Source organism: Microbulbifer variabilis ATCC 700307 (assembly GCF_000380565.1).
Lineage (GTDB): Bacteria > Pseudomonadota > Gammaproteobacteria > Pseudomonadales > Cellvibrionaceae > Microbulbifer > Microbulbifer variabilis.
Genome location: NZ_AQYJ01000028.1, coordinates 114,751 through 172,421 on the forward strand (window position 1 = coordinate 114,751; position 57,671 = coordinate 172,421).

Sequence of the window (57,671 nt, forward strand, 5' to 3'; positions counted from 1 at the left end):
ACTTCTCATCGTGGGTATGCTCTACAAAAACCCGTGACTGCCAGTTGTTGTCGTTATAACCTCGCTTGCGCATAATCTTGTCCACAGCCTGTTGCAGAGGCGGATAAAAGCGGTCCAGTGTCTCGGTGCCATGATCAAAGTAAAAGCGATGTTTTCCCGGTTCAGGTAGATTTTCCCGGAGGTATTTGCGAATGGATTCTGCGACAGGGAGTGTCTCTTCGGGACCGATGCCTGGCCAGTGGGTGGAAATTGCTGCAGTAGCAGAGAATACTTGTGGATACTCCAACACCGCATAAAGGGAAATCAGTCCTCCCATACTGGAACCAGCGATAAAAGTGTTCTCTGGGTTACGACTGACTTTATAGTTTGTATCTATATAAGGCTTTACCCTTTTTACCAGAAACTCCAGGTACCGGTCAGCTCGCAGCTCAGCTCGATTAAAAGGGTGCTTCACCCTTCGTGAAGACTCAGACATTAGATCTCGCGCTTTTTGCGGGAAATAATCACCATGGCGGCCATCTCCGCTATTGTGCAGTGCAACCACGATAAAAGGTCGCGTACGGCCCTCTGCGATCAGGCGGGATGCCGTTTCGTCTACACCCCATTCCTGCCCATTCCATGTAGTGCGGCTATCAAAAAGCATCTGCCCATCATGCATATACAGAACAGCATAGGGAGCCTGGGCTGGGTATTCATCTGGCAGCCATACCTGTACTGGACGATCTGCAATGCCCTCGTAGGAAATGCTGGGCAATGTCTCCAGGGTGCCGGAAGCCAGCTGCGCCTCTGCGAAGGCCTTAGAGAAAAATGTAAAGGTTAGATAGCAAAGAAGAGCGAGTAAAATACGCAAGCTAGGAAGCATATTATCCACCTATTGTAATCCATTGATTTGAAAATCAACTCTATGGAAAACTAGGGAACCCTGGCTCACCCCCCTTGGGGGATGAGCCAAAGCTGGATAGCTTTACAGGTAATCGTTTATTTCCCAGGCTTCGCGCTGAAGATCAGTGGCCAGAAGTGTTTTCATAAGGGCGGTATGACCTGAGCCTGCAATGGCGATAACCTTGGTTCCTGGCTGAGCCTTAGTCTGGATATTGGCATACATTCGAAAGTTTCTGTGCCACCAACTGACTGATGCATCTGCCCCTGAAAAACCCTCACCAGAGTCAATATCATTTACCATAAGATATAGGTTCATATTTTTTCTGTCTCTCTCAACAGAGTTATCGATCTGGAGTAATTGTCTTAAGGTTAGCGTTTTGTGTTGCTTGCTGGACAAATTCCCGAACTCTTCTATCTCTGTATCGAATATTTTCTTTCTTTCTGGTGTATTGGTACTCATATAGTTCATGAGCTTGGACCCATCCCAGTGCACCTGATTTTCATCATAGCAGATAACGCCACTTAGCTTTGCTTTAGCTGCAATGCGAAAGCCCAACTGCTGACTTTCATTGACTTCAAGCCTATGTTGTCCATTCAGATAAGACTGAAATTTTTTATCAATCTTGTTTTGGATGCTCGGGTCACATTCAAGCATTACATGGGTGGGGGACTCGCTTGCGAGTTTTTCAGTTAATTGCTCCAGATAGGCTTGATTTTCAGGTGTTAGCACATCAATAACATTCAGCTTTACTGTATCTCGGCCAGGATTTGCGAAATGAAAGGTACCGAATAACATTACCTGAGCTGTCGGTGCTTCAGGGCTGGATAATACTTCTTTTTCCGCAGCCCAACTTGCAGAACAATATACTAAAATGATTGTACTGCTAAAGATTTTTATAAAATTTTTCATTGTTATCCTTATTTGCCAGCGGCTATTTTAAATAATTATTACAGGTATTCATTAACATCCCAAGGGTGGCGACTTTTGTCAACCTTCTGAAGGGACTTTAGAATAGCGGTATGGCCAGATCCACCGATAGCGATTACTTTAGTTCCCGGTTGGCTTGAACCTGTATATTGGCGTACATGCGAAAATTGTGATGCCACGAGCTGGTTGCTGCATCGGCATCGATAAATTCCTGCCCCACACCAATATCATTTCCCATGATATAGAGATTCATGTTATCTCTATCTTCTATGGGATTATTATGAAATTCGAGCAATTGGCCTAAAGATAAACTCTTATTTCTCTGGGAAGTTTCTTTGCTGAGCTTTTTTTTAGTTTTCATGAATTTTCTTTCTTCTGGAGTTTCTTTGGCCATATACTCTCTTAGTTCAGCACCTTTCCAGTGAACATTTCTTTCATCATAACATATGACACTTTTCAGTCCCGCCTTACGGTTATACGAAATCCCAGTTACTGATTTTCATTTACACTAAGTTCGTGACTGCCATTTTTATAAGAATTGAATTTCTGATCCATTTGTCTCTGGTGTGTTGATGGACATTCAATTAATACATGGGTAGGGGGTTCATCCGTAAGTTTGCTGGTGAGTTCTTCCAAATAGTCCTGGTTACTGGGTGTCAGTGCATTTGTCACCTCTGACTTTACTGTGTCCAATCCTGGGTTGTGAAAATGAAATACACCAAATAGCATTACCTGGACAGGTTGTATCTTCAGGTCGGCTGGTATTGATTTATGATTTGCATAGATTATAGAGCTAACACCAAAAGCAAATATGCCAGATATAATTGAGATGATTGCTCTCATTGTTTACTCCCTGTTTTCATATAATAGAAAGATGAGAATTGCTTATCATTAGACGCTACAGAATAACAAGGAGATGCAGCAAAAAGAATTTTTTGCTGCCTTTCAACATAAACTATTTGATACGTTTGTCTTAAGTAAATGTTTATAATGCCATTTGATTAGGCACCTAAGTTGGGAAATTTATATTTTAGAAAAAGCTAGGCGTTACCTCGAATTTGAGAAACAGTTGCGCTGGCATTTTTCATCCTTGCAGCCTGGGCAACTTCCTTAGTTACAATGGTTTTGCCAATTGGAGATAAGGAAATACCGGCAAGCTTAAGATGTTGGATTCCAAATGGAATGCCAATAATGGTTAAAAAGCAGGCAAGAGCATGAACCAAATGGCCAATAGCCAGCCAGATACCTGCGAATAGGAACCAGATAATATTGCCCACTAAGCCAAACCCGCTGGTACCTATGTCCTCATTTAAGGTTAGTTCTTTGCGTGATATTGCTTCACGACCAAAGGGAAAGAATGAAAACTTACCCATAACAAAGCAGGCTCTCCCCCAGGGAATACCGATAATACTGATAAATGCTACTAGAGCAAAAAACCACCAGCAGAGGCCCATAACAAAACCACCTAATATAAACCAAAGAAAATTTCCCAGAGTTCTCATACTTAGCTTTAGTATCCTATCTATACTCATTAAAAATTTATTGCATCTGGTTAGAAAATGCCAGATTTATAGCTCGTAATCAATCATCAATGTAATCTCTTATTTAGAATCAAGTGCTTTGTGGCTTAGACGCTTTATCCTGAGTGTTTGGATGCACCGTTTAAATTATTTTTGCTGGTGGTATTTTTGGTATTGTGCCAAATGGCTTCTCAATTTTTTATAAGGGTGTAATGCTATGAAAGCAGAGAGTTCTTGATATTTATATTTTTGCTATGAAGCTGCTTAATAATGGAGCAGGTCATCTATCATTTTATGATAGTTGGACCTTAAATAACATAAAGTTGATAAATGGTTGCCTGAATTCAACTGACAATGCTCCCTATATCCTGAAGTAGCAATGAAAAATAAGAGGTAGAAAGCTGGGAAAGATGATTTATCAGTAAATTGTTAGTGGCGGGTTCTATCTTCTGGAGATACTCCTTAATTAAACCACCAAATCGATTGTTAGAAGGATAGGATAATATACCTGCCATTTGATTATTATAAATATCGAAGCATACACTGACACTCTGGATATCTGGTACCTTCAATTGCGGCAAGTTACTATCTTACCGGTATTAATCCTGATTAACTTATCTATTCGATTAATATGTTGTATAACTATCAGCCCAGTTTGAATATTATTTGCAGACTTGATAGATAGTCCAGGAATAATAAGGTTTAGATAGATGAAATACGATTGATATAAAATTGATTGTGAATTTGAAGAAAATTTATTCTTGATATACCTGTGTGGGATAGAGGTTATAAATGCGCTCTGTGGACTTACTGGCGATAAACCTGGGTTATTTTATCACAAAGCGCACTGGAGTTTATTAACTACGCCAGTAGTTATTCGCCGCCGCCACAGTCTGGAAATTGATAGCAACAACTTGGGAGGATGCGATCAGGCTATCGGCATTTTCCTCATAGGAGGCCCTTAGTTTTCCTCTTACTTCGTCAGAAGGTTGAGTATATTTTACTCCCATTCTGGATAGTTTCATCGCCAGCTCAAAACCCTGCTGTGCATTTTCGGTAATCAGGCTTTCTAACCAAATTTGAGACATGAAATTCCCTCTCATTTGTTTAATCGATATAGTTTAAGAACTTATGCCCTGGTGATGGTTAAACCAAGCCAAAACATAGTGGGTTAATGTTCACTTAGTCAATCAGTCGAGAACATACTTGCTGATGTGTTGATTGAACTGGACAAGATCAAAGGAGCCTTTGATTTCAAATTCGACCTTACCAACTTCGCTGAGATAAACCACAATTTCACAGTCCATATCCAATGTGCCTGCAGTTTCAACTGAGAAAGCCTGAATTCTACTGTAGGGCAAGGATGTGTAATCTACTTTAGATCCGGTCAATCCCTGCACATTGGCTGCAATAATACGCTTGTTGGTGAATACTACCTGGTCTCTTATTGCCTTGAAGCCTGCGAAAATGGATTCACCATCTATCAGGAACTTATTAAATTCATCCCTGGCAGAGGAGATATCAATGGGCTTTAGTTTGAAGACAGAGGAGTTTTTGAAGTCGATCACAGCTCTTCCCTGGTGGATCTAAAAGCAATTATGCTTAGATTAACACTAAGGTGTAAGGAATAGTAGTATGTATTATTGGTAACTATTTGTTAAGTAGAACATAAATTACCTAGTGATTTGTCCTAAGGTGTTGAGCTTGATTATTGATCTTATCGACATAAGAATCTCACCAAGTAGGTTTTTCCCGGTCCAGTTATCTGGATTCAATATTCTGTTGTCATCCGAACTCATGCCTATACCCCAAATTAAGTCATGAGGAGAAGACTCAGCTAAGATTTTATTGTTCGTTTCAAGTAACCTCTCTTTTAAGTCTTCGTGTTGCGTAAACTTCAGATAGTTCGCTGTCCAAACTACCCCAAGTTTGTGTTGATCCCAGGTTTTTGATTCATAACCTAGAACGGCTCTACCTAGCCTTTGTTGCTCGGATGGATTTTCTTCTTTGAGGATGTTATCAGCGGTCTTAATATCGCCGAAAAGTATTGCCTTTTTGTACATCATATACTGTTCGCAGCAGTTGTAGGTTTGACCATCGATATCTGATATATCTCTCAGTGTCCACTGCCCAAATTGATGCTTCCAAAAAAAGTAAAACTTTTCTGTTTCCCTCATTGAATTTTCCTTACTTGGATGTCGTGAATTCTAGGAGAGTGATAATACAGATCAACTAAATGGATTATCAGATACTCTTGATTAATTATTCACGTATCACCAGTGCTCTCAGAAACAGCTTGATTGTGGGGTGCTCAGCTGCACTTTTTTTGAAAGTCGCTGCATTTTGAATACGGTAATGAAATTTCCCTGATAGCAGGGGCAGGAGCTGATGTGCTTGAACATATTTACGTGCAAGATACTCAGGCAGAAACCCGATAAAAGATCCAGAGAGAATCATGGCGAGTCTTGCTGCCATATGGTTGGCGGTGGAGCGTTTGGGAAAAAGGCGATAGAGATGAGCTGCACCAGATAAAACAGCATGGCTGGGAGCGGCCAGTTCCTGCTGAGTGAGTAACTCTTCACTAATTTTGTTGGCTTGGGCACACGGGTGATTGGCGCCACAGTAAAGGGTGGATTGATGTTGGAATAGAGGTTGGTAGTCTAAACCCGGCCTGTGTGAATGCAGCGGGTTGATGCCAACATCGGCGCGGCCGGCGAGGATTTCCAACTCCAGCTCCTGGGGTGCGGCCAGTTGGACCTCCAGGTGTAACTGGGGGGCCTGTTCTCTCAGGCGAGCAATGGTTGCGGGCAGGTCTAGCTGGGGGATTTCCAATACGTCATCCGGCATCACCAGGCGTAGAGTACCGGTAAGCTGGGACTGAATAGCGTTAACCTGGCTTCTAAAGGCATCCAGATGCCCATCCAGTTCCAAAATTGCCTGAAAGAGGGTTTCTCCCTCTGGTGTCAGTTTGAAATCGGCACGCCCGCGAGAGCGGAGGCATAGTTGCATACCCAGACGGGTCTCCAGGTCAGAGATATGAACACTGATGGTGGAGCGCCCGATGTTGAGCGCTACTTCTGCCGGTGCCAGACCGCCGGCGCGCACTACTTCTCGAAAGACTCTCAGCAGACGGAGATCCATATCGCTGAGGCGACCACCCAGAGCACTTTTTGCCTTGCTCATTTGCCGAATTCTCCCGTGTTTTCCACGAATTTTTGCCGTAACTTAGCATTGCTAGGCAGCTGTAAGGGGAAAGGCCTTAGCTGCTTTGAGATAAAGTTTGATAAATATAAATTTTAGTTGCAAAAATACTACTATTCTCCCCCCCTAGCTGCGGCCAAAATCGCCGCAATACTATTAATAACACGCAATTATCAGGAGTTTCCGGTGAAACTGGCGAATCCAGACCTGTTGAAGTTTCAGAACTATATCGATGGAGAGTGGCGGGATGCTGAGGGCACCGCAGAGGTGCGTGATCCGGCCAATGGCGAGTTGTTGGGCAAAGTAGCCGATGGTTCAGCGGCAGATGCAGAGGCAGCGGTAGCCGCAGCTAACGCGGCTTTCCCAGAGTGGAGCCGCCGCACCGCCGGCGAACGTGCCGCCATCCTCAAGCGCTGGTATCAGCTAATTATGGATAACAGCGATGATTTGGCGCGTATCCTCACTTTGGAGCAGGGCAAGCCCCTGGCGGAAGCCAAGGGTGAAATTCTCTACGGCGCTTCTTTTATCGAGTGGTTTGCGGAGGAGTGCCGCCGCGCTTACGGCCAGACGATTCCTACCCACAACCCGGCGATGCGTCTGAGCACCATCCGCCAGCCAGTGGGTGTTGTAACCTGCATTACACCGTGGAACTTCCCCAACGCGATGATTACCCGCAAAGCGGCGCCTGCGCTGGCAGCTGGCTGTACCGTGGTGATCAAACCCGCTCTCGAGACCCCGCTTTCCGCACTGGCTCTTTGTCGGCTGGCAGAAGAGGCTGGCCTGCCCAAGGGCACTATCAATGTTGTGACTGGCACTGATGCGCCGGGCATCGGCAGAGTACTGACCCAGGATCCCCGTGTGGCCAAATTCACTTTCACTGGTTCCACTGCTGTCGGCAAGCTGCTGATGGCCCAGTGCGCCAGCACGGTGAAGAAGATGTCCATGGAGCTGGGTGGAAATGCCCCCTTTATCGTTTTCGATGATGCAGATATCGATACCGCAGTGAAGGCCTGTGTAGCGACCAAGTTCCGCAATGCCGGCCAAGTGTGTGTAGCCACCAATCGTATCTATGTGCACGAATCTGTGCACGATGAGTTCGTAGAAAAACTGCGTGCTGAAGTGGCTGCAATGCAGATTGGCCACGGCACAGAAGAGGGGGTGAATATGGGCCCGATGATCTTCCGCCGTGCGGTAGATCGCGTTCAGGGCCTGGTGCAGGATGCGGTAGCGGCTGGCGCCAAGATCGAAATTGGCGGAGAGCAGCTGCCAAATGGTGAGAACTATTTTGCCCCGACCCTGATCACCAGTGTTACTGACGATATGCGTATTGCTCAGGAGGAAAATTTTGGACCGATTGCGGCAGTGCAGAAGTTTACCGAGGAAGATGATGTAGTTCGCCGTGCTAATGATACTCCCTATGGCCTGGCCGCTTATGTAATGAGTGAGAATATTCGTCGCGCTAACCGAGTGGTCGAGGCACTTGAATACGGCATGATTGCCTGCAACACCGGGGTTTTCTCCACTACGGTCGCACCTTTTGGCGGCACCAAGGAGTCCGGTATTGGTCGCGAGGGGGGAGTTGAGGGTATGGCCGAATTCTACGAGACCAAATACTGCTGCTTCGGTGCTTGACCCACAGGTCCGAACGGTTATGCCACGCGCTTGTCTGAAATTGCACAAGCGCCTTGAGAGATTAGCGGGAGCCAATGGCTCCCAAATCCGAATACATTGAAATTTCAGGGAACTTGCGGAGATACAGTTTATGTCTGAGATGCAAACCAACGCTTTCTGGATGCCTTTTACCCCCAATCGCACCTTTAAATCCGCACCGCGGATCGTGGAGCGCGCTGAGGGTATTTATCTCACCGAAAAGGGTGGACGCCAGATTATTGATGCAACCGCTGGCCTCTGGTGCAGCAATGCCGGTCACGGTCGTACTGAAATTGCTGAGGCAATATACCAGCAGGCAAAAACTCTGGATTACAGCTCTATTTTTAATTTCGGTCACGAGCTGGGCTTTGAGTACTCCGAGCGCTTGGTGAAGCATACTCCAGACGGCCTCAACCATGTATTTTTCGGCAATTCCGGTTCCGAAGCGGTAGAGACTGCATTGAAAATTGCCCTGCAATACCAGCGCGCACGAGGCAAAGGCACCCGCACCATGTTTATCGGCCGCGAAAAGGGTTACCACGGGGTGAACTTCGGTGGTATCTCTGTAGGTGGTATCGCTCCGAATTACCAGAGCTTTGGTCAGCCGGTTAAAGCCAATCATATGCGCCATACCCTGGACATTGAGCGCAATGCTTTCAGCCGTGGTCTTCCTGAGCATGGTGTGGAACTGGCGGAAGACCTGGAGCGCCTGGTGGCCTTCCACGGTGCAGATCAAATCGCTGCGGTAATCGTCGAGCCGTTTGCCGGTGCTGGCGGTGTGGTGCTACCTCCGAAAGGTTACCTGCAGCGTTTGCGTGAGATTTGTGATCAGCATGACCTGTTGCTGATTTTTGATGAGGTAATTTCCGGTTGGGGCCGTACCGGCTCCGCGTTTGGCTCCATCGAATTCGGCGTGACCCCGGATATGATCACCTCCGCCAAAGGTATTACCAATGCGGCAGTGCCTTTGAGTGCGGTCTTTGTGAAAGACGATATCCACAACACCATTATGGATGCGGCCGCTGAGGGTATGGTGGAATTCTTCCATGGCTACACCTACTCCGCGCATCCAGTAGCTTGTGCTGCAGGTATGGCAACCCTGGATATCTACGAGCGCGAAGGCCTGCTAACTCGTGCATCCGGTGAGATCGGCCAGCATTGGGAAAATGCCTTGCACAGCTTGGCGGATATGGACAATGTGATTGATGTGCGCAACTACGGCTTGGTTGGTGCGATTGAACTGCGTGCGCCGGAAAACCTGAAGGGTAAATTCGGGGCCAAAGCATCTGGCATGGCCTGGGAGGCAGGAGTGATGGCCCGAGGTATTGGTGATGCCCTGTGTATGTCCCCACCACTCATTATCGAAAAGCACGAGATTGATGCAATTGTCGATAAACTGCGTGGTGTGATTGGCGAGCTGTCCTGATCAACTCTTCCGGCAGCCTTCGGGCTGCCGGCTACTTTCACTGCATTTCCCAAAGCCTTTCCTCTGCTTAGCAGAAAAATAAACCCCGCAGTGAGAGAGTTTCCCTGTGCTATTTACACCTGACTTCTAATCCAGTTTGGTCAATAACCTGATTTGTCAGTTACGGCTACACTGGAAATAGCGGCCTGCGGCGCGATCTCAGTCTTTGCAGAGTCGACTGCATGGTCGCGCTCGTGGGCCGCCTCCCTCCTTACAGCCCTTATCCAATGGGTAGTTTCCCCAATGCTTTAAGTCTCCAGTTATGAGAAGGCAATTGGCTTTTTAGCATCTTTTTGCTGTTTTTCTGCGGAGATTTTCCCGAAAAACTGGTAGTCCATGGACTGTGGCGCTTAAATTAAAATAGATGTTCTACCCGGGGACTGCTCTATGTCCACTGATACTTCCTCTCTCCCCTCCGGGCCTATATTGCAGGTCCTCTCGGCCAATTGGTGGCTGCTGTTATTGCGCGGGTTAATTGCGGTAATTTTCGGGGTGCTAACTTTCATCTGGCCGGGATTATCCCTGCTGACCCTGGTTTTCCTATTTGGTATTTATGCTTTGTTGGATGGGATTTTCTCGCTGGTTGCGGCGGTGATGGGGAGACACAAGTCTACCCCCCTATGGTGGCTGATCGTCTCCGGTTTAATCAGCCTGGCAGCAGGGATAGTGACTTTTATGTATCCACAAATAACAGCGTTGGTACTGGTAATTTTTATTGGTGCCTGGGCCCTGGTTCGTGGAATTTTTGAGATTGTCGGTGCGATTCGCTTGCGCAAGGAAATTGACAATGAGTGGCTGCTGATTGCCATCGGTGTGCTTTCAGTAATCTTCGGTATTGCGATTCTGGTGAGTCCGGGGGCAGGCGCCTTGGCGCTGGTGTGGTTGATAGGAGCCTACGCAATTATTTTTGGTCTGCCGATGATTTGGCTGGCATTCCGACTGCGTAAGCACAATAAAGGTGAATCCTGAAATTTTGGGCAAGTTAGCCGGGAGAGTAATCCCCTCCCGGCACTGGCAGCAAAATTTCCCTGCTATGAGGATATTTAATACTGCAATAAAAAGCGCAATATAAATTAGCGCGGCTGTATCAGATATTTTGGGCGAGGCCCACTGACCTCGGCAAAGCTTCCATCAAGGACTGCCCTTTTTTCTCCAGTGCCATACACAGCTGTATACGCTCTTCTGTCTGTGCCAGGCTGCGTTGGTAACCGGGAGTGAGAGCGCCGTGTTGAGCAAACAACTGCTGTAATTCCTGCAAGCGTTTTGCATCACAGAAAACGCCAGCAAAAGCCGGGGTGCGGCGACGAATTTGGGCCGGAATTTTATCCACAACCTTGTCAAAGTTATCGCGCAGCCACTGCCAGTTTTGTTCTTGTACCTCAGGTTGGGCCAGGGAGTACTGAATCAATGTGAAGGTTTCACGGGGTCCCATTTCTTCGCTGAGGGCCAACTTTTGCACGACTTCTAATTGCGAGGGACTGTCACTACTGCCAATGGCACTGGCGCTGGCATTCTCGAAGCGCGGATCATCCAACACGCCGCGTACTTTGATCAAGTGCGACAAAAAGTCATCACCAGCATCCTGTACGGCTACGGTCAACGCAGGACCATAGAGGTCGGAGTCCAGCGCTTCAGGGTCGCGGGTTGTTTTGTAACCGGTGAATGCAGTGGCTTTATCCACTAACTGCTTGCGCGTATCTGGATCGCCAGCGACCAATGCCATAAAGCCGAGCAGTTCACTGTGCAGCATTTGCTGATCGGGTTCAGCGCTGTTGGCACTGTTGTTTAGTAGCGGTAAATACAGGTTTTGAGCAAAGTTTAGGAATGCAGAGTGCTGCACTTCACCCAAGTAGCTCTCCCGATACTTGCGCAGGTAGTTTAGTGGCAAGGTGATGACCTGCCGTTTTTCTACTCTTGCAGATTGGCGTACAACTTCAAGTAACTGAGCTGCTGGCAGTTTTCCGGCCTCGAAGGCAGCAAAGGCGCTGTCGATAATGGACAGCTGTTCGGTGGGGGCGAATTCTGCAAAATGTTCGAGCAGGGCCTGCCACTGGGCTTCAGGCAAGTTCCAGCGATAATACCCGCTGCCCTGGGCGTTCGGCATTACCCAGCTCGGGCAGGTATTGACGGCAATATCCAGGGTTTCTTCTTTGCGGGTCAGTATCTGGCATTGCTGTTCACTGCCGGCACTGCTGAAGCAGAATGGGATGTTCCACTTTTGCCCGGTCTCTTCAATGGGAGAGCCCAGGGCTTTGTAGCGGCTTTGGCTTACATGCAGTTTTGCCTGGGACGGAGTTGTGCAATCCAGCAACAGCTCCAGCTGAGGTACACCCTTTTGCTCAACGAAACTGCGGAAAGCCTCTGTCAGTTCTGGAGTATTGGTCTCTTCGCCAATAACTTTGTAGAAGGATGGCGAGTCCGCTTCCCCATCACTAAAGGTTTCCAGGTAGCGCCCCAGGGCTGGACGAAAACGCTCGGCTCCAAAATAGCTGTCCACCATATTGATCACACCGAGACTCTTTGAATAGGTGATGGAGTCATAGGCGTTACGGATATTGTTGTTGTCAGTCACCGGTTCGCGAATAGCGCGAGTACTAGCCAGGGAATCCAACTGCATAGCGCCAATGGCGTAAGTCGCGGCATTCAGGTCGTGGCCACCTTCCGGCTCCATAATACGCAGCACCAAAGGTTCTCCCCAGGTGGCAAACCCTTCTTTCAACCACAAGTCGTCCCACCAGGGCGGAGTTACCTGGTTGCCAAACCACATATGGGCGATTTCATGGGCATGTACCTCCACCAGGGCCAGGCGGGCACCGGGGGCGGGATTATCACCTACCAGAATGCGCTGTTCGCGATAGGTGATGGCGGCAGATAACTCGGTAGCACCACTGGGCCATTGGGGTGCTGCGATGATGTCGAGTTTCTTGAAGGGGTAAGGGCGTTGTAGTTGGTTCTCGAAGGTTTCCACCATTTCGGGGGTGATATCGAGGATATAATTCATATCGCCACCACGGCCCTGGCGGGCAAAACCACGTAGTGGAATAGGCTCTTTGCGATATTTACTCGGTGGTATGGCCGGGCGCTCGACGATATCGAAGGGCCCTACCGATAGAGACAGCAAGTAGGTGGACATGGGGGGCGTAGCAGCAAAAGTCACCTTCTCCATGCCTTCACCAGCGGCTTCACGTTTTAGCTCGGGCCCATTACTAATAGCGGCATAGCCTTCAGGTACAGTCAGGCTGACAGAGAAGGTCGCCTTGAGGCCTGGCTCGTCAAAGCCAGGCAGGTACTTGCGCGCCTGGATCGACTCGGACTTGGCCAGGACATAGGCGCCGCCCTGCTCCTCAACCTTAAACAAGCCCGCCAGGTTGCGATCAAAGTCGGCACTGTAGTCAATAAGCAGTGTGAACTCGCCGGCGGGTAACAGTTCGGCAAATTCGATAGCGGCCACACCGCTGTCTAGTACCTGGCGATATTGAGCTGCGACTTCGCGCCCATCAGTCAACTGTGCCTTAATCACACTTACACCGAGGTTATTGCCATGTAGCCAGATATGGTTGGCAGCCTTGGCCAGCTGGATATCGATAGCGACACTGCCGCTAAAGGAATCCTGGCGAGGGTCCAGGTTGAGGTCTAGCCGGTAGGCGGTGGGGCTCACTCCCTGTGGCAATTTGCCCTCTGGGGCATCACTCAAGTCCAAGGTTACAGCCGAGGTGCTGGTCTGCAGTTCGGGTTTTTGCGCGGCCTTTTCTTCTGGATTGCAGCCGGCTACAGACAGTAAAGTCGCGGCCAACAGGGCAAGTGGTATCTTCTTGTTCATAGGGAGAGGGTACTTTGCCTAAAAAGAGGCCATTGTAACGGTTTGGCGAAAAATACGCCTAGTCCTGAAGTGGTTTGATCAACCGCGAGAAAAAAGCCCGGCCGGGAGATCTGCCGGGCTTGTTGCGGGAGGGTTTCTTACAGGTGCGGAACTGTCAGGCTGGAAACCTTACTGCTGCTATAAGGCACTGTGATGGTGTAGTTGGTGTCTTCCGGTTTCTTATAGATAGGGCCCTGGGTATCAATGGCCATAACTACACGGTGGCCGGCAGGTACGTTATAGCTGGTAGTAAATAACTCAACTTCGATTTTTTGCTTCTTGCCGGGCTGGTCGGTACGCACTGTAATTGGTGCATGGGTGATCAGGCGGCCAAGGCCAAAGAGGCTGACATCGTAGAGGTGTACGTTGAGTTGAACCTCTTCCTTACTGGGTTCAATCCACATTTCCAGCTTAGGAGCACCGCGGATTTGCAGGGTTTCTGATTGTCTTGGTGACTTGTACTCAATGGCATAGTAACCGTTGATCGCCATCATTGGCGCGTACACTGGGATACCAAAACCTTCGAGGGCATCGGAAATCAATGGGATACCGGTACCAGCAAAGGTATCCCAGCCCCCGTGGAATTCATTACTCCAGCTCCAGCCATCGTACTTGCCGCTCTCCATACTGCCACTGTTAAACATGGTGAAGCGTGGTTGCAGATACCAAGTGGTGCTCTCCTGGGTTACCGGATAGTCTTCATAGTGCTCCAGCTCATTACTGATGCGCACTGTCATATCCACTTTAGGCTCGCGGTTGATGCCGTTGTCTTCGCCTTTCAGGTGGTGATCGAACCAGCGGAAGCTGGTGGACCATATATGGCCATCGTTGCCAGAGAGGGTCTCGGTAATGGCGTGGGTGCCAGGATTCAGCATCAGCTTTTTGGGGCCCTCAAGCAGGGAGTAAAAATCAGTCATGCTGTTGGGCTTAAACAGATAATCGGCAAAGTTATTAGATACCAGTACTGCAGTGCCGTTTTTGTTCAATTGGTCGATGTAGCTGATAGCCGAACGTTTGGCACCGAACTCGATGACCTGCTCCAAATTCTGACCGCTTCGCAGGTCATCCCAGACCTGTTCCAGTTCAGCTTCTTTGTCGAAAGCAGTAGTAACAAGCAAGCTACCCCAAACCAGGTTAACGGTCTCATTGGGGTAGAGGGCTTCAACCACGTCGGCCCAACCGGACAGGGCAGCTACCGCATCAATCCGAGGGTCTTGTGCCGCGCTTAGCAGGGAAATGCCACCTCCATAGGAAATACCGGCCATCCCCAGCTTACCTACAGAATAATTGGATTCTAACCAGTCGATCAGAACACCAACATCGGCAATACTGTTCTCCCCGGCTACGTCTACCAGGCCGCCCGAGTGGCCAAAGCCACGAGTGGAGTAGCTCAATACCAGATAGCCATTCTCTGCGAGCTCTTTGGCCTGGAAATGATATTGGCGTTTCTCAAGGCCCCAGCTGTTGGTGAAGATGACGGTGGGGTAGCCCTCTGCAGGTGCTGGGGTTTCAGGCACAAACAAATTGGCATCGAGTACAGTTCCATCAAAAGAGGTAATATCCAGATCGGAAATATATTCGGGTGCCGACCAGGCATGGGCTGACATCAAGGCGCCGCCAAGCAGCGCCAGTAGTGGTGCAGTTTTCATTATGTTTCTCTCATCAAAGCAGATTAATTATTATTTTTTTGACCATTTTTTAGAAAATGGTCAACAGCGCAATATATAGAAGCTTGTCCTCTATTTGTATGCCAGAAGGGCCAAAATTGAGACGTTTGTCTCTTAGTTTGTCGTTATCCCCTCCAGTTTTTCTGCAACTTGACTACTGAATACCCTGTCCGGCAGGTCACAAAAAAACACGAAAGGTGATGTTTTGTGATCAAATTGTTCTTTTTTTAATCAATTAAAAGCGGTAGTGTATGGGCTTCACTATTTGACCATGGAGGGCTTCATTAACAACGACTGGTGGCCCGAACTATGGTTTCTCGCGCAGCTGTTTTTTTAGTACTTTGTTTCGGATTTGTACTGACCGCCAATGCTGCTCCCCGCTACCTGGGGGAGGAAATTTGGTATGAAGTGGATAGTGAAAATTTTCGAGTCATTACCGATGGTGATCCCAAAGCGGTAAAGACCCTGGTCGCTGACCTGGAACGCTATCGCGCAGTGGCTACAGAGCTTCTGGAGGTAGATCCAAATACCCCAAAACTCACCATTTATGCGGCGGGGGACAGGGATACTTATGCTGGATTGGTGGGTGCTGAACTAGCTGAAATGACTAATGGCCTGTTCGATACTTCCGCCGAAGGTAGCTATGCCCTGGTGAATCTGGATGGCCGCAGCATAAAGAAGCAACTTAAGGCCCGTGAATTCCTTTTCCACGAGTACACCCACTTCCTTTCCTATAACGGCAATACCATCCACTTCCCCTATTGGTACAGCGAGGGCTTTGCCGAGTTTATGGCAACCATGTCTTTCCCCAAGAAAGGCCGCTATGAGCTGGGTGAAATCCCGCAGGAACGCGCCCAAACCTTGATGTATGCAGGCCTGATGCCCCTGGATAGGCTCTTGCGTGCAACTGTTTATAACACCGATGCCGAGGAGAAAGCCGATGTGTATGCCAGCGGTTGGCTCTTGTCCCACTGGCTGATGATGGAGGGAGATAAGTCGGAAGAATTTAAGCAGTTCGTCAAAGCCTATAACGACGGCGCTGACCCGGTGAAATCACTGGAGAAGGCCCTGGGCATGTCGGTTAAAGAGCTTGAAAAAGCATATGTTGCTGCGTTCGATTCTGGTGAATATGAAGTGGTTAGTGGTGAGATCCCCGCGCACTTCAAAGAGGCCAAGCCTAAAGTCAAACGTCTGCCCAAGCGTGAATCCGTGAATATCCTGGCCGGGTTTATCGCCCAGTCTGGTTACAACCTGCAGGCCCTGGATGACCTTCTTTCCTATGCGTACCACGCGGGCATTTACAGCACCCAACTGGCCGCTATTAAAGCCAGTGCGGATCTGCGCATAGGGGATTTCCCCCAAGCCAGCCACTTACTCGCCAGCGTGCCTCGCAGCGATCGCCAGCAGCCCTGGTACTTGAGTGCGCACGCGTGGTTGACGGTTAACCAACAGGCTACGGTTCCAAACCATGCGCGTGACCTTCGCAGTCTGAAAAAATCCCGTGAGGAATTTAAATACCTGGTAGACAAAGAACCGGAAAATGCCTCCCATTGGTTCGGCCTGGCAATGGCTATGGAAATGCTGGGTTACCCCCGGGAAGAGTATTTGGAAAAGCTGGAGCAGGCCTATATTCGTGCACCTCGTGAGCTGCATATTGCCCAGTGGCTGGCTGAAGAGCTATACCAACAGAAAGATGCGGAGTACTTTGCGAAAGTGGCAAAACCGCTGATGTTCGAACTCCCTGATGAGGATGAGAACAAACAAATAAAAATGAGATTGGCGGAGCTACAGGGCAAACCTAAATCCATCTAATAAAAATAAGAGGCTCATCGAATAAGAGAGGGCTTGTCACTCCGTGTAAGAGACAACCTACATTCGCCAACGTATATTTGCCCGGCAATTGAGTTTGCCGGGCTTTTTTTTGGGGGGATCTTTCACCCTAAGCTGGTACGATTTACCTAACAGCGGCCGCTCCAGATGGCGAAGCGCAAACTGCAGCGCGCAGGAAGCGTAGTACGATGCCTAATAAAAGCTAAAAGGTGCACTGTGCAAAGAAGATTGCTTTTTATTTTCCTTTTACTGACCTCACTATTTCTGCTTTTAGGTTGTGAGCAGCGACAGGCCTCTGTCGATGACACTGCCGACACTGATCTGGCAATTTCCCAACAGCCTGCGCCAAATCAGCAGCAAACACAGCTGGTAGAAGCTCCGGTTTTTGAAAACTATGTAGACCTGGGGGATATGCCTGCTTTGAAGGAGAGAGGCGTCCTGCGTCTGCTTGCGCCGAGGGGGCCCCAAGAGGGCTCGCTGCCGCGTATTGGGCTACCTATGAGTGAATGGAGGGAGTTAGCGGAAAAGTTTGCCCACAGTCGGGGCCTTCAACCTCAATGGGTGTATGTGGACAACTTCGCGCAACTGATTCCGGCACTTATTGAAGGTCGTGGCGATGTCATTGCCAGCAATTTTTCCCGAACGCAGGAGCGAAAGGCTGTGGTTTCCTTTACACGCCCCCTGCAGTTTGTCAGTGAGTTATTGGTAACCCGGCGGGATAATGGGTTACAACCCGTGCCGAATAGGCCATTACAGGTTGCTGTGAGGCGTGGCAGCGCCTTTGCTGAGACGTTGATTCATAGCGAGGATGCGCAGAATTATAAAGTTACCTATCTGGATGGCCCGGTAGAGCATGAAGAGCTGCTAACCGCCGTAGCCGAGGGGAGATATCAGGCGACTGTCATTGACAGCAACCAGGTTAATGCGTTTCTTCCAGCTTATCCACAACTGACCAGTAGTTCCAAGCTCAACTCTGAACGAGCTATCGCCTGGGCGGTGCGACGTGATTCTGTGGCCCTCCGTCGAGAACTGAATGAATTTTTTACGGCTGAATTGGTATTGGCCAGCCAGAAGAGGGAGCAGGCTCTGCGTGATTGGCAGGAGATCCTGGAGAGTGGAACCTTGAGAGTGCTCACTCGTAATCATCCCGCCTCTTACTTTATTTGGCGTGGTGAATTAATGGGGTTCGATTATGATTTACTGAAGAAATTTGCCCGTGATCATAAGCTGCGTCTCAGCATGATAGTGCCAGATCCGGATATGGACCTAGCTGATGCGCTACAGGCAGGAATGGGAGATATGATTGCAGCATCTCTCACAATTACCAAGGGTCGGCGTCAACAGGGGTTAGTATTTTCCCGACCAGTTATGGCAGTCAAGGAGTTGTTGGTGGCCGGTCCCCAAGGCGCAAGTGAAAATAACAACTTGACACTGGAGGAGTTGCTGGCCGGGCAGATAGTGGCGGTAAATCCGCAAACCAGTTATCACGATAGCCTGGTGAAATTACTGCAAAAACAGCATGCACAGGAGCTGCTACCACTACAGATAAAACGTATTGAAGGCGTTACAACGGAATTTCTCATTGATTCTGTGGCCAGCGGAGCTTTCCCCTACACTGTTGTCGATTCACATCTCGTGGCAATTGAAAGCACTTATCGTAACGATTTTAGAGTAGTCGGCGAACTTCCTGGTGATCGCGATATCGCTTGGGCTGTTCGTGCTAAGCAACCGGTGTTATTGGAGCACTTGAATACGTTCTTAGAAAAACATAATCGTGACCTGTTTTTCAATGTTACCTATAACAAGTATTTTAAAGAACAGAAGCGTATCCTTAAGCATCAGGGACAGCGCCTGCGCAGCACGGATGTATTATCGCCATTTGATCCTATAGTGCAAAAATATACTCAAAATACTGACCGCGACTGGCGAATGGTGGTCGCGCAAATGTATCAGGAAAGCCAATTTAATCCTCAGGCACGTTCATTTGCCGGGGCCCAGGGGTTGATGCAGGTACTTCCTCGCACAGCCCGCCAGCTGGGTATTGGTAATTTATATGATCCGGAAAATGGCATTCGAGCAGGTGTATCCTACCTGGATTGGCTGGATGATCGCTTCCCGCAAAACCTACCTCTCGACCAGAAAATCTATTTCACCCTGGCTTCCTATAATGCGGGCCATGGTCATGTGAGAGATGCCAGAAATCTTGCCCAGAGGCTGGAACTGGACCCTAACCAGTGGTTTGGGCACGTTGAGGAGGCCATGCTACTTTTGTCTCAACCTGAGTATTATCGAAGCAGTCGATTTGGCTATGTGCGTGGTAGGGAGCCGGTAAATTATGTGCGGGAAATCAGGGACAGATATATTGGGTACCTAGGTGTTGAGCGTAACCAGTACTATATGGATACACAATAGCAGCCCCTGACCTCCCCGCAGAACGGTTTATGCTATTGCCGCTACCGCTTCAATTTCTATTTTAAGGTCTGCATGCACCAGATTGGAAACCTCTACCAATGAGCAGGCGGGATAGTGACTGTCATAAAAAGAAAATAACTCCTCCCGGATTATACCTAATTTGTCTATCTCTTTTATAAAAATTGTAAGCTTAATTAGGTCTGACTTAGTAAGCCCTTCATAATCCAGAACTTTTTTTAATTGAGAGAGAATTTCTCGTATTTGCTCAGTTAAGTCTTCAGCCTGAGCGTCAGTGCCCATGGCCGTAAGGCCGGAGATATAAAGACTCTTTTCATGAATGACTGCATGAGTCATTGGGCCTTTTGGTTTTGGTAGGAAAGGGTAATCTCTTCTACTTAACATAGTTCTTCCTTCGGGATCTAGTGATTAAATCAGTTATTCTCTCCAGCTCAATTTTACCATGGAACCAAGTGTATCCTGTGGGCCTACTTTGGCGGCGCCGCCAATAATATAGAGGTTGTTACCTATAGTAGCGGCGCCATGACCATGACGTGTTTCATTGAGTTTCGCTTCTTTACCCCACTGATCGCTGAGTGGATCATAGATCCAAATAGCACTGGATACCGTACCTGTCTTCCAGTTGCCATTAGGGCCAAATGCCTCACCTCCGGTAACGACGATTTTTCCGTTAAGTGGCGTTGCAGTAAGACCAGCAAGTGCTTGTGGCAATGGCCTTATCTTTTCCCATTTGTCAAGATTGGAGTCATAAACTTCAAAATACGAAAGATTTTTAGCTTTTTTTGTGCTGTCGCCAACCTGCCGACCACCCACAACATAAATTCTGTTATTGAGACCTGCACCTGCTGCTGAGTTCCTATTGATACTTGGGGGTGCCGCTGTTTCCCAGTGTTTATTATCAACTAATAGATAGTGCTTTTTGCTGTCTCGGTTTTTGGATTCAGAATTGGGGGACTTTCCACCAATAACATGGATTTTCTCCAAGAGTGAGACATGCACACTTTCCGCTATTGGTACTGGAAGTGATGGTGCAGAGCTCCACTGCTCTTTTGCCTCGGATAGCCTCCAAACAGTCTTTTGGGGCTGCCAGGCGTTCCCTTTTTTTCCAGTGAATCCACCAATAGCGTATAGGTATTTTGAGTTACTGGCCATGCCGAGGTGGTGCCTCGGAGCGGGAAGTGATGGTCCAGTTCGCCATTTTTGCAGTTTAGGGGAAAAAATGTAGTTCTCCTCTGACGGAGAAAGGCCGAAAAAAGCGGGAGTGGTTGACGGAATAAAGCCACCGGCAACATAGATTTCATTATTGAAGACGGCGGGATAAATTTCTTGTATAGGCGTTTTCAGCCCGGGCATTTGACTTAAAAAAGGAATTGATTTCTCATTTGCTAATGAGTTGTCAACACTGATCCCAGCAAACACCAGAGGTGAAAATCCTGTGAGTTTCAAAAAATCTCTTCTGGAAATAGGCATAATTATTATTAATAGATAATGGTATTTATAATTTTTTACAGAAAAACAAGCTGTGCGGGTCTCTTTTATAGTTGGCAAACGGTGCACAAGGCTCAAAACCATACCGCTGGTAAAGTGCCACTGCGGGTGCAAATGCTGCGCCGCTTCCGGTTTCCAGCTTAACTTCTTTATAGCTCCGAAGCCTGGCTTCTTTAAGTATTTCTTCCAGTACTGCCTTGGCAACTCCAATACGCAGGAAGGACTGACTAGTTTTCATCGATTTTAACTCCCCTTGGAATTGTGCGATTTCCTTGAGGGCTCCACATCCGGCCAGAGTTCCATTAATACGTGCACTCCAGAAGGTAATGGTTGAATCCTGCAAGGCTTTTGGGTCCAATGCATGAACACTTTCAGCTGGGGAGTGCCTATACATTTCCTGTAGGTGAGAGTTCAAGAGCTTAGCAATAGCTCCATCAACAAGATTATCTTTTTCTACAAAAATTTTCATACCTGAAATCCTTTACCTTTTTCAGGGAGTGTACCGCTAGATATAAGCTGAGGACTAATTTTATATCAGTTCGATAATCCAATTGAATAAAAAAGGGCTCTGAGAGCCCTTAAAATAATTTTAGCTGGCAAGTTGTGTGATTAGGGTCAACCTTGCTACCGTTTTACTAAAGCCTGCCCCATTTTGATGCAACGCTCGCTGGTATAGCGATGATTTTTTAATGCCTTGACCAGCGTAGGTTTGAGCTGTTGTTTTTCCTTCAGAGTATCGCTAAGTTTTTGGGCGCCTTCTTTCGAGCACATAAGGGGGAGCATATATGCATAGATACTAATTAACTCTGAGGAATCTTCATTATTGATCTGATCTAAAGCTGAAAATATTCGTTCGCTATTAGTGTTGAAAAGCTCAATCTGTTCTGAGGTAAACAGAGATGAAGTGGCTGTACGAAGTTCGCTCAACTTGAACTTATCTCTATTTAGGATCAAATTATCTAACCATTTCTGTTTAACTGCCGGTGAGGGCCTAACGGCTTCAGCCGCTATAGCATTGAGCTTTGATCGGTCAGAGTTGTCTTGTTTCAACTCTCGGGCAATGGCTTTTTCATAGTCGGCAAAAAGATAACGGTTCTGCAAGCTTATTAGTTCCCAGCGCATATCTGGATCTAGTTTTAAACCTTTAACGGAGAGCTCCCCCATTAACAACTGTTTGGCATTATCCAGTGCTGCATTAGAGTGGGCTACATTGGTAAAAGTATCAAACCAAACTTTCTGCTGGTCACTACTGCTGGCCGCTTTTTGAAGTTGTGTCCAGACAAAGTCTTCGATCGCCTGTTGTAGTTCGTTGCGGCGCTCTTTTCCGACCGGAATTTGGTTAAGGTAGCTGTAGACAAAACTTAAATAGCGGGCATTGAGCCGGATGGCGTTAATATCCTGTTCCACTGCGCCATTGCTGATAATAAAGCTGATATATTCATCTAAAGGAAGTTTTGTATCATAAGTGCTATCAAACAGACTTTGCCACATCATAAGACGAGCAAAAGGCTGCTGGATAGCATTAATATGCTGAGCCATATTCTTCAGCGTTACCGAATCCAGATTTACTTTCACAAAAGCCCAGTCCCCCTCATTGGGGTAGAGAATTTGCGGGCAGGGCAGCCCTTTGGCATCTTCCACATTAGTTTTGGCACCACTATATAGTACTGGCAAGGTGGCGAAGCGCTTCATATTTTCGCCATCCATACGATAGAGGCCAAGTTGCGTACGCTGTTCTCGTAAGGTGGGATACTCTTGCGGTGCAGTCTGAGTGAGGGTCAAATGACTAATCTGGTTATTTTCACATTGAAAGCTGGCCTCGATGGTATTGAGACCAGCTTGGTAAAGCCATTGCTGTTGCCAGATATCTAAATTAACCCCGGAGGCTTTTCCCAGATGCCCCATGAAGTCGTCAAGTGTTGAGTTTTGGTAGGAGAGCTCTTTCAGGTAATTGCTGACCCCTTTACGGAACTCCTCTTTTCCCAGATAGTAGGGTAGCTGCTTCAACACCGAGCCACCTTTACCGTAGGTAATACCATCGAAGTTGGCAAAGGCTTCATCAGTATTCTTGACGGGCAGCTGGATAGCGTGGGTGGTGGGGCGTTGATCTGAGTGGTAGGCCCACTGTTTGGTACCCAGATAAAAATTCTCCCAGGCATTGGTAAACTCACTGTTCTCCGCCAGGGCCAGGTTAGCCATATAAGTGGCGAAACTCTCATTGAGCCATAGATCATCCCACCAGTTCATGGTTACCAGGTTGCCAAACCATTGGTGAGCCAGCTCATGGGCAATGACATTTGCCAGGCCCATACGCTGTGCCTGGGTTTTTTCCCCGCGTGAAACATAGGCGTCATTAAAAGTAACTGAACCTACGTTTTCCATGGCACCGGCGTTAAAGTCAGGAACAAGGATCTGGTCGTATTTTTTGAAAGGGTAATCTATTTCAAAATATGGCTGGAAGAACTCAAAGGATTGCTTGGTAAAAGTAAACCAATCTTCGGTTTTAACATACTCTGCCAGGCTTTGGCGGGCCATCAGGCGTAGTGGTATGCCGGCAGCATCATCTTCCCAGATATGGTATGGGCCTGCATGAAGAGAAAAAATATAGGAGGAAAATTTTTGCGACTGAGGGAAAAACCAATGCTTCAGCTCTCCTTGCTCCTCTACTCGACTTTCCCTCTCCGCGCTGATAACTACCCAGTCTTTTGGAGCAGTAACATCCAGAGTGTAACGAGCTTTTAGATTTGGTTGATCGAAGTGTGGGAAAAGCCGGTTGGCATCATAGGGCTCAAAGTCAGTATACATATAGACTTTGCCATCTTTTGGATCTTCGAAGCGGTGTAGTCCGGAGCCATTATTGGAATAGGGGTGTTGATAGTTCACTGTAATTGCGTGCTGTCGATTTGGCAGGTGCAATATGGGAACGGTAATGAAGTGGCCGTTATATTCGAACGGAGTTTCTTTGCCATCAACTTTTACCGATTCGACTTTACCACCGGCAAAATCAATAGTGAGAGGCTGCTGTAAAGCTTTTTTGAACTGGATATCAGCGTGTACGGTACCAAAATAACTTTCACCAGTACCATCCAGGTTGACACTCAAGCGGTAATCAACCTCGACCACCTGTTGTTTACGTAATTTGGCATATTCTTCAGAGAGGCCCGATATATTGGCCCTGTGTACCGGCACATAAGTAGTTTCCTTCTGTGCTTGTAAAGTGCTGGATTCCTGGCCGCAGGCGGCCAGTATAGCTGTGCATAGCAGAGCAGCAGTGAGCTTGGGCGGCATCAGCTTACTGGTTTTGATCATTGTATTCTCACGTCTTACTTTTTGTTGCTTTTGTTTTACTAATAGTAGGTGTTCCGCTCATTCCAGCATGTGTGATATAGCTAGGGCCAAATTTTTTTTGGGAGCGCCAAATGTCATTGTACAAGGGGGGTAGTTATTACAGTTCCAGCAGCCAGGGTTGTGCGCTGAGGTGTCGGACTTGTGCGGTAGGCTGATGAGGAATAAGGTCAATGTTGAGAAAGGGCTATTTGCCATTGGCTACTTCGAGGATGGATTCTGCTAGGGCATTGACTAAACCATCGATTTCCTCGCTACTGGAAATGAAAGGCATTCCCAGTTGAATCGTGTCTCCTCCATAGCGGATATAGAAGCCCTTACTCCACATTTTCATCGCAATTCGAAAGGGGTGCAGTAGAGGCTCACCAGGAGCAGGTTGAATGGTTAGGCCCGCGGCCAGTCCGCAATTGCGGATATCATGGATCAGGGGGAGTCCTTTGAGCTGGTGAATATACTTCTCAAGCTCATAAGCAAGTTCGGCGGACCGTTTGAACAGGTCCTCCTGCTTGAGGATATTCAAAGTTGCCAGCGCAGAGGCACAGGCTACAGGGTGGCCTGAGTAAGTGTAACCATGGGGTAATTCAAGTTGATAGTCTGGCCCCGCTTTTTCCATAAATGTATCGTATATACCCTGCTGTACTGCGACGGCACCCATAGGAAAAGCGCCATTGGTAAGCTGTTTAGCGGTATTCAGAATATCCGGCACAACCCCGAAAAACTCGGCTCCAGTGGCTGTCCCCATTCTGCCAAAGGCGGTGATAACCTCATCAAAAATCAACAATATCTGGTGTTCGTTGCAGATATCGCGCAGGCGTTGCAAATAGCCCTCAGGGGGTGGAAGTACACCGGCCGAGCCGGCCATAGGCTCAACAATTACCGCTGCTATATTGCTGGCATCGTGCAGGGCAATTAAATCGAGTAACTCATCAGCTAAATGTGATCCCTGTTGTGGCTGTCCACGGCAAAAGCGGTTATCTGGCAAAAGGGTATGTGACAAATGGTCGGAATCGAGTGTGGGGCCAAACATTGCCCGATTGGCACCTATACCACCCACGCTGATTCCACCGAAATTAACCCCGTGATAGCCTTTTATCCGACCGATAAGCTTGGTTTTTGCCGCTAAGCCCCTTTTGCGCCAATAGGCGCGAGCAATTTTCAATGAAGTTTCTGCTGATTCTGAGCCCGAATTAGTAAAAAAAATACGGTTCAGGCCCACAGGCATAAATTGGGTGATTCGCTCAGCTAGTTGAAAAGATAAAGGGTGGCCAAACTGAAATGCAGGGGCATAGTCGAGAGTTTTTAGTTGGCGATTAATTGCCTCGGTAATCTCTGGACGATTGTGTCCAGCGCCACAAGTCCAAAGCCCCGAGAGCCCATCAAAGATTGGACGACCATCGGCACTGGTGAAGTAACAGCCCTCAGCAGCAATGATTATTCGGGGATCCCGTTTAAATTGACGGTTGCCTGTGTAGGGCATCCAATGGGAATCGAGTTGTGTCTGGGTTAGCCCTGCGAGTTTGTCGTTCATTTTTATTTTCCGACTTCTGCTCTATTAAATTAATTCTGGACCAAATTTTCTATTTAATAAATTGCCTGAAACTAACTTTAGTTTCATAAGCGGGCGCTATTAAGAAAGGTTTGGAGTATGGGCGTGGTGGGGTAGGGCTTGATTGCCGCTGGGAGGCACTACTGGGAGGTTAGGGGGGCAGGTGTTGCAGGGAAGTAAAAGATCCGGGGGCTCGGCCCCCGGTCTTGGCCGTGGTTAAACGGCGGTGGCAATCCGGTCTACATAGGGCGCCAGTTCTGGTTTGTTCTCCAGGATTTCTTCCCTGGAGAGGCCGTCAATTTCATGTGGGAAAACCAGCCACTCTTCAGTTTTGTGGATAAAGTAGTCTGGCACACGTTTAGCCTTATTGTTTTTAGGCTTGTAGTAAGGTGTGGCAATTCGAATTTCCGGTGTATTCTTTTTACAGGCCGCACGCAGATCTTCGATAGTTTGCTCAATACTCAGGCCAGAATCGTGCACATCGTCCACGATTAATAGGGAGTCGTGTGACTCAAGGCGCTTGATCAGATAGTTTAAGCCATGAACGCGAACCTTCTTGTCACGCTCGCCGATGCCGAGGTAGGACGAAGTCCGGATTGCGATATGGTCTGCATCCACACCCATCACGTGCAGCAATTCCTGTACTGCGATACCAACCGGAGCGCCACCACGCCATACACCGACAATATAATTGGGGCGAAAGCCGCTTTGATAGATCTGTTCCGCAAGCGCGTAGGAATCCGTTAAGAGTTGCTGTGCGCTGATAAAGTGCTTTTTCATCTATGTACCCCTCAGAAAAAGGCGAACTTGGCAACAAAGAGTGCCGCTAACACGTAGACACTGATACTGACGTCTTTACTGCGCCCACTCAGTGTTTTAATGACTGCGTAGGCGATAAAGCCCAATGCAATACCGTGGGCGATAGAGAAAGACAGCGGCATCATAACCGCAGCAATCACTGCTGGGGCGGCTTCAGTGATGTCATCCCAATCGATAGAAGACAGGCCGGAAGTCATCAGGACACCAACGTACAGCAGAGCCCCGGCGGTTGCATAAGCGGGAATCATGCCGATCAGTGGTGAGAAGAAGGTTGCCAGCAAAAACAGTACGGCACAAACCACAGCGGTTAGACCGGTGCGTCCACCAGCAGTGATACCAGCGGTACTCTCTACATAACAAGTGGTGGTTGAGGAGCCTAAAACAGAGCCGACCACAGAGGCGGAGCTGTCGGCCATCAGGGCTTTGCCCATACCCGGAAGCTTACCGTTTTTGTCCAACAGCTTGGCCCGGTCAGAAACACTCAGAAGGGTGCCTGCGGTATCAAACAAGTCTACAAACAGGAAAGCGAAAATTACGCTGATCATGCCAACTTCGAAGGCACCGGCAATATCCAGTTCGAGGTAGGTGGGTGCCAGGCTCGGCGGCGCGGATACCAGGCCAGTGAACTCAACCTTGCCGATTGCCAGCGCAATAATTGTTACGGCGAGAATACCGATCATCACGGAGCCGAGCATACGGCGGTAAGATAGGGCCACGATAATAAAAAAGCCCAGAGCTGCGAGCATGGCTTCAATAGATTTGAGATCCCCGAGTGTTACCAGAGTAGCCGGGCTCGCAACAACAATACCTGCGCTTTTCAAAGCGATAATGGCCAGGAACAGGCCAATGCCGGCGGCAAGTGACTGCCGTAGGGAAAGAGGAATACTGTCAATAATCCATTCCCGCAACTTAAAGATACTGAGTAGCAGGAATACCACCCCTGATATAAACACTGCACCCAGGGCCACCTGCCAGCTGTAACCCATCTCGCCGACTACTACGTAGGCGAAGAAGGCGTTTAGTCCCATTCCAGGTGCCAGGGCAATTGGATAGTTAGCGTAAAGTCCCATAATCAGGCAACCAATCGCTGCGGCCAGGCAGGTCGCCATAAATACGGCGCCTTTATCCATGCCGGCAGCCGCCAGGATATTGGGGTTTACAAAAATGATGTAAGCCATGGTTAGGAATGTGGTAACGCCGGCAATCACTTCCCGACGAACATTCGTTTGGCGCTCGGACAGCTTAAACAGCTTTTCCAGCAGAGGGGCCTGGGAGATGCCAGACCCTGTGGTCGCCGATGTTTGGATATCAGTGGGTTTCATATCAGAAGTGGTACTTTACTAACAGGTTTACGTTACGCTCATTGGAATCAACCCCGAAGGAACCATCTTTGATTCCAAACTTGTCATTCCAATGTACATATTCGATACCGGCATATAGGGCTTTAGGCTCGCCCCAATTGGCACCTACATCCCACTTCAGCTGGGAAGTAAAGTTCATGCTGGGGTGTGCATCCTCAGAAGCACTGGTCCAATCAATAAAGCCGTCATACACGAAGCTGGCATCACCCAGGCTAAACGGCATGGCCCAAACGAGGGTCAGCTGTTCGTTGCTGGCTTTGTCGTCGTTGTCGCGGCGATATGCATTCACTTGCACAAAGGAGAATCCTGGAACTGCCACATCGAAACCAAGGCCTACAAGGGTATTGGTGAAATGCGGGCCGGTAGCAGTGAGGCCGTCCGGGTCATCCATATTGCCCAGTTCAACGGTGGAAGCTACTAGTACGTCGGTCACAGGTCCCCAGGCCAGCTCACGGCCACTGAGCTTCCCCAGGCTTAGGCGGGGTGAAATTTCAGCGTAAAGTTCATTGGAACCTTCTTCTGAGTCCAGGTAGTCGGCAAAGATAAATAGATCGCCCCAACTATGGCCGCTGGCGTGCTCAAAAGTTACTACGGAACGCTCGGAATCATCCGTCGAAAGGCTGTAGTTCACTTCATAGTTGCGGCCATACAGCAGGCTCAGACTGTTGTCGCTCCAGGTCATTTCAGCTTGGGCAGCTACAGACAACAGGCCGGTAGCCATTAGTAGCAGGGGCTTGGTTGGTTTCATTCTATTACCTCTGTTACGGCGACAGGCGGAAACCGCACTGGCGGCCGACATTCCGGTCGGCGGAGTTGGTTAAAAAATAGTCGCGGAATGTACCAGAATTTACCGACTGTTTTCCAGTATTTTTTTTGCAGCATTTGCGGCTTTAAAACAGAGGGAAAGCAAATCTGTACCAACGAAATCCGTAATAGAAAAATAAAGTTATCTTTTACTGCTCTCACATACGAGGAGTGGAAAAAAGGTCTAGTGAGGAGTTGGTCTGATTACCAGGGTAGTTAGGTTCGCGGTGATTGATTCAGGTCTTGACCAGCTGGTTTCATTTGTAAAGGTTCATAGAGTAAAAGCACCAAGTTGGTGCATTTATGAATAGTTTCTTTACATAAAGGAAGGAGGAGGGATTTTTGGCCGAGATTCTATAGAAGTTCCCATCAATTAGGGGCTGCCCTTTTGAAATATAAATATTGGTGGGGAGATTGACTTAGAGTTCTTTAGTGAAGACTTTATCGGTTATTCCTCGAAACACTTGTGTTACAGTGCACCCCTCATTTAGGAGGATTTTTCAAAGCTTGCTTATTGGCTGTGACCTAGATTTAGTTGTCGGTGATTTTTTGATCATAGGTGGTCTCTGCGCTTACCACTCCTTATAAATAGATGCGTATTTGCAGACGTAAAGAGTGGTTGAAAGCTCTGATTATCCTCCCAGGTGAAAGTAGCTATCGTTGTACTTCGCCTGGTCAAATAAATAAAAAAATGGGGTCAATTGGCTCCGAGTGTGTATATCGGTTGCTCAAGTAATCTAATCATTTTGACATTGGCTTATGACTATATGGTGTCAATTTGTTAGGTAGTAAGGGGCGATCAGTAGTGGGAGGCTATATGAAATCCAATTGTCTGCATCTTGCAATTCCTGCAGGAGATCTGGAGACGGCAAAGAAGTTTTACTGTGATGTTCTGGGGTGTAAAACTGGCAATAGTGAAGAGGGGCGCTGGGTAGATATCGACTTTTGGGGTAATGAACTAACCCTTCACCAAAGCGAAGAAAAATTGCCGAATGTGCGCCACAAAGTGGATATGGGCGAAGTTGCAGTGCCTCACTTTGGCATTCATCTACCAGATGATGAATTCCAAGCCTTAAAAGGTCGTATCGAGGCCGCCGGCCTCGAATATCTGGATAAGCCCTATCGCCGTTTTGTCGGTAATGAATATGAGCAGGAAACCTTCTTTATCGAAGATCCAAACGGAAATGTTTTGGAGATGAAGACTATGGTGAATCCGGAGCTGATGTTTAAATAGAGTTCAGCTTGCTCTCAAAGTATAGAGCTAAACCAGCTCGATAAGATTAACTGTCGGGCTGGTTAAAAAATTCTCTTTCTGGCAGATTGCCAATCTTTATACATTCTCCTACTTCTCAAGTTCATAGCCAACTTGTATTTCTTCAGAGGGAGCCTTGAAGTGATCTTCATTAGGTTGTCTAGCGAATAACTATAAGGTAGTGGTCTGGGTTTGATTCGTTCATCTATAGCAGTAAACCAACTTAATATATCTTATCCACTAATAAGGGGCTGACTTTCAAAATAAAACTAATCTATTCCACCTTGATGAATGCACTGGCTATTTAATGGCGTTAAGTAAGACGGCCACTTATATTGTGTAAGATCAAATGGATTTTCTTTAATACCTTAGTGTAATTCTTGCAGCTGAGCTAAGTCGAAATACCGGTATGTCTCTTCAACCAAGATCTTAGTGTTAAAAAGACTATTATTGATAGGTAAGTCATCCATTGTATGAACATCAATAATAAAATTAAAATACCCACACTTTAAAAGTGACAGTGGTAAACCATTAAAACCCCAACGATTTGAATATAACCTCAAAAAATTAATTCCTGAGAAAAGTTCTCGTTTCCCATTCTTTATAGGCTTCTCAATTGAGCGAAAATTGGAAATGTCAAAAATATTCTGCGAATCAGGTTCAGTTTCCCCTCTTCTCCATAGAAGAATAAGGATCTTGGCTTGGAGGGGCCATAAAGGCTAGCCGGCAGCCGGAGAGATCTTTTTCAATTCCCCTTGTCTTGAGGAAACTTGGTCCCGTTGGATTTCTTGGTGACACTCGGTGATCTTAAGTTTACTATTGTGGCGAATAGCTAATGGTAATTGTCATAGATTATCCCAGTGTTGACTATGTGGTATAAATAAAATATAAAAACTATAAAGCTGTAGTCGTAATTCAATCAGCTTGTTTTGGGTATATTTATCTATATTCTTTTATTCTTCACCAATTAAAATTTTTTGGATTTCTTTCGGGGGTATTCGAGAGGATATCTGTATTTCCTCTTCGGCTGGATAGCTATTTGGCATTAATTTTGGTTGAATGCGATCCTCAAGAAATTTTGTAACCTCTTCGATTGACGCTTTGTGATCATCTTCACTATTTTTTTTACTGTCTATAAACTCCAGGTCACTCCAACTCTGAAGGACATGCTTTGCATTATCAATTTGTTTGCTGGTGCAAGTTAAGATGGGTTTCTCATTAGCATCCAAAAGAGACTGAGTGCGTTTGTATTTCTGTTTATGGTTGGATGTTAGCTCTATTTCAAAAGTGTTCATGATTTCTTGTGTCAGTCTCAAGTAATTTTCTCTTTGTACACTTTGATTTATACGATAAGCATTTCCAGCGTTCGTGGAAGATCTGTTAATATAGAATTGACAGCTAAGCAAGTGCTTTTCTGTAATGGGAGTACTCCAGTTAATCAATTCCAAGTCATCTTTTAGGGGTTGGCTCTCGAAATAAAGCCAATCGCTGCCCCCCTGGTTAACCCATTGAAAGTTGATAGGACCTAAAAAAGATGGCCATCTAGACGGAGTCAGATCAAAAGGGGTGGATTTTCTTCCTTTGTGTAAGTTTTGTAGAAAAGTAAGATCAAAAATTCTGAATGTTTCTTGGGCCAATACTCTATTGTGGAATAAAGTTTCATTAACGGGTAAATCTTTTATTAAATTAACATTTATAAAAAAACTGACATCTCCACGCTGTCCCTGAATAATGGGTAAGCCATTGAAGCCCCATCTATTTGAATAAATACACAGAGTTTGTACTTCAGAAAAATACCTTAACTCACCAGATTTCAACCTCCATTCTAGGGGTTTGAATTTTGATAAGTCATTGATGTCAATGATATTAGGTTCTGACTCCCAGATTCCCATTGAGGAATAGGGGTCAGATTGCGGAGGTGCCAAAAAAGAGGTTTTACAGCCTGACAGTTCTTTTTGAATTTTCCTGGCCTTTTGAAAGTCAGGCCCTTTAGGGTATTTACTTCTATTGTACAGCATTTTTTATATGCCTATTTTTTAGAAAAGAGCTTTTGTGCCAATTGTTTGGAAGGCTCGGCTGCACTTTTATGATAGCCTTCATTAAGGCTCGGTATACTGGATAAAATTGTTTGTGCTGCACTGAGGCCGAGTAAGCCTACTATAGTTTGTGCCATAGTAAAGGATATTCCAAATTTGGTCGATAGGGTAGTTACTATCGTCCATGCACCGGTACCCGTAAGCACTGCTTTTTTACCAGCTTTATATAGTTTTCTCCCATGGTGCAGAGTATCAACAGCCTGGCCTGGACGATTCTCTTTCTCTGTATGTTTAAAAAGGGTATTTGCAGATATGGCTAAATCTGCCGTACCAAGGTTCTTGCCTCCTATTAACTGGGCAATTCCCGGTGTAGATTTATTCCATGTTGCATCATCTGTATTCATGCCAATTTTACGGCGAACTACATCCGCAGCATATTGGCTGGATGTGTGGTCACTAAGAAATACCTTCTGTTTTCCAGCAAGATCTACTTGTCTCTGAGCCAGTAACTTCATTGCCTCAGTAAGAACTTTAGAGCCCCCTCTATGGCTGGTCCACTCAACATGATAATTTTTATCATGCGCTTCTTTCATGTGGTTGGCTAATATTCGTGCAGCCTCTAGATCTTCCCTGGTGATACTTTTTCCTAAGTTTCTTACGCATCGCCATCCAGATTTAAGCGCACCTTTTTGTGGTACATAAAATAGAAGATAACCATTTTCTTTCAACTTATTTAGGTTATTAGTATCTCCACGGCTTATATGTGATGGCAAAATGTTGATTGCGTGATCCAAGTCCCTGCTATAGCCGTTGATTCCGATTTTAAAAGGAGATTCTTTTGATCCAGATACTTTAGATGATTTTTCCAATATGTACTCAGGGGCATCTTTAGATATCCATCTATCAACTGAAGATGAAAAATTTGCATTCCACAAAGCAGCTCGGTTTCTGCTTTCTGATTTATCTCCAGTAAGTCTAATATCTATAATTACCACATCAGTTTGTGGGCCACCATAATAATTATTTAGCTCATATTCTATTTCAAAGCCTGCCCCTATAACGCAGCGACGTGTAGAACTACCCTCTTTAAGAAAAGAGTTAACTGGAGCCACGCTACCGCGAAGACTATTAACCGCGCTGGTAATTGCTAGAGCATGATATCCCTCGCTGCTTGGTATAGAGCTAAGCTCTTTGTACCCTTCTAACAGTCCATGTAGTTGACCATTAGCCATAATTGAGCGGCCAGTACCCGACTGTCCAAATGGTTGTAGTCCCATGCTGCTGGCAGATTCGGGAAGAGTACTCATCGATGATTCCTTATCAATGTCATTGTGTTTTCAAAGCTATTTTAGAAAGAGTGATTGCATAAATTTATCTAAAAAAATACTAAAAAGGTATTTGTTATTTTACGCCTCTATTCAAAAATATTTGAAATTCAGGTTGGACGCCCATACGCAAAAAAATTCTCTGTGTATCTATGCGGGATAAAAAAATAGTGCCAGAGTGGAATTAGTTTAGAGTGCGGATGAATAGTATCCTCGTACAAGTTACAGGTGGTGGGAATGTAATTACATGTAATAAGTCATTGTTGATATCGTGATACATTTCACACATATAAGGTATGGCGATTAGATTTTTTATAGGGAACTAACTGATCTAAATGTACTAATTAAATTAAAGTGACAGCCTGCTTAAGAATAGAGCTTTCTTAGAAATCTAATTGCCTGTTTCTGAATATCATTTTTCTCCTGACTCGTCATTTTATCCAATGTGCTGAGCATCATTGCCATTCTTGGATTGCCATTAAGGTATTTCTTTTTTTTAAGTAGAAAGTACCAATAAAGGCTATTGAACGGACATGCATCATCTCCTACTCTTTCCTTAACCTTATATCGGCAATCTTTGCAGTAATTGCTCATTTTATTAATATAAGAACCGCTACTTACATAGGGCTTTGTTGCTAATAGGCCTCCATCCGCATACTGGCTCATCCCCCTAGTATTCGGCATTTCCACCCATTCAATAGCATCGATATAGACTCCCAGATACCAGGCTTCTACCTGGTTTGGATCTGTTTGGGTTAGTAACGCAAAGTTACCGGTGATCATCAGGCGTTGAATATGATGGGCATAAGCATTTTGAAGGCTATTGCTTATAGTTTGATGAAGACAGTTCATATCCGTGTTCGCATCCCAGTAGAAGGCAGGAAGTGGACTGGAGTTATTTAGTTTGTTTTCCTTACTATAATCAGGCATTTCTCTCCAATAGATTCCCCTCATATATTCCCGCCACCCAAGTACTTGGCGAACAAACCCTTCTACTTGGCTGATATGAATAGATTTTTTATTAGATCTCCAGTGGGAAATTGCTGCCTCAATAACTTCTGAAGGGCTTAACATCTTGGTGTTGAGAGAAAAACTCAAGCGGCTATGAAACAAGTAAACTTCATTTGGGTCCATTGCGTCCTGATAATCGCCAAAATAAGGTAATAAATATTTACAAAAATGCCGAAGCATTTTTTGGCTTTCTATTCGATTACTTGGCCATGGAAAATTTATTGGGTCAATACTTCCTATGGTTTTAATTCCAGATTTATTTATTCTCCTCAGTGTTTTTTTTACATCTTTTCTAATTTGGCATTGTTTAGGAATTGTAATCTCGCCTTTCCATTTCTTTCGATTACTTTGATCATAATTCCATTTCCCCCCTTCAGGTTCTCCTGTGTTTTTTATCAAAATATTATGCTTTCTGCGCATGTGATGATAAAAATTCTCCATTAGAAGAGTTTTTTTTCCATCAAAGAAATCACCTAACTCTGTTCTTTTGGTAAGAAAGTGTTCACTATCATATGTTTCAGATTCAATATGTATTTCTTTACATATAATCTCTAGTTGTTTATCAAGGCGATATTCATCTGGTAATTGATACTCAAATTTATTGATGTCATATTTTTTTATTATCTGTTTTATATTTTTAGAAAGATCTTGCTGATTCTCTCTATCTTGTAATTGATAATATAAAATTTCTTTGTTGCGTGATTTTAGCCATTCAGCGAAATTCTGCATAGCTTCAAAAAAAGCGACTACCTTCTGAATATGGTGAGCGGCGTAGTCTGTCTCCTGGCGCATTTCGGCCATGAAGTATATGATTTTCTGATTCTTTTCTCTGTACCATGAGTGTTTATAATTCAGCTGGTCCCCAAGGATCAAGCGAAGCGTATTCAAAGTTAGTGTTCTCTTTTGCTGGGTAATTAATGGGGTTTCTCTTAGTCCAGTATAAGTTGACTGTCGATACCTATAGCATCAATAAAATTTAAATCGTGTGAGACCAATAAAATCGTGCCAGGAAACTCTGCAATGGCATCTGTTAATAGCTGGCGGGAACGCCAGATGCAAGTGATTATCCGGTTCATCCAGTAGTAGCGTGGTGGTAATGCCTCGTGTAGCTGCAATTAACGCCACTTTGAGTTGCTCACCTCCACTTAGGCACTTCAGGGGGCGCAGAGGCGTATTTCTTCTTATTTGCAGGCTTCCAAGTATGGTACGCCATTCAGGTTCCTTTTTACCTGGATAGAAATTGGATAGATTGTCTAAGGCGGATAATTCTTTGTCGAGAATGCTGAAATCCTGATCTAAATAGCAAAAACTATCATGATTTCTGTAAACACCACCTCGCGCTTTTAGCTGACCAGTGATGACCTTTAATAATGTAGATTTCCCGCTTCCATATATTCCGGAACTCCTGCAACGGTCTTCTCTGCGTGGAGTCAAAGATATGGGCCTCTTATAAGAGCCATAAAGGAGTTGTAAATCTTCGATATGTAATTGTATCGTCTTTCTAGAATTCCAATTAATGAGAGTTAGTTTCGGTAGTCTTAATCTTTGTGAATCAATTGTAGATGTTTTTATCCCATCTCGATTTGCTTCTAACAGTAATTGGCGTTGCTCCAGATTACGCTTTAATTTCCCAGGGCCTTTTTCTGCACGATCCTTCTGTGCATCCATAAGACTCATACTCTGAGGTTTCCTTTTGTTTTTACCCTGCTGTTGCCTAATGACATATTTATTAATATTTTGCTGTCTAACTTTATTTAATTGGTCTAACGCTTTTCGATTACCCTCTGTTTTTTGAAGTAGAGCAGTTTCTTCCACTTCTTTTTATTGTATATAAGTGCTGCATTCATCTCCATAAAATCTTAGGCTGTTAATATTCCTCCTATATGCTTGATTATTTTTTCTCGTAACCATTTACATCCATTCTCATCAAGGTGATTGCTAGGTTCATCTATAAGCAGGAAGTTATTTGAAAGTGAAAATGCATGGGAAAGGAGTAATCTGGCTCTCTGTCCACCGCTCAATTTTTTTAAGGAAGTATCTAATGGAGCAATAATATTTGCCTCTTCTAGATGGTGCTGCCAAGTAAGAGGTAGGTGCCAATAGTCTGCTAAAGATATCAGATCATTTTCTGATTTATGCCCCCGTTCTAACCTTAAAAAATATCGTACAGCTTTCCTTGTTCGAGACAATCGACGATCTTTAATTCAGGATGATCATTAGGTTATTGTACCATGTGGTAGGGCCTTCTCCAGGATACCCTATCGCTATCAGCTGAGGTTTGCCCGCAGAGTATTTTTAGAAGTGGATTTACCATAACCATTGGCGCAACTAGACCGATCATACCGGGAGGTCATTCCAAATTCATTTTTTGGAAAAGAGATGTATCTCCAAATGCTAGAGAAAGGTTTTCAATAGTACAAATAGCTATCATATGCCCTCCGATGATCGAATTGGGCAGCGTATTTCTACTTAGGGAAGATATATTCTTGTCGAAATTACGCCACCTGCATAGGATTAATCACCTGCATAGGATTAAAAGGGACCGCAATAGAGTGCGAGTTTAATTCATCGGCGTAAATGGCTCCAATCGAAGTATAAGATATGGAGATTCAGGACGTGGATACTTATTTTAACCATATACCCTAATGAATCATCGAAGATGATTCAAGAACTTTTTTCCAGAGGGGAATACATTGTTGCTTATTCTTCGGGCTTAAACAGTTAGCCTGGTAGTGAGTTGCCGGTTATACAAAAGATATTTTTACCGCTGCAGTCATTTTATAATTTATATGTGAGTAACTATTTGAAAAAGGGATTAATTTTCAGTTGGTCCTACAATACGATGGTCGCTCGGGATGGATTATAAAAATAAACTTTTTAATTTGTCCAAGTAGTCATTTGTGGAGCGCCTTATGAGCAGAATACCGTTGGCTTCAGTACAGGACTTCGACAATAAAACTCAAGAGTTATTGCAGGGTTTACCACCTGTCAATATCGCATTAATGCTAGCTAGGACTGGAATTGCACCCGAAATATATTCGGTAGTTTCTGCGTTATTTAGTGATGATTATTTGCCGGATGATGATCGGGAAATTATTCTTTATCGTATTTGTAAGGATAATGATTCTCAGTATGAAATAAATTTTCATCGAAAGACCGCTGCACTCCCTCAAGAAATTGTTGATATAGTGCTTTCTGATGATTTAGGCCCTCTGGAAACCTGGCACCAGGTGCTTTGCAAGGCCTGTGATGAAATAACCAATAACGCAAAAATGTCTGAAGATTCAGTGAAGGCCTTTGTGGATCATTATGGAACCTATGACATGGCATGCAGGGCAATCTTTCTGTTAAGTTGGTTCAATATGCTGACCAGGTATTCTGACTCAACCGGTGTCCCGTTTGAGAATGATGAAGTTCTCAAATCCATTGTCTCCCCAGTTAAAATGGGGAGACATTGATAGTTTTCTTATTTTTTAGGCTGAGTAGATAAGTTGTAACTAACTTTATTTCGGAGCTAAATGATCTTGATTATAGACCCAGGCAATTTTCCGATCGATAAAACAAACTGGTGCGGTGTAAACCTGTTGTCGTGGGTTTAATCCCCTCAAAGTGAAGAACTTTAAATCCAGCAGATTTTCCAAGATCAATAGCTGGAGAATATTTACTGCGGGATGAATCATCCAGCAATATGACCCCGTCACCGGTTAAGCGAGATAAACTTTGTTTAAAGCAGTTTACCCGGTCACGTCCATCCACTACCACAAGCTGGAAATTCTGTTCAAATTTGTTGATTGACCGGCAATACTCTCCATCTTCATCCGCCTCTTGCAAAATGACTTTGGCATTATCTGGTAATTGCTTAGCCATTGTTTCAAACCACTTGGGATTGTCTTCCACACTTTGTATTGAAGATACCCGCTCGGCATAAAATCGGGTTGAAAAACCACTTCCAAACTCAAATACATTGATATCTTTACTTAGGCGCTCTTTGAGAAAGTGAATTACAGGATAATTCATCCATGGAAGAGCATTGCCATCTACATCACAAGGGTAGCCACGCTTAAATGATTCAAGCCAACCGGTAACGCGAAGGTAGGAGGACTTGCGAAAAATCGCCCTCCGGGCGGCGATAAATCGCCAGAAAGGATTTGTCATAAATCTCGAATCCTAGGGTTATTTTTATCACGTTAAATTATGCCCAAGCAGTACCATAAATACAATTGAGAGGGTAGAGCGCATTATTAGGTGTGATCGGAAGAATCTGTTTTTTGTGAGCCTGATTCTTAGATCCAGTGATTGTTGAGCTGATTAACAAATCGACACTGAAAATAGTTAATAACTTGTACTTCCTTTCATAAAATGATGATTAAGAGCTAGTTTGCACTAGCTAGCCTGTAAGCCCTTTATTTCTATGAGTCATAGCTTGTCCATATTGAGAACTGCTAAAGACGACCAGTTATTCCTGAGTCTTTAGCAAGAAGTGCTTTGAGCACAGATTTGCTTTACTTCGTCCTGGGTGAATCCCAAAGACAATAATATACCTTTGCTGTGCTCACCAAGATCTGCGCCTGCTATATGTTGTTGACTTTTTTCATTGCCAAAATGAAAAGGGGTATTTATTTGCTTGACCCTATTTCCGTTAGCTGTTAATGCCACACTTAGCATTTTGCGTTCTTGCATTAGAGAACTTTCAGCGGCTTCATTGAAGCTGAGCACGGGTTCTACACAGGCGTCGCTTTTTTCAAAAACACGTATCCATTCTATAAGCTCACGCTGGATAATGATGTTGGCAATATCTTGTTTAAGTTGATTTTGTTGAGTTTCATCAAATATACGGTCTTCCCACTCTGGATGACCTATGCCTACAAAAAATGCCTCAGCAAATTGCGGTTCCAGGCTACCCACGGCCAGGTGACGATCATCCGCAGTTTGATAATAATCATAGAAGCTACCACCATTAAGAAGTTCCATTTCCAGCTTCGGATCACAACTTTCAGTCAGGGCATTAGCTCCGCTAATGGCATTTAGGGCAAATGCGCAGTCGGTCATGCTGATATCAATATATGTCCCGCTATTGGTTTGCTGACGCTTATATACAGCGGCCAGAATCGCCATTACCGCGTGGTGCGAACCACCAGCAATATCGGCAATTTGCATACCACTTAGGCTGGGGCCGCTTTTACTCCTGCCTGAATAGCTGGCTAGGCCGCAGCGAGCCAGGTAATTGATATCGTGACCGGCGCGCTGTTTCAGTGGGCCTGTTTGCCCGTATCCGGTGATTGAGCAATAAATGATATCTGGGCGGATGATTTGAAGGGACTCATATCCAAATCCAAGCCTATCCATAACACCGGGTCGAAATTGCTCAATGACAATATCGTATTTCCCAAGTAAACGGCGAATAACCTCCCTTGCTTCCGGTTTTTTTAGATCAAGTGCCAGGGATTTTTTATTACGATTGATTGTAGCGTGCGCCGCTGAAAGGGGATGCTTAGTATCAACCATGGGTGGGAAGCTGCGCAACATATCTGGACGCGTTGGGGACTCGACCCGTAAAACATCAGCCCCCATATCGGCCAATAACATAGTGGCATAGGGACCCGGTAAAAGGGTGGAGAAATCAAGTATCTTGAGGCCTTGCAGGGGGGCATTCTGATCTTTCATAGCATCGCAAGCCTGTTTTATCTTTATATGATTATGTGAATAATCTGGTCTCGTGGTAGTTCGAGATCAGAAGTTATTAGCGATAGTGCATTGTACTGTGAGAGGACTAGCCGATAAGCAGGCAGCTAATCGGCTACTGGTGATCAGGTATCGCGAAGGAGTTCGCGTGAAATAATCAGTTTCATGATCTCATTGGTACCTGCATAAATACGCTGGACACGAGCATCCGCCCAGGCACGGGCAATGGGGTACTCCCACATATAGCCGAAACCGCCATGTAACTGAACGCATTCATCAAGTAATTTACACTGAAAATCAGTACTGAGTAATTTTGCTTTGGCGGCGGTAGCGACATCGAGCCTTTTCTCATAATGTAGCTCCAAACAGCGGTCTACAAAAACACGCAGTGCAGTGAGTTCACTGTCGAGTTCAGCTAATTTAAATTGTGTATTCTGGAAAGCCGAGATAGGTTTTCCAAAAGCTTTGCGCTCTCGCACATAGTCGAGAGTCCACTGCAGGGCGGCTTCAGCATTGGCCATTGCAAAGATGGCCACGCTGAGGCGCTCTTGAGGTAATTCCTGCATTAGGTAGATAAATCCCTGGCCCTCGGCTCCCAACAAATTTTCTACCGGTACCTTTACATCATCAAAAAATAGCTCGGAGGTATCCTGGGCTTTCATACCAATTTTTTCCAGGTTGGTGCCCCTCTTGAACCCTGGAGAGTCTGCATCCACTAATAGTAAGCTAACTCCAGAGGCCCCTTCACTGGGATCAGTTTTAGCAACTACTATGACGAGGTCAGCATGCTGGCCGTTGGTAATAAATGTTTTAGAGCCATTGAGCAGGTAGTGATCGTCCTGTTTGATGGCTGTGGTTTTCACTCCCTGCAAGTCTGAGCCTGCGCCGGGTTCAGTCATGGCAATTGCGGTAACTATCTCACCGCTAATGCACTTGGGCAGCAATCTTTTCTTCTGCTCTTCTGTACCATATTTGATGATATAAGGCACGGCTATATTCGAATGAAGTCCCCAGCCAATACCTGACAATCCGGCGCGGGCAACTTCTTCATCGAGAATGGAGTTGTAACCGTAGTCCAGTTCCAAGCCGCCATAAGCCTCTGGAATTTGCGGGCATAAGAAACCCATCTCTCCAGCTTTATTCCATAAAGCACGATCGACTTGCCCATCTTTTTCCCACTGGCCATGGTAGGGGATGGCTTCATTTTCGAGGAACTTACGCACTGTATCGCGAAATTGCTCATGTTCTTCGTTGTAAACAGTTCTCGGTATCATCAGTTACTCCATCTTTATTCGTTATTATCTGGAACTTCGGATAATAGTAAGTGCTTAGATCAGTATTAAAATAGTCTCATTTGTATTGGTTTTGTGTGAGAAAGGTATTGTTGCAGAAATACTGACCCCGCGGCACCTTGCGGGCCACGGGTTTGAAAGGTACGTAAATACTGCTTCTGGAATTACTCTTTGTCTTTCAGGCTTTCCCTGGATTCTGCCAGTTCTATCAATACTGCCGGAGGAGAAAATCTTTCTCCATAAGCTTCCGCAAGCTGCTGCGCACGCTGGGCAAACTTAGCAACGCCATACTGATTGATATATTGCAGGGATCCACCTGTCCAGGGTGGGAAGCCAATACCAAAAATGGAGCCGATATTTGCATCTCGCACACTGCGCAGTACTTTCTCTTCATAGCAGCGCAAGGTTTCTAGCGCCATGATAAATAGCAGGCGCTCTTTGATATCTTCTATTGGCGGTTGATTAGAGAGCGGGAACTCCTGATGTAGTCCTGCCCATAAGTGTTTTTTGCCGCCTTCTGGGTAGGAGTAAAATCCGCCACCCGCAGCTTTACCGGCACGGCCTAGTTCCAACATATGGTCTATCGCGGCGTCGGCTGGATGAGTAGGAGCTGTTTTCCCTTCTTTTTGTAAATCGTTGATAGTTTGCTGACGAATTTTTCCCATTAGTGTTAAGGAAACCTCATCGCTAACTGCCAAGGGACCTACCGGGAATCCTGCTAGGGAAGCAGCGTTCTCAATAATGGCGGGGTTTACGCCCTCGCTGAGCATGCCAATCCCTTCATTGGTAAAGCAGCCGAATACCCTTGAAGTAAAAAAGCCACGGCTGTCATTAACTACAATAGGGGTTTTGCCTATTTGCAATACGAAAGCAAAGGCTTGGGCCAGAGTTTCCTCACCGGTTTCCTCTCCGCAGATAATTTCCACCAGAGGCATTTTGTCGGCGGGGGAGAAAAAGTGCATGCCAATAAAGTTTTTTGGACGTGCTGACGCTTTCGCAAGCCCAGTAATGGGCAAGGTTGACGTATTGGATGCGAAGACAGCGTCGTTACTTAACTCTGCCTCCGCTTCGCGGGTGACTTTGGCTTTTAGTTCGCGATCCTCAAAGACTGCTTCAATTACCAGTTCGCAGCCGGTTAGATCAGACGCGTTGTCGGTGGGGAGGATACGGGACAGGATGGATTGCATACGCACTTCATCGGTACGACCGCGCTGCAGGCGCTTTTGCAGAGAGTTCTCCGCATAGCTTTTACCCTTTAGGGCGGCCTCCATAGAGACATCTTTTAGGACTACCTCGACCCCTTTACTGGCGCAGGCATAAGCTATTGCAGAGCCCATCATGCCGGCGCCCAAGATCCCAATTTTTTGTATAGGCTGAGTCTCCAGTTTGCGAGTGTCCTGAGGTAGGGAGGCACCGGCCTTCAGCTCATTGAGAGCAAACCAGAATGTGCCAATCATATTTTTCGCCACCTGCCCGCATGTGAGTTCGACAAAGTGACGTGACTCGATGCGTGTTGCCGTTTCAAAATCTACCTGTGCGCCCTCGACTACGGTAGCGAGGATTGCCTCGGGAGCAGGTAGACATCCACGGGTTTTCTTTTCCAGCATGGCTGGGGCGATCATTAGCAGCTGGGCATTTTTGGGGTTCTTGGCATCCCCGCCAGGCATGCGGTAATCGGGCTTATCCCAGGGCTGTAAAACCTGGGTATCGCTGCTGGCCTGGATAAAAGCACGCGCTTTATTTAACAAGTCATCTGCGTCGCTGGCTGTCTGGTGAAGCAGACCGGCTTCCAGGGCTTGTTTTGCTCGCACCTGCTTGCCCTCGAGTAGGAAAGGCAGGGCATTTTGGATACCCAATAAGCGGGGCATCCGTACACAGCCACCACCACCGGGAAGAAGGCCAAGCGTGACCTCGGGAAGGCCGATTTTAACTGCTCCGTCATCCAAGGCTATCCGCTGGTGGCAGCTAAGGGCAATTTCCCAGCCGCCACCCAGTGCGGCACCATTAATCGCAGCCACAACGGGTTTGCCCTGGGTTTCCAGCCAGCGCAGGTTGGCTTTTAGCGATTCACATGAGGCAAAAAATGCTTCGGCGTCGTCTCGTTGAGCAGAGTAGAGAGATTTAAGGTCGCCACCAGCAAAGAAAGTTTTTTTAGCTGAACGAACAATGATGCCTTTGTAGTCCTGTTTTTGCAGTTGTTCCACTACGGCTTGGAGAGAGTCGGTAAAGTCTTTGTCCATCACATTGGCCGACGCATTGGGATTGTCCATAATCAGGTGGACAATGTTGTCGCTGTCTTTTTCTAGGCGAATAGATTTCATTTTTTTGTCCCCCTTAAACCCGCTCAATTATGGTTGCTACGCCCATACCACCACCCACGCACAAGGTCACAAGGCCGTAACGCTGCTGCCGCTGTTCCAGTTCGTCCAACACAGTGCCAATCAGCATGGCGCCGGTGGCTCCCAGTGGGTGGCCCATAGCGATAGAGCCGCCATTCACATTGAGCTTTTGTGGATCGATATCCAACTCGTGCTGGAAACGGAGTACTACTGAGGCGAAGGCTTCGTTCACTTCGTAGAGGTCTATATCCTGCGGGGTTAGGCCTGCAGCCTTAAGGGCCTTCCGTGTGGCCGGTGCAGGGCCCGTCAGCATGATGGTGGGTTCGCTGCCAACAACAGCTGCGGAAATGATACGCGCCCGCGGTGTCAGATTCAGATCGTGACCGGCCTGCTCGCTGCCAATCAGGATTGCAGCAGCGCCATCGACGATCCCTGAGGAATTACCGGCGGTGTGTACATGGTGAATTGACTCCACTTGTGGATAACGGGAAATGGCAATGCTGTCGAAGCACAGGTCCCCCATACCGGCAAAGGAGGGGTTTAGGTTTGCCAGGCCCTCAAGGGAAGTGTCGGGCCGCACAAGCTGGTCTCTGTCCAGGATTAGCAGGCCATTTTCATCTAGTACTGGAATGATTGACTTGGCAAAGGCGCCTCTTTCCCAGGCTGCAGCAGCTTTGCGCTGTGATTCGAGGGCAAAGTTATCCACATCCTCGCGGGAAAAACCGCCGAGGGTGGCAATCAGGTCGGCGCCGATACCCTGGGGAGCAAAACTGGTGTCTATAGCGGTTTGAGGGTCCAGGGCCCAGGCGCCGCCGTCACTGCCCATTGGCACTCTGGACATGGATTCCACTCCGCCGGCCACGACCAGGTGCTCCCAACCTGAGCGTACCTTGGCTGCTGCCAAATTGACGGCTTCGGCACCGGATGCACAGAAGCGGTTGAGGGTGACGCCACCAATATCCTGGTTCCATTGAGCGGCGAGAGCGGCCACCTTAGCAATATCTGCACCCTGATCGCCGATTGCTGTGACACAACCCATGACGATGTCATCGACCTTGGCGGTGTCCAATTGGTTGCGACCCTGTAATTCTCGCAGTAAGCCGGAAAGCAGGGTGATGGGTTTGACTTCGTGTAGTGCTCCGCTGGATTTTCCCTTTCCGCGGGGGGTGCGGATTGAATCGTAAATATAGGCTTCTGTTGTGGGCACGGTTCTCGCCTCTTTATTTTTGATTGTGGGTATAACCATAGTTACGTGCAGATTAGGTGCAATGATGAAAGACGACAGGGACGGTGACGCAGATGTCTGCTGTGGTTATCAAGTGAGTGAAGATAATTTTTATTCATTATTCCAAATCAAACTAACCCGGTGACTCGGCTGCCGTACACTCAAATAAGGCGCTCTATTTTTTATTGTTCACCAAAATTTTTTGGCGGATCAATTTGCTTCGTAAAGAGAAAATACGGGTGCAATTTGGGGGCGAAGGCTTGGTAATTACGCAATAAATATTTGAATGATATTGAATTTTTCGCGTACTGGGACCCGAGAAGGCCATTGGCAGATTGCGCGAATATTGGCAGTGAGGTTTGGCTATGGCAGAAAATCTACTGGAAATAGCAGCGAGCCAGTTGGGTGCTTCGGGCACTGGTGCGCTGGCTTCGGCCCTCAATATTCCGGCAGAGAAAGGCCAAGCGGCACTGGATAGTGGTATCGCGTATTCCCTGGCCGGTATGCTGAATAAAGCCAGCAGCAAAACCGGTATGGGATATTTATTCAATATGATTACCGATAACGAGGCACTGGACCTCTCGACGGTAACAGAGAGTTTTTCTGACAAAGACAAACTCGGTGCCATTTTGCAAACCGGCGCAGGAATGTTGCAAAAGGTTTTTGGTACCAGTACTGAAGAAGTGAAAAAACTGGCTTCATCGACATTGCCTAGTGGCGATGGCAGCCGCCTGCTCCAGTTGGCCCTGCCAATTGTTACATCCTTACTGAATGGCCAAGTAAAGATGCACAAAATGGATGTTTCTGATTTGGCATCTTTCCTGATCGGCCAACGTGAATTTCTCCAGGGCAAAGTCCCCGATGCATTGCTCAAAGCCCTAAATGTTCCCAGCTTTGATCAATTGGGTGCATCACTGATTACTCACGGCCATGCCAAACCACAAGAACCCCGCCCAGAAGCTCTGCATGGTAATGGTGAAAAGCGTAAACCAGTAAGTTTCAGCAGCTGGTTTTTTCCGCTGTTACTTGTATTGGTGGCTCTTTATGCGCTGAATATGTGCATGGATAAGGGAAGGGAGGAGGCGCCTGAGAATCGCCCCTCTTTGACTTCTCAGGAGCAGGCTTTTATGGAATCGCCTTCTGAGCCCGTTGGAGACTCCCCATTAACCGATAGCAATGCCCAGGCGGAACTTGGACCGGATGATTTTGCCAGCAACCTGCGCGACTATTTGAAGAGTTTTGCCCGGGAGCCTGACCGGGAGTTTCCACTCAGGGTTCAATTTGAAGGGGGGACTGCGAAGATTCTCGATCCTTCGGCACCTGATATCAATGCTCTGGCAAAAATAATGCAGGAAAACCCGAACCTGAGCATTGCTATTGAGGGGCATGTAAAGGGTGAGGGTAATGAAATCCGGGAACAGGAGATTTCCCAGGAGCGTGCAGATGTAGTGCGGGAGATACTCTTGCAGAAGGGAATCGCGGCTAACAGAATTACTGCTACCGGTATGGGATCTGCCAAGGAGGTCCCAGAGGATGAAGCAGAGAAGAGAGAACAGAGAAAGATGAGCAATGAGCGTATCAGCGTGCGGGTGGTAACTTTTAGCAACTGAAAATTGATAACAGAGCTCGTGAAAATCAAAGGAGCAAAAAGCCCCGCTAATTTTGTGGGGCTGTATTTTGGGGCAATTAGTTTTCTGATTTTTGCATTAAGCCAAAGAGAATTTAGTTTTCGGATTTTCTTTAATCATTGCGGAATTTTTCCCGGTAGGCGCCGGGGGCAAGGCCTGTCCACTTTTTAAAGGCGCGGTTGAAGGCGCTGGGCTCGGAAAAGCCAAGTCGCTCGGCAATTTCTGCTACTGCAGTCTCCTGTTGTTTTAACTGGTATACAGCCATATCTCGGCGCACTGAGTCCTTGATATCCTGCCAGCTATTACCCTCCTCCTTGAGTCTTCGGCGAAGCGTCTGTGGGGATGTATACAGGCGTGCGGCTACATCGTCGAGGGATAGGTTTTCTATGCTGTTTTGTTGTTGCAGCATACGCCTAATGCGGCCGGTGAAGCTGTGGTCAGATTTGTATTGGGTGAGAAGACACTCGGGAGCACGGGACAAGAATTCGGCCAGTTGCTGTTCATCGCGCACCAGTGGCATTTGCAGGTAGCGAGTACTGAATACCAAGCAGGTTTCGGCTTGATTGAAATAATGCCGACAGGGAAACATTTCACTGTAATCTTCGTTGTAATCTGGCTGAGGGAAGGCCAGTAAAACGCGCTCAAGGAGAATGGTGCGATCGATCAACCAGCTAAAGAAGCGCAGCCATATAACTGCGATAGACTCGACAAAAATCTGGTTGGGCAGGTTCTTGTCATTAGTGTGATGGATAATCAAGCGAGCTTCCTCGCCATCCTCCACCAATTTGATATGCAGGTCATCACTGACCATGCTGATAAACCGTCCGGAGCGCAGAAGGGCACGACGCAGGTTTGGGCAGCTGATACAGGCATGTCCCATCATGGCGAAGGTGCCAGGCAGCCACGGACGAGCCAGAAAGCCCCCCGATTCGTCATTCAGCAGATCCCATTCCCTGCGTAGCAGGTTGGCCATCTGATCGCGGCTGATGCGGTTATCAGGGTCCTCAAGCAGGGTGGGATCTATACCGCTGTCGTGCAGTATCTGCAAGCAGTCCAATCCTGCTTTGTGGGCACCAACCAGTTGGGCGCGCACGACCGTGGCAGGTATACCCGGGTCCTCGTGGAGTTTGGGGTTTTCAGTTTCCACTCTCTCAGCCCTCAACTTTATTTTGTAAGCTGCATATTTTCGCTCAAGTGCAGGCATGGATTATGCGCAATGCGCGTCAGAAAGTCAGGTTTATCGCCGGTGGGAGTAACAAAGTGATAAGGGAGGTGACCTCTATCGATCAATAGAATGGCGCGAAATGTTCCTGATGCTCTTTTCTAATATTGAAATCTCTGCTGCTAATTACATGTTTTTATTCATTATTTAGGTTTAAACGAAAAATTTCATCCCGTTTCGTTGTAGTGCTTATCGGGTAGCTCGCTGGAAGAGCTTACTTTGGAAAAAGGCCTGCGGCGGGAGAGGATGAGGTCGTCTAATCACTAGACCTCAAGGTCATAGAGGTTAACAATTAAGCTACATGCCAATGAGGGAGTGGCCAAATGCCGTCCGCAACTGTTGAGAGCCAGCTGAATCCGACAATCTGTCGGCGCATGTTGATTGCATACTTAATTGAGCAGATTCCCCGCCCGAATAATCCGGCCCTGGAAGAGGTGACTGGTTGGCCGCGCCGCACAGTGCAGGACATAATCGCCAAGGGGCTGCCTGGTCACGGAACCCGAGTGGAATTCGTCCAGGAGGGAGTGCGCCACAACGATGGCTATTATCTGCTGCGAGACTGGGGGTCTTTTGACCGAGTCTGGGTGAAAAGTAATTTGCCGGCCATTTGCCAGGTGTTGGAAATCACCCTGGATGACTAGTGCGGCACATCAGGTTGATGTGCCGCCTGTATTCATTGCTGCGGCTTGGTATGGGTTTGTTGCAGTATCTTATTAACTTTCTCCAACAGTGCCGGGTTGGATTTAATGCTGTTGGCTATTTCCTGGTATTTGCTCTTGGATAAGCCTGTTTTCTCGATTGCCGCAATCATTTTGCCTTGGGCCTCTTTATTAAGAGCCTCGGCTTCCTTGATATCAGCAGCAGCCTTAAGTTTTGGGGCATATTCCCGACTCAGCATGACAATAGAACGGTAGGCGTCGGCAAACTGCTTGAGCTGAGGTTCACTGAAGGATACCTTGGGGGCACTGGTTTTCGGGGCGTTAGCCTGAGGGGACGCGGGTTGTGCAGCGACGAATGGGACAGTGAGCAGCAGGGCAAATAGGGTTAGGAATTTGGCAAAGGGCTTCATTGGGCACTCCAAAGTCGGTGGACGCTTTTGCTTCTCAGAGGGAGCACCCAGCGTCACGTTAGGGCAATGGGCGTTATGTACGGAACTAGGTGAGAGCTTAGTGCTTTCAGCTATGGGACATTAGTTTCAGGGTAGCCAGTTTCGGCGCGGACGTGGCGCCTTTCCCCGCCACTCGCGCGAATTTTTGATCTCGACTGGTTGGACCTAAAAAAGACCGAGGAATTTCTTGCGCCTCTTTAGGGATTGCTCGCAGCTATTAAGTTGTTGCTGATAGCGCTGGGCACGCGCGGAGACCTTATGTGACACCTTCTTGAGCCAGGCCTTATTTTTAAAGCTGCGTCGATTAAAACCACCGTGTCCTTCGTGATAGGCCAGATACAGGTGATAACTGTCTCTGGACTGGATTTGGCAGCGGCGCGCACTCGTGTTGTTATACCAGCCGACAAAGTCTATGGCATCGCCAAAATCATCCCGGTCCGCACCATAACTAAATGTGGAACGTTGATATCCGCGCCAAGTATTTTTCAGTGCTTGAGCATAACCATAGGCATCTGAGGGGCGGGGTCCGGGAATAAAGCCCAGTATCTTGCTGCGCGGTGGGCGCGCATCATGTACGAAGCGCGATTCCTGATGCAGGATTGCCATCATCACTGCAACCGGGGAGCCCCATTCCTCCTCTGCCGCCTTGGCGTCGTCATACCAGCCTTTTTTCTCGCGGAAAATAGAACAGATATTGTCAGGGTTACTGGGTGGGCTAGTGGCGCAGCCCACGCTCAGGACAGTGGCGCCAAGCAGCGCCACCAGAATCCCATTTTTTTTATTATTTTCTTGCATAAATTTACTGCACAGTTAGGCGGTGATGGTTTTGACTCCGGTGCTGGTTCCGAGCAGTAGCAAGTCTGCTGGGCGCTTGGCAAAGATGCCATTGGTAACCACACCGGTAATATTATTGATTGCTTCTTCCAGTGCGACAGGTTGTTCGATCTTTAGATTGTACACATCGAGAATTGCATTGCCGTTATCGGTAATAACCCCCTGGCGGTAAACCGGGTCCCCGCCGAGCTTGACCAGCTCTCGGGCTACCAGGGAGCGCGCCATGGGAATCACCTCCACCGGCAGTGGGAAGTCTCCAAGGATCTTTACAGACTTACTCTCATCGGCGATGCAGATAAACTCATCGGAACAAGCCGCGACAATCTTCTCCCTAGTTAGGGCGGCACCGCCTCCCTTGACTAGTTCCAGTGCCGGATTAGCTTCATCGGCACCGTCTACATAAAATTGGATGCTATCTACACTATTCAGCTCATAGACCGGAATTCCATGAGATTTTAGCCTTTGTGCCGAGGCTTCTGAGCTGGCGACAGTACCGTCGAACTTGCCTTTGATCTCCGCCAGATAGTCGATAAAGAAATTGGCTGTGGAGCCTGTGCCCACTCCGACGATGGAGTCAGCTTCCAGGCGAGGGGAGATATAGTCTATAGCGGCGCGGGCAGTGGCCTGCTTCAGTTCATCCTGGGTCATACTCTGGATAGTTTCCTGTGCAATTATTTATGCTTTATTTTTACCTTTCGACAAAAAAAAGCGCAATAAGGCCAAATTGTTGGCAATTGTGCTGATCAAGACTTAGACTGGCCTGCCGGTGTTGCGCGTGCTGGGAGTGTTTTGCCAGTGCTTACGCTACTAGGCTTTCCTGAGTCGTGCATAGAAATTAATCGCAACGGCAGCCGATACACATCATGCCCAAGTCTTATATCAAGCGCATTTTAGACGCGCGCATTTACGATGTCGCCACCGAGACGCCATTAGAACCGATGCGCCAGCTATCCCACCGCCTGGGTAACCGCATTCTGCTCAAGCGGGAAGACCTGCAGCCAGTATTTTCCTTCAAAATTCGCGGTGCTTATAACAAGTTGTTACAACTGCCCCCTGAGCAACGTGCTCGTGGGGTAATCACGGCATCGGCTGGCAATCATGCTCAGGGATTGGCATTGGGTGCAGCCCAGTTGGGGGTGCGTGCAACGATTGTGATGCCGAAGACCACACCTCTGATCAAAGTTAATGCTGTGAGAATGCGCGGAGCTGAAGTGGTATTACACGGGGATACCTTTGATGAGGCTGCCGCGCGTGCCAGGAAACTAGTGAAGGAACGCGACCTGGTTTTTGTACACCCCTATGACGACCCGGATGTGATCGCTGGCCAGGGAACTGTGGCTATGGAGATGCTGCGCCAATACTCTGGCAACCTTGAAGCTGTATTTATTCCCGTGGGTGGAGGTGGGCTGGCTGCCGGCATGGCTACCTACATCAAGTATGTAAGGCCGGAAACAAAGGTTTATGCGGTGGAGCCTGAAGATGCCGCATGCTTGAAAGTTGCCCTGGAAAGTGGAGAGCGTTTGCGCCTATCCCAAGTAGGGTTGTTTGCTGATGGTGTTGCCGTAGCGCAAATTGGTGAGGAGACATTCCGAGTTCTAAGTGAAACAGTGGATGGTGTGATCACCGTGAGTACCGATGAGATCTGTGCAGCGATTAAAGATATTTTTGAGGATACCCGTTCTATCGCCGAGCCGGCTGGGGCTGTTGGGTTGGCGGGGCTGAAGAGGTTTATTGAACAGACTGATTGCCGCAATTCGGCTCTCGCCACTGTTTGTAGCGGAGCCAACATCAACTTCGATCGGCTGCGTTATATTAGCGAGCGCACAGAAACTGGCGAAAAGCGCGAGGCGGTACTTGCGGTTCGTATTCCCGAAAGCCCAGGCAGCTACCTGAGATTTTGTCGTGACTTAGGTGACAGGGCTATTACCGAGTTTAATTATCGCTATGCAGGAGATGAAGAGGCACATATTTTTGTTGGCCTGCAGGTGGCTACCGATAACGATCGGCGCCAGATGGTCGACAAGCTTAAAGAGGGCGGTTATCGGGTAACTGACCTTACCGAGAATGAGATGGCAAAGTTACATATTCGCCACTTGGTGGGGGGGCGGGTACCTGGATTACACGATGAAGTTGTATACCGCTTTGAATTTCCTGAGCGGCCCGGAGCCTTGCGGAAGTTTCTCGAGCACTTGGCCGGCCGCTGGAATATTACCTTGTTCCACTATCGTAACCATGGTGCTGCGTATGGGCGGGTATTGGTTGGGTTGCAAGTCGAGCCCGAGGCTCGCACAGAACTTTTGGATTTACTTGAGCAGCTGCAATATCCCTTTTGGGATGAAACGGAAAATCCAGCTTACCGCTTTTTCTTGGGTAGCTGAGGTGAAGAGAAACCTTTAATTGGGTTAAGCGTCTCAGAAGTTATTGGGGTGTAGACTGTAATTTCTGCTTTGTCGAACCCCTTTGCGTAAAAATGCGACAAAAAACGCATAAATTATCCAATAAACAGTTACTATCACGCCGATTCTTCAGTATCTTCTTTGATCGTGGAACTTTTGCTATGGCTCAGGTCATATGCGAGGCGAAACGCATATAACAAAAAAATTGATTGTACAGGATGGTCCCAATGAAAGCCGATGCGCTGACAATCGCTGTGGTTGTCTTTGTCGCGGGCGTTCTGCTGAGCACCAGTGGTTTGACCGAGGTATTTGCCTCGGAATCTGAGCCACCGGCTGCTCTGCAACAGGGAGTGGTTACCCGTTAGGCTGATGCCGGGGGGCGCTCTGCCCACGAAACAGCAAAAAAGGCCGAATACTTAAAGTGTTCGGCCTTTTTTGTTTTAACTCCAACATTAACGGCAGCGATAGATACGCTTTTCTGTCACCACCATATCCAAAGGTATATCCCAATTGTCCGTCGGCAATTGCTCCACGCATTGCAGTTGGTGGGCAGCGCCAATCAGCTGTGGCCCGGTACCCGGCAGCAGTAGTTTGTGTTCGAAAGTTCGGTCGTAAAAGCCTGCACCCATACCCAGGCGGGCGCCGCTGGGGTCAAAGGCCACCAACGGTACCAGTACCAAATCCAATAAATTCGGTGCTCGACTGGGGCTGCGTACCGGCTCGGGAATATTAAAGCGATTTCGGAATGACAATGGTTCGCCAGCCCAGCGCCTAAAGCCGAGGTGCGGATGTGGCTCTACAGGCAGTACCGGCAAGTAAAAATACTTATTGGGATAACGCCGTAACAAATGACGAACATCCAGTTCACCATCCATAGGCCAAAACATACCGATATGGCGGGCGCGTTTTATCTGTGGTATTCGGCTCAATAAGGTAATTGCTGCACGACCATGCAAACGCTGCTGATAAGCACTGAGCCCCCGCCGTCCCGCACGCATACGTTGGCGCAGTTGCGTTTTATTTTCACTCATTAGTAGGGGAATGACTGGAGATGAAATAGGAACCCCGAGTGTGCGGCTGTAGACGGAGCCTTGAACCGTAAGGTTCAAGGTGGTGGGATCCGGAGTACATAAGGCTTTCCGCTGCATGGCGGACCTGCGCACCAGCACCCGCTGGAAACCACCGGGGTAAGATTATCGGCTCAAGGACATAGTCTGCTGGCCAACACCCCAGGGTATAGGTTAATTATAACTTGGGCAGGGGGGGGTGTTAACTGGAAATTTAAAGGAAATTGTTGTGCCTGTAATTAGGAAGGCGTATACCTTTATCCTTGCGGTGACTGGGTTTCCTGCTCCGGGTCTATCTCACCTAACGCATTTTGTACTTTGTCCTTTAGGCGGTCGATCATTTCCTCCTGGAGAGGAATACTACTCAATTCTGCTTTGGCCTGGATCAATTCGTGAGCAATATTCAGTGCGGCCATAACGGCGATACGCTCAATGCCAATAACGGTACCCGTTGAGCGGATACGCGCCATGCGCTCGTGCAGAAGGTGCGCGGAAGCCTGCAGGCCTGCGCGCTCGTGGTCTGCACAGGCCACACGGTACTCTTTGCCCAGAATAGATACGGTGACTGTTTCAGATGTTGGTACGGAGTCAGACATCAGGAATCTTGCGTTAGCCCTTTAAGACGATTAATCATAGCTTCGACCCGCGAGCGGGCGGCCTCATTATTTTTTATCAGGCGCTGGCGCTCGCGTAGCCAGTCGGCTTCCTGCCGGCGCAGTTCACGATTGTCTTCGGCCAGCTGTTGGCAGCGGGCGATCAGTGAATCCACAGTGCTTTCTAACGCTTGCAGCTTATCCATATTTCCTGCGTTTGGGGTCGACGTCTGGGTTCGCAACACGACAGACTGCGAGGGATTCCGCTACTATATTGCCGGTGAAAAGGTGGGTCAATCGCTCCACCTGCGCGGGCAATCACAAAATTGTCCTGAAAACACAAGTTCTTTTCCATGCTGCTGCTATTGCACGCATTGAATATATCCCGATCAAGAAAAATTGCACGGTAACTATGACATCAGAAACCAACCGATTTGAGCTTCTTGCTAATGCTATTCTCTCGGCCGGCGGCCAGGCGGATCCCAGTGAACTGCACGGCTTTATCTGTGGCATATTGGCTGCAGGTGCGGAGCCGGACAAAAAACGCTGGCAGCATGAACTGGCGGAACTTCTCGATTTGGAGGCTGTGCCGGCGGATTTAAACAAGGATTTTCTGCAATTAGCGAAAGAGAGCCAAAAGCAGCTCAGTGATACCGACTTTTCTTTCCGACTGGTGCTCTGTGACGATGACGATATTGTCGCGCGTACTCTTGCGCTAGGGCATTGGTGCGAAGGTTTTTTACACGGTTTCGGTATTGGTAGTGCCAAGGGGAAGCTGCTTCCCACCAGCGATGAAGCTCTGAAGGACATTGGTGCAATTTCACAAGTGGATGCCGATCATGTAGAGGAGAGTGAGGAGAACGAACAACAGCTGCTGGAATTACAGGAGTACGTGCGCGTCGCGGTACTCAATATCTTCACCGAAGTGCGCGGCAAGCAATCCGATAGCGGTCCAACTGTACACTAATGTCCAGTAGCGGAAAAAAAGCGGTAATCAGCAAGACGGAGTATATCCGTCGTCGCGCCCGCCTGATGGCTGAACTGGCGCCAGACAGCTTGGCGATTGTCTCTTCGGCTGGTGAACAACTGCGATCCCGCGATACTTTCTTCCCCTTCCGCCAGGACAGTGATTTTCTCTACCTGAGTGGGTTTGAAGAGCCTGAAGCCCTGCTGGTTCTGGTGCCGGGACGCACCCAGGGCGAAACCCTGTTGTTTTGTCGGGAGTGCGATGCGGAAAAGGAAATGTGGGATGGGCCGCGGCTTGGCCCGGAACAGGCTGTGCAGCGGCTTGGTTTATCTGATGCTTTTCCGATAGGTGATCTCGATGACATTTTGCCTGGGCTGCTGGAAGGGCGTGAACGTATTTATTTTCCCATGGGACGCTATGCCCACCTCGACCGGCGTATTCGCAGCTATTTGCAAAATATTACCGAGGCTCCAGGCAGCAAGGGTGCCCCGGAGATGGTGGACTTGGATTACCAATTGCGTGAGTTGCGCTTGATTAAGAGCGCGCAGGAACTGCGTCTGATGGCGCAAGCGGCAGAAATCAGTGCTACAGCACACCGCCGAGCCATGGCACGCTGCCAGCCAGGCCTCTATGAATATCAACTGGAGGCGACCCTGCTGCATTCCTTTGTCGATGCTGGTGCAAGAGAGACGGCCTACCCAACCATTGTCGGCAGTGGTCGCAATGCCTTGGTTATGCATTATTGCAGCAACCAGGCAAAGATGAGTGATGGCGATCTGGTGTTGGTGGACGCTGGCTGTGAGTATCGCGGTTACGTGGCGGATATCACGAGAACTTATCCGGTGAATGGCCGTTTTAATGGCGCACAAAAAGCACTGTATGAAATTGTTTTGTCCGCGCAGCTGGCTGCCATCGAGCGGGTACAGGCCGGCAACCATTGGGATGAGCCTCATATAGCTAGCGTTGAAGTAATTACTCAGGGGTTGGTAGATCTGGGGCTGTTGCAAGGCGACTTAGTGAGTTTGATTGAAGCAGGTGCTTACCAGCGCTTTTATATGCACCGGGTAGGCCACTGGTTGGGAATGGATGTACACGATGTCGGAGACTACCGGGTACATGGCGCCTGGCGCCAGTTGGAGCCCGGCATGGTGATGACCATCGAGCCGGGTATTTATGTGCCCTTGAACGACAAGAGCGTTGCAACAGAGTTTCGGGGAATTGGTATTCGCATTGAAGATGACGTGGCCCTAACTGGCGAAGGGGTGGAAGTCCTATCCGCCGCAGCGCCAAAGTCTGTAGAAGAGATCGAATATGCAATGCGTCATGGGCGGGATTTACTGACCCGCTAAAAATAGCACTAAGAGTTTGCGGCTTACGGGCCCTTTACATTGATGGATAGAGAGCCTGGGGGAGTTTTATGACTGAGGCAGGTCAACAATTTGATGTGGCTATCGTTGGTGGGGGTATGGCCGGTGCCAGTCTGGCGCTTATGCTGGCACATTTTTGCCCTCAGCTGAGTGTTGCACTGCTGGAACAGAGAGCGCTACCTGATGCCTCTGCCAGTGTCCAGTTGCCCAGCTTTGACACCCGCGCCACAGCTATCGCCGCTGGCAGCTTACAGTTATTCCAACAGCTGGGTTTGTGGTCCGCCTTACGTGAATATTGTGCGCCCATCCAGCGTATCCAAGTGAGTGACCGTGGCCACTCTTTTGGCGCATCTCTGTCCACCCATACACAGCAGCAAGCAAGCTTCCAGGGCATGCTCGGTGCTGTGATTGAGAATGCTGCGCTTGGGCCGATCCTGCATCGCGCTTTGGCGGATACAGCGGTGCAATTGTTGGCTCCCGCTAGGGTCAGCCGGGTTCGAATGGATTCCGCAGGGGCACACCTGAATTGGAGTGCCGCTGAGCAGGGCTTTCAATATAAATTGACCACCAGGTTACTGGTTATTGCCGATGGAGTGGAATCGCCCCTATGTCGGCAGTTGGGTATAGAAATTGATACGGTAAAGTACCAACAGAGGGCCCTGGTCACTACTGTTGGTCTACAGCGGGACCATGGTGGCGTCGCTTTTGAGCGATTTACCGCTTTGGGGCCTATGGCGTTGCTGCCTTTGCAGCAACGACAGGGACAACATCGCGCTGCACTGGTGTGGGCTTGTCCAGAGAATGAGGCGGTAGCCCTCTTTACGCTGTCGGAGGAGGAGCGCCTGTTGCGTCTGCAAGAAAATTTTGGCTGGCGTGCGGGCCGTTTTGAGCGGGCTGGAGCCCTACAGGGGTACCCGCTCAGTCTGTCCTTAGCGCGGGAGCAATGGCGCCGCAACCTGGTTTTGGTTGGTAATTGCGCGCACTTCCTGCACCCGGTAGCCGGGCAGGGGTTTAACCTGACTCTGCGCGACTGCTATGCCCTGGCACAGACTTTAGCGGGCGATCGACCTGCGCAGGGTTCAAAAGCAGAATTGGATCGCCTGCGGGCCTATGGTCGATGTCGCAGTTTTGACCAGCAGTTGACTGTTGGGTTTAGTGACCAAATACCGTCACTATTCACATCAGAGAACCCCTTTCAGCAAGTTGTGCGCCAAATGGGTTTGCTCGGCCTTACACTGGTACCGCCGCTGAGAGCGGAGTTTGTCAGCCAGGCGGCAGGATTTGGGCTTTAACGGTGCCCTTGTGAGGGTGCAACAGCGGAATTGGCTTGAATATGAATAGACACCGTTTGGACTTTGCCATTGTTGGCGCAGGTATGGTGGGGATGGCCCAGGCCGCACTGTTGGCGGTGCGCCACCCGGATATGCGTCTTGCCCTGCTGGAGGCCTCCGAGGGGACTGTGCCGGAACCTTCCCAAAATTATGAGCCGCGGGTGGTGGCTTTAACTCAAGCTTCACGGGAGTTACTTGAGG

The 57,671-nt window shown here is 47.6% G+C and carries 51 protein-coding genes and 1 other RNA gene (2 of these 52 only partly in view); 15 read left to right on the top strand and 37 right to left on the bottom strand.

Annotation, left to right across the window (positions count from 1 at the left end):
• The 9 genes from G367_RS0116225 to G367_RS0116265 all read right to left on the bottom strand — a co-directional run.
• Positions 1-862, bottom strand: partial view of an alpha/beta hydrolase gene (locus tag G367_RS0116225; protein WP_020414210.1) — the 5' portion only. Its footprint begins 71 nt before the window's first position; the window shows 862 of its 933 coding nt (coding positions 1-862); it begins with the start codon at positions 860-862; its stop codon lies off the left edge, out of view.
• A 102-nt stretch (positions 863-964) separates the two neighbouring features.
• Positions 965-1,792, bottom strand: a complete 828-nt coding sequence (locus tag G367_RS0116230) for a DUF5694 domain-containing protein (protein ID WP_020414211.1) — start codon at positions 1,790-1,792, stop codon at positions 965-967.
• A 133-nt stretch (positions 1,793-1,925) separates the two neighbouring features.
• Positions 1,926-2,294: a DUF5694 domain-containing protein gene (locus G367_RS0116235; RefSeq protein WP_281165755.1), complete on the bottom strand. Its 369-nt coding sequence runs from the start codon at positions 2,292-2,294 to the stop codon at positions 1,926-1,928.
• A 5-nt stretch (positions 2,295-2,299) separates the two neighbouring features.
• Complete coding sequence (locus G367_RS0116240; RefSeq protein WP_020414213.1) at positions 2,300-2,653, bottom strand: hypothetical protein; 354 nt, start codon at positions 2,651-2,653, stop codon at positions 2,300-2,302.
• Positions 2,654-2,850: 197 nt separating this feature from the next.
• Positions 2,851-3,312, bottom strand: a complete 462-nt coding sequence (locus G367_RS24020) for a YccF domain-containing protein (protein WP_040629038.1) — start codon at positions 3,310-3,312, stop codon at positions 2,851-2,853.
• Between the two features lie 875 nt (positions 3,313-4,187).
• Entirely contained in the window at positions 4,188-4,418 is a 231-nt protein-coding gene (locus G367_RS0116250) for a hexameric tyrosine-coordinated heme protein (RefSeq protein ID WP_020414215.1), read from the bottom strand.
• A gap of 102 nt (positions 4,419-4,520) precedes the next feature.
• Positions 4,521-4,898 carry a PH domain-containing protein gene (locus G367_RS0116255; RefSeq protein WP_020414216.1) on the bottom strand — a complete coding sequence of 126 codons (378 nt, stop codon included), beginning with the start codon at positions 4,896-4,898 and terminating at the stop codon, positions 4,521-4,523.
• 105 nt (positions 4,899-5,003) lie between these two features.
• Positions 5,004-5,507 (bottom strand): riboflavin biosynthesis intermediates N-glycosidase, encoded by a 504-nt coding sequence (locus G367_RS24025; RefSeq protein ID WP_020414217.1) that lies wholly within the window; start codon positions 5,505-5,507, stop codon positions 5,004-5,006.
• 85 nt (positions 5,508-5,592) lie between these two features.
• Positions 5,593-6,513, bottom strand: a complete 921-nt coding sequence (locus G367_RS0116265) for a LysR family transcriptional regulator (protein ID WP_020414218.1) — start codon at positions 6,511-6,513, stop codon at positions 5,593-5,595.
• A 204-nt stretch (positions 6,514-6,717) separates the two neighbouring features.
• Between G367_RS0116265 and G367_RS0116270 the strand changes: the two genes are divergently transcribed.
• From G367_RS0116270 to G367_RS0116280, 3 genes are all read left to right on the top strand, one after another.
• On the top strand, positions 6,718-8,163 hold the full coding sequence (locus G367_RS0116270; protein WP_020414219.1) for an NAD-dependent succinate-semialdehyde dehydrogenase: 1,446 nt from the start codon (positions 6,718-6,720) through the stop codon (positions 8,161-8,163).
• Between the two features lie 130 nt (positions 8,164-8,293).
• Positions 8,294-9,607 carry an omega-aminotransferase AptA gene (aptA, locus tag G367_RS0116275; protein ID WP_020414220.1) on the top strand — a complete coding sequence of 438 codons (1,314 nt, stop codon included), beginning with the start codon at positions 8,294-8,296 and terminating at the stop codon, positions 9,605-9,607.
• A gap of 426 nt (positions 9,608-10,033) precedes the next feature.
• Positions 10,034-10,615, top strand: coding sequence for an HdeD family acid-resistance protein (locus G367_RS0116280; RefSeq protein WP_020414221.1), 582 nt, complete (start codon positions 10,034-10,036; stop codon positions 10,613-10,615).
• A 118-nt stretch (positions 10,616-10,733) separates the two neighbouring features.
• Here the strand turns inward: G367_RS0116280 and G367_RS0116285 are convergent, their stop codons facing one another.
• The gene (locus G367_RS0116285; protein ID WP_020414222.1) at positions 10,734-13,466 is read right to left on the bottom strand and encodes a M1 family metallopeptidase; all 2,733 of its coding nucleotides are present in this window, start codon (positions 13,464-13,466) and stop codon (positions 10,734-10,736) included.
• 137 nt (positions 13,467-13,603) lie between these two features.
• Positions 13,604-15,154: a CocE/NonD family hydrolase gene (locus G367_RS0116290; RefSeq protein WP_020414223.1), complete on the bottom strand. Its 1,551-nt coding sequence runs from the start codon at positions 15,152-15,154 to the stop codon at positions 13,604-13,606.
• Between the two features lie 327 nt (positions 15,155-15,481).
• Here G367_RS0116290 and G367_RS0116295 point away from each other — a divergent pair, with 327 nt between their 5' ends.
• Together G367_RS0116295 and G367_RS24030 are read left to right on the top strand one after the other, a co-directional pair.
• Positions 15,482-16,984 (top strand): hypothetical protein, encoded by a 1,503-nt coding sequence (locus G367_RS0116295; protein ID WP_020414224.1) that lies wholly within the window; start codon positions 15,482-15,484, stop codon positions 16,982-16,984.
• Between the two features lie 234 nt (positions 16,985-17,218).
• Complete coding sequence (locus G367_RS24030) at positions 17,219-19,414, top strand: transporter substrate-binding domain-containing protein (RefSeq protein ID WP_169337127.1); 2,196 nt, start codon at positions 17,219-17,221, stop codon at positions 19,412-19,414.
• Between the two features lie 27 nt (positions 19,415-19,441).
• On the opposite strand, the gene G367_RS0116305 is transcribed toward G367_RS24030, so the two are convergent.
• The 8 genes from G367_RS0116305 to G367_RS0116340 form a co-directional block, all read right to left on the bottom strand.
• Positions 19,442-19,816 carry a RidA family protein gene (locus G367_RS0116305; protein WP_020414226.1) on the bottom strand — a complete coding sequence of 125 codons (375 nt, stop codon included), beginning with the start codon at positions 19,814-19,816 and terminating at the stop codon, positions 19,442-19,444.
• A 33-nt stretch (positions 19,817-19,849) separates the two neighbouring features.
• Positions 19,850-20,878, bottom strand: coding sequence for a Kelch repeat-containing protein (locus tag G367_RS0116310; RefSeq protein WP_020414227.1), 1,029 nt, complete (start codon positions 20,876-20,878; stop codon positions 19,850-19,852).
• 49 nt (positions 20,879-20,927) lie between these two features.
• The gene (locus G367_RS0116315) at positions 20,928-21,389 is read right to left on the bottom strand and encodes a GNAT family N-acetyltransferase (protein ID WP_020414228.1); all 462 of its coding nucleotides are present in this window, start codon (positions 21,387-21,389) and stop codon (positions 20,928-20,930) included.
• 155 nt (positions 21,390-21,544) lie between these two features.
• On the bottom strand, positions 21,545-24,229 hold the full coding sequence (pepN, locus tag G367_RS24035; RefSeq protein ID WP_020414229.1) for an aminopeptidase N: 2,685 nt from the start codon (positions 24,227-24,229) through the stop codon (positions 21,545-21,547).
• Positions 24,230-24,452: 223 nt separating this feature from the next.
• Complete coding sequence (gene aptA / locus G367_RS0116325) at positions 24,453-25,793, bottom strand: omega-aminotransferase AptA (protein ID WP_020414230.1); 1,341 nt, start codon at positions 25,791-25,793, stop codon at positions 24,453-24,455.
• 234 nt (positions 25,794-26,027) lie between these two features.
• The gene (locus G367_RS0116330; RefSeq protein ID WP_020414231.1) at positions 26,028-26,591 is read right to left on the bottom strand and encodes a phosphoribosyltransferase; all 564 of its coding nucleotides are present in this window, start codon (positions 26,589-26,591) and stop codon (positions 26,028-26,030) included.
• Positions 26,592-26,602: 11 nt separating this feature from the next.
• On the bottom strand, positions 26,603-27,952 hold the full coding sequence (locus tag G367_RS0116335; protein ID WP_020414232.1) for an NCS2 family permease: 1,350 nt from the start codon (positions 27,950-27,952) through the stop codon (positions 26,603-26,605).
• Position 27,953: 1 nt separating this feature from the next.
• Complete coding sequence (locus G367_RS0116340) at positions 27,954-28,739, bottom strand: outer membrane protein OmpK (protein WP_020414233.1); 786 nt, start codon at positions 28,737-28,739, stop codon at positions 27,954-27,956.
• 873 nt (positions 28,740-29,612) lie between these two features.
• Here G367_RS0116340 and G367_RS0116345 point away from each other — a divergent pair.
• Positions 29,613-30,029, top strand: a complete 417-nt coding sequence (locus tag G367_RS0116345) for a VOC family protein (RefSeq protein ID WP_020414234.1) — start codon at positions 29,613-29,615, stop codon at positions 30,027-30,029.
• Positions 30,030-31,000: 971 nt separating this feature from the next.
• Here the strand turns inward: G367_RS0116345 and G367_RS0116350 are convergent.
• From G367_RS0116350 to G367_RS25730, 5 genes are all read right to left on the bottom strand, one after another.
• Positions 31,001-32,065 (bottom strand): hypothetical protein, encoded by a 1,065-nt coding sequence (locus tag G367_RS0116350; RefSeq protein WP_020414235.1) that lies wholly within the window; start codon positions 32,063-32,065, stop codon positions 31,001-31,003.
• An 11-nt stretch (positions 32,066-32,076) separates the two neighbouring features.
• Positions 32,077-33,390: a hypothetical protein gene (locus G367_RS0116355; protein ID WP_020414236.1), complete on the bottom strand. Its 1,314-nt coding sequence runs from the start codon at positions 33,388-33,390 to the stop codon at positions 32,077-32,079.
• A gap of 384 nt (positions 33,391-33,774) precedes the next feature.
• Complete coding sequence (locus G367_RS0116360; RefSeq protein ID WP_020414237.1) at positions 33,775-35,307, bottom strand: cryptochrome/photolyase family protein; 1,533 nt, start codon at positions 35,305-35,307, stop codon at positions 33,775-33,777.
• Between the two features lie 78 nt (positions 35,308-35,385).
• Entirely contained in the window at positions 35,386-36,234 is an 849-nt protein-coding gene (locus G367_RS0116365) for an ATP-binding cassette domain-containing protein (RefSeq protein WP_026305186.1), read from the bottom strand.
• Between the two features lie 44 nt (positions 36,235-36,278).
• Positions 36,279-36,608: an ATP-binding cassette domain-containing protein gene (locus G367_RS25730; RefSeq protein ID WP_169337128.1), complete on the bottom strand. Its 330-nt coding sequence runs from the start codon at positions 36,606-36,608 to the stop codon at positions 36,279-36,281.
• Positions 36,609-37,331: 723 nt separating this feature from the next.
• Here G367_RS25730 and G367_RS24040 point away from each other — a divergent pair.
• Positions 37,332-37,877 (top strand): carboxymuconolactone decarboxylase family protein, encoded by a 546-nt coding sequence (locus G367_RS24040; protein ID WP_020414238.1) that lies wholly within the window; start codon positions 37,332-37,334, stop codon positions 37,875-37,877.
• A 70-nt stretch (positions 37,878-37,947) separates the two neighbouring features.
• On the opposite strand, the gene G367_RS24045 is transcribed toward G367_RS24040, so the two are convergent.
• The 5 genes from G367_RS24045 to G367_RS0116395 all read right to left on the bottom strand — a co-directional run bounded on the left by G367_RS24045 (position 37,948) and on the right by G367_RS0116395 (position 44,939).
• Positions 37,948-38,574 (bottom strand): hypothetical protein, encoded by a 627-nt coding sequence (locus tag G367_RS24045; RefSeq protein WP_020414239.1) that lies wholly within the window; start codon positions 38,572-38,574, stop codon positions 37,948-37,950.
• A 315-nt stretch (positions 38,575-38,889) separates the two neighbouring features.
• Positions 38,890-40,083 carry a CaiB/BaiF CoA transferase family protein gene (locus tag G367_RS0116380; protein WP_020414240.1) on the bottom strand — a complete coding sequence of 398 codons (1,194 nt, stop codon included), beginning with the start codon at positions 40,081-40,083 and terminating at the stop codon, positions 38,890-38,892.
• A gap of 143 nt (positions 40,084-40,226) precedes the next feature.
• Positions 40,227-41,375 carry an acyl-CoA dehydrogenase family protein gene (locus G367_RS0116385; RefSeq protein ID WP_020414241.1) on the bottom strand — a complete coding sequence of 383 codons (1,149 nt, stop codon included), beginning with the start codon at positions 41,373-41,375 and terminating at the stop codon, positions 40,227-40,229.
• A gap of 182 nt (positions 41,376-41,557) precedes the next feature.
• Positions 41,558-43,714, bottom strand: a complete 2,157-nt coding sequence (locus G367_RS0116390) for a 3-hydroxyacyl-CoA dehydrogenase NAD-binding domain-containing protein (protein ID WP_020414242.1) — start codon at positions 43,712-43,714, stop codon at positions 41,558-41,560.
• 13 nt (positions 43,715-43,727) lie between these two features.
• A complete protein-coding gene (locus tag G367_RS0116395) occupies positions 43,728-44,939 on the bottom strand; it encodes an acetyl-CoA C-acetyltransferase (RefSeq protein WP_020414243.1) in 1,212 nt (403 codons plus the stop codon).
• A 383-nt stretch (positions 44,940-45,322) separates the two neighbouring features.
• Between G367_RS0116395 and G367_RS0116400 the strand changes: the two genes are divergently transcribed.
• Positions 45,323-46,567, top strand: a complete 1,245-nt coding sequence (locus tag G367_RS0116400; protein ID WP_020414244.1) for an OmpA family protein — start codon at positions 45,323-45,325, stop codon at positions 46,565-46,567.
• 130 nt (positions 46,568-46,697) lie between these two features.
• Here G367_RS0116400 and G367_RS0116405 read toward each other — a convergent pair whose 3' ends face one another.
• A complete protein-coding gene (locus G367_RS0116405) occupies positions 46,698-47,732 on the bottom strand; it encodes an AraC family transcriptional regulator (RefSeq protein ID WP_245556709.1) in 1,035 nt (344 codons plus the stop codon).
• Positions 47,733-48,130: 398 nt separating this feature from the next.
• On the opposite strand from G367_RS0116405, the gene G367_RS0116410 reads away from it, so the two are divergent.
• Positions 48,131-48,448, top strand: coding sequence for a helix-turn-helix domain-containing protein (locus G367_RS0116410; protein WP_020414246.1), 318 nt, complete (start codon positions 48,131-48,133; stop codon positions 48,446-48,448).
• 32 nt (positions 48,449-48,480) lie between these two features.
• Here G367_RS0116410 and G367_RS0116415 read toward each other — a convergent pair whose 3' ends face one another.
• From G367_RS0116415 to rpiA, 3 genes are all read right to left on the bottom strand, one after another.
• Positions 48,481-48,876, bottom strand: coding sequence for a DUF4168 domain-containing protein (locus G367_RS0116415; protein ID WP_020414247.1), 396 nt, complete (start codon positions 48,874-48,876; stop codon positions 48,481-48,483).
• Positions 48,877-49,080: 204 nt separating this feature from the next.
• On the bottom strand, positions 49,081-49,710 hold the full coding sequence (locus G367_RS0116420; RefSeq protein WP_020414248.1) for a transglycosylase SLT domain-containing protein: 630 nt from the start codon (positions 49,708-49,710) through the stop codon (positions 49,081-49,083).
• A 15-nt stretch (positions 49,711-49,725) separates the two neighbouring features.
• A complete protein-coding gene (gene rpiA, locus G367_RS0116425) occupies positions 49,726-50,397 on the bottom strand; it encodes a ribose-5-phosphate isomerase RpiA (RefSeq protein WP_020414249.1) in 672 nt (223 codons plus the stop codon).
• 215 nt (positions 50,398-50,612) lie between these two features.
• Between rpiA and ilvA the strand changes: the two genes are divergently transcribed.
• Both ilvA and G367_RS26200 read left to right on the top strand, forming a co-directional pair.
• Positions 50,613-52,127, top strand: coding sequence for a threonine ammonia-lyase, biosynthetic (gene ilvA, locus G367_RS0116430; protein WP_020414250.1), 1,515 nt, complete (start codon positions 50,613-50,615; stop codon positions 52,125-52,127).
• 245 nt (positions 52,128-52,372) lie between these two features.
• Complete coding sequence (locus G367_RS26200; protein WP_157533578.1) at positions 52,373-52,510, top strand: hypothetical protein; 138 nt, start codon at positions 52,373-52,375, stop codon at positions 52,508-52,510.
• Between the two features lie 87 nt (positions 52,511-52,597).
• On the opposite strand, the gene G367_RS0116440 is transcribed toward G367_RS26200, so the two are convergent.
• The 4 genes from G367_RS0116440 to G367_RS0116450 form a co-directional block, all read right to left on the bottom strand.
• Positions 52,598-53,176, bottom strand: coding sequence for a 5-formyltetrahydrofolate cyclo-ligase (locus tag G367_RS0116440; RefSeq protein WP_020414252.1), 579 nt, complete (start codon positions 53,174-53,176; stop codon positions 52,598-52,600).
• A 27-nt stretch (positions 53,177-53,203) separates the two neighbouring features.
• Positions 53,204-53,384, bottom strand: a non-coding RNA gene (gene ssrS / locus G367_RS25735) — 6S RNA.
• An 85-nt stretch (positions 53,385-53,469) separates the two neighbouring features.
• A complete protein-coding gene (locus tag G367_RS0116445; protein WP_020414253.1) occupies positions 53,470-53,808 on the bottom strand; it encodes a cell division protein ZapA in 339 nt (112 codons plus the stop codon).
• Positions 53,808-54,011, bottom strand: a complete 204-nt coding sequence (locus tag G367_RS0116450; protein ID WP_020414254.1) for a TIGR02449 family protein — start codon at positions 54,009-54,011, stop codon at positions 53,808-53,810. The genes G367_RS0116445 and G367_RS0116450 overlap by 1 nt, the downstream gene beginning before the upstream one ends.
• Positions 54,012-54,085: 74 nt before the next feature.
• On the opposite strand from G367_RS0116450, the gene G367_RS0116455 reads away from it, so the two are divergent.
• The 4 genes from G367_RS0116455 to G367_RS0116470 form a co-directional block, all read left to right on the top strand.
• Positions 54,086-54,772 carry a UPF0149 family protein gene (locus G367_RS0116455; RefSeq protein ID WP_020414255.1) on the top strand — a complete coding sequence of 229 codons (687 nt, stop codon included), beginning with the start codon at positions 54,086-54,088 and terminating at the stop codon, positions 54,770-54,772.
• On the top strand, positions 54,772-56,121 hold the full coding sequence (locus tag G367_RS0116460; protein WP_020414256.1) for an aminopeptidase P N-terminal domain-containing protein: 1,350 nt from the start codon (positions 54,772-54,774) through the stop codon (positions 56,119-56,121). The genes G367_RS0116455 and G367_RS0116460 overlap by 1 nt, the downstream gene beginning before the upstream one ends.
• Positions 56,122-56,189: 68 nt before the next feature.
• The gene (locus G367_RS0116465; RefSeq protein ID WP_020414257.1) at positions 56,190-57,431 is read left to right on the top strand and encodes an FAD-dependent monooxygenase; all 1,242 of its coding nucleotides are present in this window, start codon (positions 56,190-56,192) and stop codon (positions 57,429-57,431) included.
• 41 nt (positions 57,432-57,472) lie between these two features.
• A protein-coding gene (locus G367_RS0116470; protein ID WP_020414258.1) for a UbiH/UbiF/VisC/COQ6 family ubiquinone biosynthesis hydroxylase crosses the window boundary here: on the top strand, positions 57,473-57,671 show its beginning. Its footprint extends 1,037 nt past the window's final position; only the first 199 of its 1,236 coding nucleotides appear in the window; it begins with the start codon at positions 57,473-57,475; its stop codon lies off the right edge, out of view.

What these genes read in the sequence shown, in the direction of transcription:
- G367_RS0116335 (WP_020414232.1), bottom strand. Translation starts at nt 27,952, where the DNA reads ATGAAACCCACTGATATCCAAACATCGGCGACCACAGGGTCTGGCATC.
- G367_RS0116450 (WP_020414254.1), bottom strand. Translation starts at nt 54,011, where the DNA reads ATGGATAAGCTGCAAGCGTTAGAAAGCACTGTGGATTCACTGATCGCC.
- G367_RS0116315 (WP_020414228.1), bottom strand. Translation starts at nt 21,389, where the DNA reads ATGAAAATTTTTGTAGAAAAAGATAATCTTGTTGATGGAGCTATTGCT.
- G367_RS0116305 (WP_020414226.1), bottom strand. Translation starts at nt 19,816, where the DNA reads ATGTTAAGTAGAAGAGATTACCCTTTCCTACCAAAACCAAAAGGCCCA.
- G367_RS0116345 (WP_020414234.1), top strand. Translation starts at nt 29,613, where the DNA reads ATGAAATCCAATTGTCTGCATCTTGCAATTCCTGCAGGAGATCTGGAG.
- G367_RS0116250 (WP_020414215.1), bottom strand. Translation starts at nt 4,418, where the DNA reads ATGTCTCAAATTTGGTTAGAAAGCCTGATTACCGAAAATGCACAGCAG.
- G367_RS0116295 (WP_020414224.1), top strand. Translation starts at nt 15,482, where the DNA reads ATGGTTTCTCGCGCAGCTGTTTTTTTAGTACTTTGTTTCGGATTTGTA.
- G367_RS0116420 (WP_020414248.1), bottom strand. Translation starts at nt 49,710, where the DNA reads ATGCAAGAAAATAATAAAAAAAATGGGATTCTGGTGGCGCTGCTTGGC.
- G367_RS0116285 (WP_020414222.1), bottom strand. Translation starts at nt 13,466, where the DNA reads ATGAACAAGAAGATACCACTTGCCCTGTTGGCCGCGACTTTACTGTCT.
- G367_RS0116385 (WP_020414241.1), bottom strand. Translation starts at nt 41,375, where the DNA reads ATGATACCGAGAACTGTTTACAACGAAGAACATGAGCAATTTCGCGAT.
- G367_RS0116460 (WP_020414256.1), top strand. Translation starts at nt 54,772, where the DNA reads ATGTCCAGTAGCGGAAAAAAAGCGGTAATCAGCAAGACGGAGTATATC.
- G367_RS0116340 (WP_020414233.1), bottom strand. Translation starts at nt 28,739, where the DNA reads ATGAAACCAACCAAGCCCCTGCTACTAATGGCTACCGGCCTGTTGTCT.
- G367_RS24045 (WP_020414239.1), bottom strand. Translation starts at nt 38,574, where the DNA reads ATGACAAATCCTTTCTGGCGATTTATCGCCGCCCGGAGGGCGATTTTT.
- G367_RS0116400 (WP_020414244.1), top strand. Translation starts at nt 45,323, where the DNA reads ATGGCAGAAAATCTACTGGAAATAGCAGCGAGCCAGTTGGGTGCTTCG.
- G367_RS24040 (WP_020414238.1), top strand. Translation starts at nt 37,332, where the DNA reads ATGAGCAGAATACCGTTGGCTTCAGTACAGGACTTCGACAATAAAACT.
- G367_RS0116230 (WP_020414211.1), bottom strand. Translation starts at nt 1,792, where the DNA reads ATGAAAAATTTTATAAAAATCTTTAGCAGTACAATCATTTTAGTATAT.
- G367_RS0116355 (WP_020414236.1), bottom strand. Translation starts at nt 33,390, where the DNA reads ATGAGTACTCTTCCCGAATCTGCCAGCAGCATGGGACTACAACCATTT.
- G367_RS0116445 (WP_020414253.1), bottom strand. Translation starts at nt 53,808, where the DNA reads ATGTCTGACTCCGTACCAACATCTGAAACAGTCACCGTATCTATTCTG.
- G367_RS0116240 (WP_020414213.1), bottom strand. Translation starts at nt 2,653, where the DNA reads ATGAGAGCAATCATCTCAATTATATCTGGCATATTTGCTTTTGGTGTT.
- rpiA (WP_020414249.1), bottom strand. Translation starts at nt 50,397, where the DNA reads ATGACCCAGGATGAACTGAAGCAGGCCACTGCCCGCGCCGCTATAGAC.
- G367_RS0116265 (WP_020414218.1), bottom strand. Translation starts at nt 6,513, where the DNA reads ATGAGCAAGGCAAAAAGTGCTCTGGGTGGTCGCCTCAGCGATATGGAT.
- aptA (WP_020414230.1), bottom strand. Translation starts at nt 25,793, where the DNA reads ATGAACGACAAACTCGCAGGGCTAACCCAGACACAACTCGATTCCCAT.
- ilvA (WP_020414250.1), top strand. Translation starts at nt 50,613, where the DNA reads ATGCCCAAGTCTTATATCAAGCGCATTTTAGACGCGCGCATTTACGAT.
- G367_RS0116415 (WP_020414247.1), bottom strand. Translation starts at nt 48,876, where the DNA reads ATGAAGCCCTTTGCCAAATTCCTAACCCTATTTGCCCTGCTGCTCACT.
- G367_RS0116465 (WP_020414257.1), top strand. Translation starts at nt 56,190, where the DNA reads ATGACTGAGGCAGGTCAACAATTTGATGTGGCTATCGTTGGTGGGGGT.
- G367_RS0116350 (WP_020414235.1), bottom strand. Translation starts at nt 32,065, where the DNA reads ATGCTGTACAATAGAAGTAAATACCCTAAAGGGCCTGACTTTCAAAAG.
- G367_RS0116330 (WP_020414231.1), bottom strand. Translation starts at nt 26,591, where the DNA reads ATGAAAAAGCACTTTATCAGCGCACAGCAACTCTTAACGGATTCCTAC.
- G367_RS0116440 (WP_020414252.1), bottom strand. Translation starts at nt 53,176, where the DNA reads ATGAGTGAAAATAAAACGCAACTGCGCCAACGTATGCGTGCGGGACGG.
- G367_RS26200 (WP_157533578.1), top strand. Translation starts at nt 52,373, where the DNA reads ATGAAAGCCGATGCGCTGACAATCGCTGTGGTTGTCTTTGTCGCGGGC.
- G367_RS0116410 (WP_020414246.1), top strand. Translation starts at nt 48,131, where the DNA reads ATGCCGTCCGCAACTGTTGAGAGCCAGCTGAATCCGACAATCTGTCGG.
- G367_RS24020 (WP_040629038.1), bottom strand. Translation starts at nt 3,312, where the DNA reads ATGAGAACTCTGGGAAATTTTCTTTGGTTTATATTAGGTGGTTTTGTT.
- G367_RS0116380 (WP_020414240.1), bottom strand. Translation starts at nt 40,083, where the DNA reads ATGAAAGATCAGAATGCCCCCCTGCAAGGCCTCAAGATACTTGATTTC.
- G367_RS0116280 (WP_020414221.1), top strand. Translation starts at nt 10,034, where the DNA reads ATGTCCACTGATACTTCCTCTCTCCCCTCCGGGCCTATATTGCAGGTC.
- G367_RS0116390 (WP_020414242.1), bottom strand. Translation starts at nt 43,714, where the DNA reads ATGAAATCTATTCGCCTAGAAAAAGACAGCGACAACATTGTCCACCTG.
- pepN (WP_020414229.1), bottom strand. Translation starts at nt 24,229, where the DNA reads ATGATCAAAACCAGTAAGCTGATGCCGCCCAAGCTCACTGCTGCTCTG.
- aptA (WP_020414220.1), top strand. Translation starts at nt 8,294, where the DNA reads ATGTCTGAGATGCAAACCAACGCTTTCTGGATGCCTTTTACCCCCAAT.
- G367_RS0116290 (WP_020414223.1), bottom strand. Translation starts at nt 15,154, where the DNA reads ATGAAAACTGCACCACTACTGGCGCTGCTTGGCGGCGCCTTGATGTCA.
- G367_RS24025 (WP_020414217.1), bottom strand. Translation starts at nt 5,507, where the DNA reads ATGAGGGAAACAGAAAAGTTTTACTTTTTTTGGAAGCATCAATTTGGG.